Genomic DNA, 52,229 nt, shown 5'->3' with positions numbered 1-52,229 from the left:
CAGCGACAGAGCAGGGGACTAGCTACGCATCCGCCCGGTGTCGTGACTCAAAAAACGTAGTCCGCGAAGGACTTAGGCCCGTCAGGATGGCTTTCTAGATTTCTCTTTCAAGCCTTATGCCTTTAGGCTAAGGTTCCTGACACAAGCACTCTTGATAGGTAATACAAACATTCTAAACGATCGAGCTTCTTGTCGCTCCACAGCTTGAAACAATCGGTCTACACTGAATCTCGCTTTTTGCAAGCGAGACTCAGAATATTGAAACCCGCCTGGGCGCGGGTTTCGTTTGTGTAGGATCGATTTCCGATCGCCGAATTGTTCGATCGCCCAATTTAAAATTATTTAAAACTTTAAATCACCGGATTACTACTTCAAAATAGTTTTAGAAGCAATGCGAGTTTTCTTGCGATCGGCTTCACTCAATTGTTCACCAGACTGCAAACGAGTAGCAGAAGTTTGCAGCACAGTTGCGGCACTTTTATCACCCATTTGCAGAGCAGTTTTAGCCGCCGTTTGCAGCATGGTGGCAGCACCGGCCCGATCGCCCTGTTGCAATCGGGTTTCTGCCAGTTGAGTTTGTCGGTACTTAGCCAAAGCTAAAATGTGCTGCTGCACCATCGGGTTAAGTGCCGGCTGATAAACTTTCAGGACATTAGCGAAAACTGCAACAGGATCCGAAAGCAAACTTTGACCGACACTCGGATCGTCGTAGCGAATTTGCAATTGCCCGATCGCCTGTGAACCTTCGGGCAACTGTCCAATATAAATATTAGCCAAAACTACTCGCTCTACATCCTTCATTAAATCTCCCAAGCGCACCATAAAGCGATCGCCCTCTTGCTGCACCGGTAATTCGATCGTATCTGGGGCTACTTGGGCGATCGGTTTGAGTTCGGCTAACCGCACTTTTGGCATCAGCGAAAATAGCAAATAAGCATTAGTCAAACCTACACCTTGGACGCGAGTAAACAGCTTGCCAAACTCATCAACCGCATCTTCCGGACGCTGAATGTGAGCCAGAGCACCGCCGCCAGCATCAGCAATCTTTTCCAAAATATCCTGGTTCCAGTTATCGCCAAATCCCAGAGAATTTAAAGTCATGTTATACTCGGCGGCCAGTTTAGCCAACTTCAAACAGCGGCTGTCGTCGCCGTGTTCGTTTTCGCCGTCAGTCAGCAGAAACGCCTGAGAGATAGTTTCTTTTTTGCCTTTACCCAACTGTTCAATACCTAACTTAATGCCCTCATCAATTGCTGTGCCGCCAGCCGGGCGCAATTGCTCAATTTGCCGTTTAATGCTAGCGGGGTCTTCCACAATTTGATTGGGGACGAGGACTTTGGCTTTGTGGTCGAAAGCCACCGCGCAAAAGCGATCCCCGGGCTTCAACCTGTCCAGCAACTGTCCGGCGGCTTGTTTGACGGTTTCCAAGGGGCGTCCGCCCATTGAGCCGCTGTGGTCGAGAATCAGGCACAGGTTTAAGGGTACGCTGGAGTCGATCTCCCTTGCGATCGCAGATACTGAAATTGCTAGCTGGCGCTGGGTTGAGGGCGCTGCAGCGTCAAGGTTAGGGTCGTTTAAAACCGGGAGCAAACTAACTTTCATGCGGGATACCTAAAGATTGCGTTAGTATTTCTTTAAGAATAGCTCCATCAGTTCAGGCAACATTTCGGTTATATGAACACACCAATTAAAGCTGTGCAATCGCCATACTACGGGGAAGGGAACTCTCGGACGCCACCTCCCGATTTGCCATCCCTGTTGCTGAAGGAGCGGATCGTTTATCTGGGTATGCCTCTGGTACCTGCGGTAACAGAACTGATTATCGCTGAACTGTTGTTCTTGCAGTACGAAGACCCAGATAAGCCGATCAAAATCTACATCAACTCGACCGGCACTTCTGGTTACAGTGGCGAACCCGTCGGCTTTGAAACGGAAGCCTTCGCTATCTGCGACACGATCAGGTACATTAAGCCGCCCGTGCACACTATTTGCCTCGGTTCGGCAATGGGCATGGCTGCGATGCTGTTAGCGGCTGGTACAAAAGGCTTTCGGGCGAGTTTGCCCCACGCTTCGATTGTATTGCACCAACCCAAGGCGTACACGCGGGGTCAAGCAAGCGACATTCAAATTCGGGCTAAGGAAGTGCTGGCAAATAAAGCGACGATGCTTGATATTTTTGCAAGCTGTACTGGCCAACCGATCGAAAAGATTACTAAAGATATGGATCGGTTGCTGTATCTGACGCCCCAGGAAGCTAAAGAATACGGTTTGATCGATCGCGTTCTTGAAAGTTCGGAAGAATTGCCGAAACCGCTGCCGGCTGGAGTCATCTAACTGGGAATGGGGAATAGGGAATGGGGAATGGGAAATGGGGAATGGGGAATGAGTAAGAATTAAGGGTTAATGGCTAGTAGTTTCTACCCTGATTAGTTATTCAATAGTCTTTTTATGACCAACAATGCCCGATGCCCGATGCCCAATGCCCAATGCCCAACGCCCAATGCCCAATGCCCAATGCCTAATTGCCCGACCACCAATTACCAACTAAACGGAGTTCCGAATTATGCCTATCGGTGTGCCAAAAGTTCCCTACAAAATGCCGGGGGGTTATGATACTCAGTGGATTAATATCTACGATCGCCTCTACCGGGAACGGATTATTTTCTTGGGCAGAGACGTTGACGATGAAATTGCCAATCAAATCATCGCTGTGATGCTCTATCTCGATTCGGAAGATTCAGGTAAGGATATTATTTTGTACATCAATTCCCCAGGCGGGATGGTGTCGGCAGGCATGGCTATTTTTGATACCATGCAGCACATTAAATCGGACGTGGTGACGATTTGTGTGGGCTTGGCTGCTTCGATGGGTTCTTTCCTGTTAGCTGCCGGTGCCAAGGGGAAACGGTTAGCTTTGCCTCACTCGCGAATCATGATTCACCAGCCTTCTGGGGGCACGCGGGGACAAGCAACGGATATTCAGATTGAGGCGAAAGAGATTCTGCGACTGCGGCACCAACTGAATAATATCTACGCTAAAAATACTGGCCAGCCGATCTCGAAAATCGAGAAGGACATGGATCGCGACTATTTCATGTCCGCTGAGGAAGCCAAGGAATACGGCTTGATTGACAGAGTGATCGAAGAGCGTCCGTAAGTTATTTTTTCGCTTCATTAGTGCGGGCAACCCTCGCACTACAACCTAGTTCGCAGTAAATTTTGGCAGAATCTTTACATTTAAGGATTCTGCCATATTTAATGGTACTATCAACGCTCATTCATGCTAAATGGATATTGCAGATTATTACCGACAGTTAGGACTGAGGTCTGGTGCGAGTTTATCGCAAGTTAAAGCCTCTTATCGGCAGTTAGCCAGACAGTATCACCCCGATGTGAATCCGGGAAACGAACAGGCTAAGAATAAGTTTATTGCTATTACTGAGGCTTATAAGTTCCTGGTGAATATTGCCCCCCCCGATGTTGCGGAGTCGAAAGTTGGCAATTCCACTGTGCCACCTACTTCGACACCCCCGGATCGGGGGGTGAAAGCTCAACCGCAGGCAGTTAAAGTGACTCGAAAAGAGCCGCCGGGGCAATTATCGGTAGATTTATCGGCGGCGGAAGAAAAGTTAAAGCAAGATGCTTATGTTGAGCTGCAGCAGTTGCTGAAATATCAGAGGTTCCCACGGGCGATCGCCTTAATTGAGGGTTTGGCACAGCGGATTCCCGAAGATTTGGAGGTGCGTCAGTGGCAGGCGATCGCCTATCAGCGCTGGGGACGGCATTTGATCGGAGAAAGGCAGGTTGATAAGGCAAGAATTTATTTGAAAAAGGCTGTGAAAACTGACCCTCACAATCGGGCTTTGTGGGCGGAAGTTGAGCGGGATTTTCGCAGGTTGGAACAGATTTATTGAAGCGATGTTGCGTCCCCCTTTTTCAGGGGGTTTCAGTCGTGAAATTTTAATTTTTCTAAAATAACTTGGGTATTTTCAGGTCGGTTTTCTGGTAGCGGTTCCATCAATTGGTCGATCGAGTTTATGAGTAACGGGTCAATATCTATAGCCTGGTTCCTCCAATTAATTTTACCAGTTTTTTCATTAACGGGAAAGTCGATCGGCTGTATGCCTGTTAATAAATGTACAAAAGTACGCCCCAGGGCAAAAAAGTCCGATCGCACGCCTGCCTTACCTAGAATTTGTTCCGGTGCGACGTATCCAGCAGAACCTATGGGTGCGGTATCTATCTCTGCTTCTGAGGCTGCCCCGAAGTCAATTAATCTCAATTTCCCATTGGCTTCAACCATCAGGTTGGATGGCTTAATATCCCGATGCACTACATGATATTTGTGGATTTCCTGCAAAATATGAAGCATTTGTTGCAGCCAATCCCGAGCTAGTTGTTGAGAAACGCACTGGTTTTTAGTTAAGAATTCAGTCAAGTTTTCTCCAGGAATTTTTTCCATTACCAAACAAGACAATTTCTGCCAGTTATTGGGTAGTTTAATTTGAAAATAACCGTCAGGTTCGACTTGGGGAACTAAGCCATTTCCCGCCAGCCAAATCAAAACTCGCGCTTCTTGCTTGAACAAGCGAACTAAATCTGGATTGTGGGTGTATTTCAAGACTTTTAAAACTTTGACAGTTCCCCATTCGTTTTCCCCTGTTCCCCAATCTTCGACTTCAAAGATGTCTGTGGGGCGTGCGGGATTGGGCGATCGCACTGGTTTAAGGATACGATAGCGATCGTCAATTAACAAAGCCGTACCGCAAGCCTGACAATTTTGAGCAGCAGCAGGATTTTGGCGTTGTTCGCATTGAGGATTGATGCAGTAAATCATCTGCCTTGATACGTCCAGGACTAACGGATTTAACGAATTTATTCAATTATTAGCATAAAACCCAGTAGTTCTGACCTTACTACTGGGTTTCTATTTACCGCCCATTTGGGCACGCTATCACATTTAAGTCAAGGATTTAAGATTAATAGCATCGCGCTCTACCGATTGAGCTACCCCCCTGTGTTTGGTAGAGGGGGCTGGATATGAGCCAGCAACCTCGATGATGTGATTTTTCCTGACATTCGTTTTAGCGATCGGCGGTGAATGCTGAGTTTAGAGTAATAACTTGCTGTTGAATTGTACGCAATGCTGCCTCTGCCAATTGGGCTACCCCCCTATTTTGGGTAGAAGGGACAGGACTCGAACCTGCACTATCACATTTGTACGGTTTAAGTTGAAGTTTGAGATTTAAGTTGTACTCTCTTTATATCTTAAACCATAACTATCTAAAAAGCAAGCAATCAGCGGAAAATAAATTGTAAAATTCGCTCTCCCACTCTCTGCTCCTCAACTTCAGAATTGTTAGCTTCTTCGCGGGCGAACATAACAGCTTGCTGCAATATTTCCACCCTTTGCAGCAACTCATTGATCCGCCGCGCCGGCAAAGCTCCAGAAAACTTCACAGTCCGCCAATAGCCGATCGTAATATCTTCGTAATAAACATCGACTTGAGCCGGATGGTGTTCGGTAGCTTCAGCTTTAACGTGATTGCGCGGAGTTTTAAAAGTCTTGAGAGTTTGCACCGGTTCTGTGGCCCAGCAGTCTGCCGAAGCATCGAAGTTCCAAGTCTCGGAAGCATCTAAGACGGGAAGTTTTTTGATGAATGCTTGCAAATCGACCAACTGCTTTTCAATGAATAGCAAATAGCTGACGGGAACTTGGCTCAAAAGGACGTTTCCGTCTACAATTACGTCAGCGCGGGCGCTACAATTTGTCCAATCTTTGGTTGCGGTTACGTCGAAGAGTTTGGTCAAAACTTCAGTAGTTTTGCGGATAATCTCTTCGGCTTTGACTTCAACTTTTTTGGATTCGGGCGGCAGTTGTTCGCCTTCTTCGTCTTTGGGACGGTAAGTGCGCGAGATTCCAGAAAGCACAGCGGGCTTCTGGAGTGCTTTTTGAGCTTCTGCTAGTTCTTGGATCGAGCGGCTTTTGATGCCTTTTTCGATCGCGATAATCTGATTTAAGCGTGCCATTGTTCGATGTTATTGACGCTGAACTCATATCAAGCCGGGTTAATACTGATAATCGAATTGTTTGTCCTGTGGCTTTTAGGGCTTTGAGGACTCTGGGTCCTCAGTACAAACCTCACGATCGTTCTTTAACCAGACTTGCTCTACTTGTAGTATTGCATACTTCAATCTAAATTACAATCTTTCTTTTGTAGGGGCGGTGCCCCTGTGCCCGCCGCTACCCATGCCCGCCGCTACAGTTACCCAGTCCGGGAAGAATGTCAATAGATGTCCAGCAATTTAGTTACAGTATCTCGCCCTTGGCGTGCCCCGGTTAATCAGATTCTTCGCAAACAAGGGCTAAATCAATGAACAAACAGCAAAACTCCGAAGTTTCAGCATTTTTCCCAATCCTCCAAAAAGGCATTTGGCTGTTTGGGATTCTCTCTTGGATATTCGGGCTGACAGATAGAAGTATTGCACTATTATCTGACGGATATTTGTCGGCGATCGATATTGTCCAGCTATTTACAGCTTCATTCTTCTTCCTTAGTTGGCTCTTTTTAAGCTTTTTTCTGGGTCTTAACTCCCAGAGTCAACCGAAGGGAGAAGGGATTGGGCAGAATGTAGAAGCATCTCCCTAGTTTTTAATTTGTGATGTTAGTTTCTCGATCGATACTTCTCTCTTCTGGGGCAAAGCGGACCGGCCAAATGCGATCGCAAAAAAACAAAGTTCCCGCCGTCACGCACAGCGGAATCGCCAACAGATTCAACAGGGGAATACTCACCAAACCCAAACAAACCACACCAAAACTCCCGCTGGCCGGCAAACTCGCCCAAATTATCTCCAATTTCTCCTGAAAAGGTCGCCTCCGCCTCTCCAAAGGTGCATCTAAGAAGTCCAAACAGACAATAGTCGCGCCCAAAGCTACGCCACCCAAACTGCTAAGAATAGAGCCGACGCCCGGGATAAAATTCAGCAGCAGCAGCGGTATGCCGATGCTCAACAAAATTTGTAGTTTTCGCAGTTCAAAGGCGATCGCCCTTTGAATATCCCGAAAACTACTGCGTAAATTCATTGGTGCTTCTGCGGGCAATTGACCGTTCCGCAGCAGTTCCAATTGTTCGGAAAGTTTGCCGTACCAGGGCGAACCTAAAATCACGCCAAACTGCACTAACAAAAATCCGATTATCAGCAAAAGTCCTGACACTAGGAGTACGCGCAGCAGCCAGCCGAAAGCGACTGTTAACACGCCGAGAAAGCTCAGCCAAGCTGGAAAACTCGCAATTATAGCATTAAATCGGACGGACAAATCGGCAACTAAAAGGTCTATGCCTGCTAAACTGGGAAATAGCAAGCTTAAATAAAGACCGATACCAATTATAAAATTTAGCCCTACGGGAACTAATACATAACTCCACAGCTTGGGAGTTTGCAAAATCAGGGTGAAAGCTCGAAAAGGATAGGTGAAACCTGCGAGGAGTCGAATTGGTGCGGTAATGGCGGCGGGGGCGGGGTTTGAATTTAGCTGTTTTGACATATTTTCTGCTTTTGAGGACTCGACTCTATTTTCTATTATCCACTTTCCATTATTATTGCTGATGAGGATTTATCGCAGGTGGCCCAAAAGTGAAGCTTTTTATTTACCATACCCCGGAACTTACGCCAGCCGACAATATGCCGGCTTGCGCGATCGCAGTTGATGTGCTGCGGGCGACTACGACAATGGCAACGGCCCTGAATAATGGGGCGGAAGCTGTCCAAGTTTTCAGCGACTTAGATAAGCTGATGGCCGAGAGCGAAAAATGGCCGGCAGATAAGCGGATTCGCGCTGGAGAGCGCGGCGGCGGCAAAGTTGAGGGATTTGACATGGGGAATTCCCCCTTCGACTGCACGCCAGAAAAGGTGACTGGGAAGCGAATTTTTATCAGCACAACTAACGGTACTCGGGCTCTGCAGCGAGTGCAAGCTGCTGCAACGGTGTTAACGGCGGCTTTGATTAACCGCAAATCTGTGGTGCAGTTTTTGTTAAATAAACAGCCGGAAACTATTTGGATTGTGGGTTCGGGTTGGGAAGGGAGTTATTCGTTGGAAGATACGGTTTGTGCTGGTGCGATCGCCCAAAGTCTCCTGGCAGAAAGCGGTATTCCTGCGAGCGAGTTTGCTGGTAACGATGAAGTATTTGCGGCTATTTCTCTTTACCTGCACTGGCAAGATCGGTTGCACGAATTGTTGGAAAAAGCCAGTCACGGCCAGCGCCTCCTCGGTTTAGGTGTTATTGAAGATTTAAAATATTGCGCGCAAACGGATACTTTAGATGTGCTGCCGGTGCAGCGAGAACCGGGAGTTTTGGTTAAGTCGGATTTTAAAATTCCTCAAGCTAATTTCTGGGTGCCATCTTCGGAAAAAACGGCGAATTAAAATTTTCGGCGATTGGTGTATTAGTAAGGTGCGCGCCTGCGTAGCGCACCCTACTCGAACAACCACATTGACACTCCCCTGCCTAAAGGCGAGGGGATTCTTAATTCAGCGACTGACCTTTAAGTGTTACGTCCTTTCGGCAATACTCAAACCTTTTAACCGTGGGAATTCCACCAATTAACGAGCCTGATTCGCAGCCACCCCAGAGGGTCTATCTCCAAAAGCTTACTAGGATACTGACCTAGAGTTTGGGTGTGCCCCACCCTACTTAACAAGACTAGAATAGTTTGTTTTTCTGGTTTTGAGACTGTGTTAAGCCTCTAGCTGTTTAAAGAGTTTTCGCCGCTCTTTGCCCCCCGGTTTATGCCTAAAAGTGTGTCTCATGTCCCGTTTCACGAGGGCAAAGGAGTTTAACCTCGACTATTGCAGTATACCACGATTACTGGAATTGCCAGAAGTTTTAGGAATAAATTAAAGCCGTCTTAAAAGGACGGGGTTTTAGACCCAACTCCTTTGATAAAATTGGTTTGCAGTATCGGAATGCAAGTCCTGATAAAAATCACAGGACTTGCATTCCGATACTGCATACAAGGCAAGTTAGTAGTTACTGAACAAGATTTTTTTTAAAGAAAGTAGAATTAAAGATATTCGGTAGGGAGATCGGTAATGTTGTGTTGCTAGTGTATGGGACGCAATTGAGAATTGCTGTGTTCACTGCCGAACCGCTGAATTAAACACTTGGCAATTCGGGCTGCTGCACCCGGTTCTCCCATGCGGCGCCAGCCATTTTCAGCGATTAGCTGCAATCTGTCGGGGTCGCGGAACAAAGACTGCATGGTGCCGGCAACTTCGGCGGGATGTTTGACTAAAATTAATGACGGGCCTAACAGGCGACTTTGAGCTTCTGCAAAAGCGGGAGTAAATTGCGGGCCGTTTCCGGGAATGGCGATCGCGGGTTTTCCTAAACCTACAAATTGTTCTGTAGCCGTTCCTGCCATTGCTATTGCTAAATCGGCTTCGTACAAACAATCGTTAAAACTTTGCTGAGTCAAAATCATCGTGGCGTTTCTCTGCACAAATGTCAAGGGCAATAGCAAATTAGGAGATTCTTTCCGCATTTCTTGATGACTAGAAACAGCAGGTCGCAAAATACTTCCTTCTCGCCGCTGCGTTCTAGTTTCGCCGTCTTGTCGCCAGCCGAAAAATTCTAAACTAGGTCGCAAAGCTTCTAAATTTAACTCCGGAGAAATGGCTCCGAAAAATAACAATTTGCGATCGGCAAACAGGGACAAAATTCCGGCTACAGCCTCTACTATTAGCAGCCAATTAGCATAGGCTTCCGGCGCTCTAGAACCGGGGAGTAAGGTGATGACGAGCGATCGCGACCTTTCCCGAAACTCTGCGTCAGGGCCGTAAAAACCCGCTGGGTTTTCCGGTTCGAGTCCGTCCATCATCGGATTTCCGAGATTATAAGCCGGAATCCCCAGCTTTTGTAAAGTCTCGGCGGTGAGCGCATCCCTGGCAAAAACGGCCCGACAGCGCTCACGAGTCATCAACCAGCGTTCCCAAGGGAAATAAACCGATCGCGACCAACTCCACCCCGCTCCTGCGCGGGATTTGCGAGCCAAAGGCCCGTCCTCGTCGCGCAAATAATACTCAGACTTTGCCGTACCGACAAAGGCATAGGGCGCGCCGCTGAGCCAAGCAAACAGCAGGGGTACAATATCCCCGCAGGCTAAAATAACGCCGTTTTGATTCCCAGACTGTTGTTGCGTCCGCACCCAAGCGCGGATGGCTTTAAACTGAGCTATGGTCAACTGAATCAGGCCGCCTTTGACATCGCGCAAAAATTCCCTTCTGTCCATGTAAATAAAGCCGCCAGAAGGCATCCGCTGCACCGGACCGATGATGCGGGCGTTTTCTAGTTGAGCAAAAGCTTGCCCTTCGCCCACTAGCGGAAACACGGCTAATTCTGGGGGATGCGGGTGCTGTTGCAGTTCCTGCAAGATGCGAAGGGCGATCGCATCTTCTCCGTGGCCGTTACTGAGGCAAAGTAATTTCAATCCCAACTCTCTCAAAAACTGTCTCTGAATATATAGAAGCAAGATTAGCCGCAAGATGCAAGGTGGTATAGCCGAAGGAAGAAGTAAGTGGAGCGCCGATCGCACGAGTTCGGGACTTTTTGGTAAAATAGCAGATGAAACTCTATTTTATAGGTAAAATTGGATGGTACAAACCCTGCCAAAATCTTTGACACTCCAAGAGTTTCTGAAGTTGCCAGAAACCCAACCAGCCAGGGAGTACATTGACGGTGAAATCATTCAAAAACCGAGGCCTCAAGGAGAACATAGTGTCATTCAAGGCGAGTTGACAAGCGCTGCTAATACTGCTCTCAAACCTCAAAAGGTGGCGCGAGCATTTCCAGAACTACGGTGCATTTTTGGCGGTCGAGCGATCGTTCCAGACGTGACTGTATTCACTTGGGAGCGCATTCCCCGTAAAGAAAATGGTGGTGTGGCAAATGTGTTTGCGATCGCCCCGGATTGGACAATTGAAATCCTCTCCCCCGACCAAAGCCAAACTAAAGTTACTAAAAATATTTTACATTGTCTCAAACACGGAACTCAAATGGGTTGGTTAATCGATCCAGAGGAGCGATCGGTTTTTGTATATCGGCCGACTCAATCAACGGAGGTGTTTGACGAACCGGAACAGTTATTGCCCATGCCATCTTTTGCCAGGGGATTGCAACTGACAGTAGGAGAATTATTTGGTTGGCTATTAGAGTGATATCATGTCCGATCGAGCGACCGGACATGATATCACTACTGACCACTGACCACTGACCACTGACTACTGACTACTGACTACTGACTACTGACCCTCGATATATTGCTTTAAAATATTCCGAATTTGTTTGAGCTGAAATCCCTTAGCAAGTTGGCGCAGCTTCGAGACCAACGGCACTAATTTTGGCTCTAAATTTTCCAGCTTAGCACTCTCCTCAAAAATTTCTTCAATATCGCCCATAGCTGCGAGTTTCAAAATTTTTGCTACCGACTCAGAAGCCGCAGGTAACAGAGAAGAATAAGCAGGAAAATCAGACGCTGGTGACAAACTGAGAGTTTTGCGTTTTTGGCTTTCCGAAGATTCCTCGTAAATCCATTCTAGTCCCAAGTGCACACGTAACTGTTCCAAAAAGTGATTGGCTTCGATCGGCTTGGGAAGAAAAGCATCGCACCCTGCGAGGATGCTATCTTGCTGCGTAGCCTCGAAAACGCTAGCTGACATAGCGATTAACACGACATCTTTTAATTCCGGCAACTGCCGCAGTCTTCTTGCAGTTTCTAAGCCATCCATTACAGGCATCCGCAAGTCGATTAAAATCACATCCGGTTGAAATTCAACAGCTTTGCAGAGGCATTCTTGACCGTTTTCTGCCTCTACAAGTTCAAATCCCAAACGCCCCAGCAGCCTGCACAACAAATCGCGATTTAGTTGATTTTCGTCCACGATTAGGACTTTCCGCTTTTTGCCGACAAAACCGACAACCCAGCGTTTTTCCCGCAAAGGAGACACCTCCAAGTACCGTTTGACGGAGGGCAGCTCTAAATCTACCCAAAAAGTGCTGCCTTTTCCCAAAGTGCTGTTGACGCGAATTTCGCTTCCCATCAGTTTCGCTAATTTCTGGCTAATCGAGAGTCCTAGACCTGTACCTTCAATAAATGTATTGCCTCCTACTTGGTGGAAGGGCAAAAATATTTCTTCTAACTTGCTTTGGTCTATTCCAGTGCCAGTATCCTCGATTTGAAAGCGGATTTTTAAAGCGTGTTTTGCTGCCTTCGCATTGTGGGCGAAGCGCATATAATTTTCTTTCAGTTCCGAACTCAAAATCGAGAATTCATAATTCTTTCCTTGACCTCGACTCCAGGCCCCCGTGCCGACATAGCCGACTTTGAAAGTCACTCCGCCGGTTTCCGTAAATTTAACGGCATTGCTGAGTAAATTTATGAGAATTTGGCGCAATCTTTTTTGATCGACACAAACGCAGCTAGGCAAGGGAGATACTTGTTCGTAATTGAAGGAAATTCCTTTTTGAGTAGCCCGCATCTGAAAGAGGTCGGCAATGTTTTTTGTGAAATGTAGAAAATTTAACTCTTCCGGGTAGAGTTCCATTTTTCTAGCTTCGATTTTGGAAAGGTCTAAAACATCGTCGATTAACATCAGCAGGTGTTGACCGCACTGTTGAATATTGCTGAGACTTTGTTGGTGATCAGAGCTTAAGTCTGTGTCGGTTTTGAGGATTTGAGCGTAACCTAAAACGCCGTTTAAAGGCGTGCGTAGTTCGTGGCTCATGTTGGCGAGAAATTCGGTTTTGGCGCGGTTGGCGCTTTCTGCGACTAATGCGGCTTGTTGGAGGGCAGATTCTGCAAGTTTGCGATCGGCAATTTCGGTTTGTGCTTGTTGAAAGAGCGTCGATTGCTGGATCGCGATCGCCAATTGCACGCACAATTGCCGGAGGGATTCTATTTCTGAGGCATCCCAGGAACGGGGGCCGCTGCAATCGTGGGCGATCAGCAGTCCCCAGAGCTGATTTTCTGCCGTCGGTTGGGCTTGGGAAATGCTTTCTCGTGCTTTTAAAATCGGCACTACTAACTTAGCTTTCACTTCAAATTCTTCGAGAAATTCAAGGTGGCATTCGCTCAGATTTTCACTGTAAATATTTTCCACAGAGCGAGTATAGCCTTGCTGGTAAATATCAACAAATTTTTCTCTCAAACACCGATCGAGATTGTTCAAACTTCGCATAGAAGTTCTATCTTTTGCCACAGATTCCACAAGTACAAAGCCGCTCCAGTCGGGATTAAAGCGGTAAATAACTGTGCGGTCTGTTTGCAAAAATTGCCGCACTTGTTCGACAGCAGTGGTGAGGACTTCTTCTAAATTGAGAGAGGAGCGAATGCGATCGAGCATGGCAACTACCAGCCGTTCTCGCCTTAATTGCAGCAGCAGCGCGATCTCGGCTTGTTTGCGTTCGGTGATGTCGGTAATTACTCCCACTAGCCCGATTAAATTGCCAGCTTCATCTTTAATGCAGTCAGCGCGAAATAAAGTCGTTACCAGTTCGTTGGTTTTAGTTTTGATTTTGAGTTCGCCTTGCCAAGATTTGCCTTTACGGATCGTTTTAAACATTTCTACCAGCACTTGAGTTTGGGAGTAAAGTGCCGCTGCTCCGCCTGCTGTGTTCAGTTCTTCTGCTGTGTAGCCGTACCGCTGAACAAAGGCTTGATTGTGGTAGATAGATCGCCCTGTCAAGTCAGCAATGCCGATTGCGTCGCTGGTGCTTTCTACGGCTTGAGTAACTCGCAGCAAATCTAATTCTGCTTGTTTGCGATCGCTAATATCAGTAATAGTGCCGATATAGCCTTTAATTTCCTGCTTGTCTCCGATTTCTGCAATTGCCTGACCGAGCACCCAAATTACACGACCGTCTGGACGCTGAAAGCGGTATTCTGATTTAAAAGGAATTTTCTCAATAATTACTCGCTCCCATTCATTTTTTACCCGCTCCGCATCATCGGGATGTATGGCATTCATCCAGCCAGTTTCTGCTGCTATTTCTGCGTTTAATCCCGTGATTTCGCTCCACCGCTGATTCACATAAAGGCAATTTCCCAAGGTGTCGGTGTGGAATATACAAACTGGCGATGCTTCTGCTAAAGTTTGGTAGCGGCGCTGGCTCGCTTGTAGTGCTAATTCTACCTGTTTTCTCTTAGTGATATCGCGGACTATAGAAATTATTTCGCCACCTGCAAGCATGGTCAGCGAAAGTTCTTGAGGAAAAAGAGTACCGTCTCGCCGCTGACCAGTTGCTTCTATATTACAGTATCCTTTTTTATGTAACTCAGGCATTATTTCTCGTTCAAATTGTTTAATCTTTGCTTCTTCCGAGAAAAACCTCCAACTTTTCCCCAATAAATCGGAGGGATTTAAAAAACCGTACATTTTGAGATAAGCCTGATTTGAATAAATATATTCTTCACTAGCATTGAGGATCGCGATACCGTCGTAAGCAGCGGCCATTGCTACTGCTTGTCGCTGGAGTTTGGACTCGGCTTGTTTGCGAGAGGTAATATCGTGACCGACTGAGTAAATTAAACCTTCTTCACTAAATGGCGATGCCGTCCACAGCAGGTATTTGTAAGAACCGTCTTTGCAGATATAGCGGTTTTCAAAGGAGATACTGGACGTACCGGCTAGGAGTTTTTCCCCTTCGGCTGCGGTGGCTTGTCGATCGTCTGGATGAACAAATTCGAGCATCGGCTTGGCAAAAAGTTCGGCGATGCTGTAGCCCAGGACATTAGACCAAGCCGGGTTTAATCGTCTAAAATAGCCGTCAAAACCGACAATGCAAAGCAAGTCTAAGGAAATCGTAAAAAAGCGATCGCGCTCTGTTTGTGCCTGCTTTAATTCAGTGATATCCATCACTAAACCGTCCCAGAGAATATCGCCTTCGCTCCCAGATTTGCTCTCATTATTGAGCCTCTCGGGTCTCGCCGCTCCTTGCAGCCACTTAACTTTTCCAGATGGCAAAGTCTGCCGCCACTGCTGCTGCCAAGGTTCCAGGGTAGCCGCTGAAATTGCGATCGATGCTTCTAAATCTAAGAGATCGTCTGCGTTAATTCCGCTGAACATCAGTTTGGCATTTTGCTCTATTGCTTCTGCTTCTAGTTCGTACAGTTGACGGCTGCCTGAAGAGACGTAGGGACAAGATATTTCTCCAGTTGCTGACATTCGTAATTGATAAATTGCTCCCGGCAGGTTAGCTACGAGTTTTTGAAATCGAGCTTCGCTTTGTTCCAGAGCTTTTTGCTGCCGTCTGTATTCGGTAAAATCTCTAATTGTGCCTACTATTACTTTACTGCCGTCGGCTCTTTTAAATACGCTTTGCTTGGTAGAGATAATGTGTTCTTTCCCTGCCGTGTCTGTGAATTTTTCTTCAGTTTCCAAGCAGATACCAGTTCTCAATACTTCTTCATCTTTTGTCCAAAAAACAGCAGCTTCTGATTTCGGAAAAAAGTCATAATCTGATTTGCCGAGGAGTTCTTGCCGCGATTTGCCTACCAACTGACAAAAAGCATCATTTAATATCATCCAGCGGTGTTGCTCGTCTTTGACAAAAATTGGGTCTGGCGTAGCATTTATGGTGTGGTTTAAAAATTCTTCTGACGCTTTCAGTTTGGCTTCGTAGCGGTAGCGATCGCTCACGTCCAACACTACTTCAATCATCCGGTCGATCGACCCATCCGGGCGGCGGATGCAGCGCAGGGAAACTCGCGTGTGAACTATTTCACCGTCTTTTCTGAGCCACCTTTTGTCTAAGATGTAACCGTCGATCCTACCTGCTAACATCTGAGAATTTTTTTCAAAATAGGCATCCAAATCCTTTGGATGAGTCAATTCCCGCCAATTCTTTTGCACGAGTTCGTAGCGCTCATAGCCGAGCAAATTGCACAGCGCATCGTTAACTTCTATCCAATTGCAATTTTGAGGAATTTCGCGGTCAATAATTGGAGCTATGATGGCAATTCCGATCAGAGAATTTTCCACCACCGAGCGATATTTTTCTTCGCTGTTTCGCAAAGCATCTTGACTATTCTGGCGTTCTCTGGCGTAACGGAGCGATCGAATTAACAGTTCGCTGTCGATTTTTCTTTTGACTAAATAATCCTGTACGCCGACAGAAATCAACCGCAGGGCAAGCTCTTCGTCGTTTTGGGCAGTCAGAACTACGATCGGCACATTTACCCCGTACTCTTGTACCCGAGCAACCGTTTCGATTCCCAGACTATCTGGCAGTGAAAGGTCTAATAAAATTATGTCAAAAATTTCTTCATTCAATCGCTGCTGCGCTTCGCTGAGGCGCTCTACTTTCGTCAGCACTATACGCTGCACCCCGCCAATTTCTGACAGCAAATCTTCAATAAGCTCAGCTTCTTGAGGGTTGTCTTCTACTAACAGAACTTTAAAGCAGATAGGAGGCAAAGCTAAGTTAAAAACTGCTTTCATAATATTTGTTAATTAAGAAAAATTAAACTAACTTGGATTTCACCTTTTATTTCCGGGGTCGTTATTCAATTGTACCTACACCTACATCTGCCGTTCCATTGCGGTGTGAGCTAGCGCTACAAAAATTTTGTTTAAGACTTATAATTATATCACGCACTAACTAGAGTGTCAACGCGAAACATTTTTTATTCTAATATCGTTTCCGGTTGCATCACAATAATAAAATCGAGTCAACAGTTAACACTCAACCATTGAGTTTTTCCATCCCTCCTTCTACAGTCAACAGTCATTAGTCATTAGTCATTAGTCATTAGTTATTAGTCATTAGTCATTAGTCATTAGTCATTAGTCATTAGTCATTAGTCATTAGTCATTAGTCATTAGTCATTAGTCAACAGTCAACAGTCATCAGTCAACAATTCCGGAGGAGTGCAACCGGAATTGATATAACTGGCAATTTATACCAGTTTAAAAAAAGAATGCAACTGTAAGCCCGTGAACCCAACCCAGATAATCACAGTCATTCTCAATTATTCAAATCTAAAATCTAAAATCTAAAATCTAAAATGGTATTAACTTCTACCTTGTACCTTCTAGCTTCTGCCTTAAAATATAAGATTTAATTCAGCTTCCGCTGCCTTATAGCTTCTACCTTCGGCCGAAAGGATGTCTCAATTAAGCCACAGTAAAGTAAAAAGTTGAACCTTGACCCGGTTTCGACTCCACCCAAATATATCCGCCGTGACGTTCCACAATCTTTTGACAAATTGCTAAACCAATACCTGTCCCAGAATATTCTTTTTGAGTGTGCAAGCGCTGGAAAATTTGAAAGATGCGTGCTTGATGCTGCGTCGCAATCCCAATTCCATTATCCGAGACAGAAAATAACCAGTCTTTCTCCTGTTTACAAGCAGTAATATGAACCACCGGCGGTGCATCGTGGCGATATTTAATCGAATTGCCGACTAAATTTTGAAAGAGCTGTACGAGCTGAGAAATATCCCCCATTACCGCTGGCAATTCGCTGTAGGTGACAACTGCTTGAGTCTCGCGGATCGCCCCTTGCAGGTTCGCGAGTGCTTGTTCGACTGCCTGATTGCAATCTGTCAGTTGAAAAGGTTTCTGACTCCGGCCAACTCGCGAATATTCGAGCAAATCGTCAATTAAAGTTTGCATTCTCGTGCAGCCCAGAACGATATTACCGATAAACTTACTAGCTTGGCTGTCGAGTTGGTCTTTGTAGCGTTTTTCTAAAAGTTGCGCGTAGCTGGCAATAGTTGCTAAAGGCGCTTGCAAGTCGTGAGAAGCCACATAAGCAAATTGTTCTAGTTCCGCATTTGAACGCGCCAATTCTTGGTTAGATTTTAAGAGAGCAGATTCGGCGCGCTGGCGGTTAGATATCTCTTGTTGGAGTACCAAATTTTGCTCTTGCAGGGCTTTTTCAACGGCGCGACGGGTGCTGATTTCTTGTTGCAGGATTTGGTTTTTTTCGTGAAGAGTTTTTTCGACGGCCAAGCGGCTCGTGATTTCTTCTTGCAGCAGCACATTTTGTTCTTTTAGCTGCTTTTGTAAATTCCGCAGGCTGAGGTGACTTTCGATGCGGGCGAGCACTTCTTCAAACTGAAATGGCTTGCTTATGTAGTCAACTCCTCCCACAGCAAATGCGTTTACTTTGTCGAATACTTCATCTTTAGCGCTGATAAAAATTACCGGGATTTCGCGAGTTTTCGCTTCTAATTTCAAGTGCTGACAGACTTCGTAGCCGTTCATTTCCGGCATCATTATGTCGAGCAAAATCAAATCCGGCGGATTAGAATTGCAGGCTCTCAGAGCCATTTTTCCGTTAATCACACAGCGGGGGGTGTACCCGCTCTGAGTCAACATCGTAGACAACAGACGCAGGTTTTCTGCTGTATCGTCTACTACTAAAATGTTTCCTAAGGGCATCCCTGATTGATGATTGTTCATTGATTATTTTCTTCTGTTTTCTTGACAACAGATGTTGGCAGCTATTTTATTTAGGACTTACGGCAAACACCCGGTTGATAGTAGGAATATTGGGTAAATAAAACGAGGAATCCGGTCATAAACCGGGTGTTTAGCTGTTTGTTCACAAGCAAGTCCTGTTATTGTTCGTTTACCAATCCTCAAATCCCCAGTAGGAGAGTCAAAGCATTATTGTCCCAAGTCAATCCTTTGTCTAAAACTTTAAATCCCGCGACTTTGCACATAGATTCTAAAGCAGTAGCTGTAGGTAGCCACCAGCACGGCGCAAAATCGTTCATGTCAAAAACTGCTTTCTCAGTTATCCCTATAAGCTGGTTGTTGTTGATGTATGGCCGCCAATAAGCTGTTAAAATAGCTCGTTCCGCGTCGTCCAAAGCGGGAACAAACATTACTCCAGAAGCCGCAATTTCATAGCGACCAAACTCATTGTCTATAACTTCTTGGGTAATAGCTGAAGTGAAAATTAAATGCTCGCGAGTTATCTGACGCAAGGCAACTAAAATCTGCAACGGATGGGGGTGATGGTACAAAACTCCTGCACAGTGAACTACATCGTAAGGATCGCCAATGTCGGCAAGCTGAATCTGAGTGATATCTTGATTGATACAGTGATAATTAGCAATATTTAAACTTGTCATGCGATCGTGAAAATCTTGCCACCAGTGGAGGGATGCCGGCATGGCATCAATCATTGTCAGAGAAACTGCACCGTATTTGCTAGCTACAGATACTTTTTCGCTGACACTTCCCCACAAGCCGCCTACTTCTGCAAAAGTCTTGCCTTTGACTACTCGGGCAATGTAGCGATCGCGAATATCCTTAGCCTCTAACTCTAATAATAGAGTAGATTCCCCTGTTTGACGCTGTTTTTCTAAAATCTCCTCTAATTTTTGGGATATTTCTGGATCTTTTGGTCTGATTTCTAATGCCATCGAGTACAATACTGCCGCTTCGTTGCGCCGATCGCTCTCTGCAAAATTTTGTGCTACTTGACAGTAAAATTCAGGAGGGTATAGTGGCAGCATTTCGTGATGATAATAGCTAGTTGCTAAGTCTACAGTTACCCGACTTTTTTTTGTTAAAGCCTCACCTAACTTTGTGTAAATATTCGGGAGATAGGGGTCAATTTGAAGGGCGCCAAGATAGGCAGAAACAGCATCGTCCCACCTGTGAAGTCCCGTCAAAGCATCGCCTAAATTGTAATAAGACCAAGAAATACTGGGATTGAGTTTAAGAGCACGTTCGTAAGCGGTAGCTGCTGCTTTCCACTGTTGGGTTTTTAATAGCAACTCTCCTAAATTGTGGTAAGTCCAAGAGAATTCTGGATTGAGTGCGATCGCCCGTCGATAAGCGAGTGTTGCTTCGGCAAACTTTTGAAGTTTAACTAAAGTCAAAGCTAAGTTATGATGTGACCAAAATAAACCTGCATCGAGTGCGATCGCCCGTTTGTATGCAGCCTCAGCTTCTGACCATTTTTCTAGTTTAAAGAGAGCATCTCCTAACTTGTGAAAAGCTGCGAAATTTTTTTGGTCTAATTCAGTAGCGCGCTGGTAAGCAGCGGCGGATTCCGACCATTTTTCTAATTTGTCGCAAGCTTCACCAATGCTATAGTAAGACCAAGGAAAACCCGGGTTAATTTCAACACTTGTGCGATAGGCAATTATCGCTTCTTGCCATTTTTCTAATTTGAGCAAGAGACTGCCTAAATTGTAGTAACACAAGGAATTATTTGGATTTAAATCTATACTTTCGTGGTATTTTGTAAGAGCTTCTTGTAATAGCCCCGTTGCTTGCAAAGCATTTCCTAATTTGTAATACAACTCCGAAATATCGGGCTGAATTTGAATAGCTTTGCGGTAGTTAGTAATAGCTTCTTCCCACTGTTGCAGCGAGCCGGCAGCATCGGCTAATTTATAATAAGCTTCGCAACAACTGGGGTTTAAATGAATGCTACGACGGTAACATATTAATGCTGATTGAGTTTTATTTTGCCCCAATAAAGTATTCCCTAAATCGAGATATTCTTCGGCTATTTCTCCGGGTGCGAGCATGAGTGCTTGATACCAGCATTCAGCAGCTTCCTCAGCTTTGCCGACTTGGGAAAATATCCGGCTCAAATTGCGGTAAAATCCTGCAAAGTCGGGTTGTAGGGAGATGGCTTTTTGGTAACAGCCGATCGCCTCGGGCCATTGCTGCAAGGTAGCGCAGAGAGTACCGAGGTTGGCAAAAGCTTCGGCAAAATCCGGTTGGTAGGCGATCGCAACTTTGTACCAATACCGCGCGTCTTCTAATTTACCCTGAGCTTGCAGCGCCTTTCCTAAGGTTTTGCAAGCCTCGGCAGAGTTGGGCTGCAATTCTAAAACTTGTTGGCAAAGTGCGATCGCCCGATCGAAGTTCCCTATAGCTAAATAAATTTCTGCCTGCTGCTGGAAATTCACTTGCACTGTTTCTGAATTCATTTTTTTTTTCCTTTTGAGTAATGATTACCTGTAAGATTATATGCTAAACTTTGCTAAAATTCAAATTTCTGTAAGTAGAGCTACCGAGCACAGAAGAGTGCTGAATGTCCGCGACATTAATATAAACTAGATAATCATAGGTTAACAGCGAGCTAAATAATGTCAACAGCCACTCAGACACCGCTAGTAAGCGTAATTATACCTGTATATAATGGATCTCGCTACATCGTGCAAGCGGTTGAAAGCGCCCTCGGTCAAACTTTTACTAATTGGGAGATTATAGTTGTAGACGACGGTTCGACAGATAGCACCCATCAAGTATTGCAGCCTTATCTTGACAGAATTCGCTACATATATCAGGAAAATCAAGGCCCAGCCATAGCTCGGAATCGTGCTTGCCAGCTAGCCAAAGGCGAGTTTTTAGCTTTTCTAGATGCTGATGACTATTTCCTACCATCCAAGCTAGAGAAACAGGTAGCTTGCTTTGACGCTGACCCCACATTAGATATGGTGCAAACAGGTTGGCTGATGGTCGATGAAAAAGGGCGAGAGATTTCTGCTGTCAAGCCTTGGCACCAAGCGCCAAAATTAGACTTAGAAAGCTTTATTTTATATAAATGTGTGCGCCCAAGCGCGATGCTGCTGCGGCGTAAGTGGTGGGAATACTTGGGGGGTTTTGATTCTCAGTTTCCGCCGACGGAAGATTTAGACTTTGCCTTGCGTTTAGCTTTAAAGGGGTGCAAAGCAGTTTGGTTAGAAGAGACACTTACCTGTTACCGCCAGCACAATTCTAATCTCATGTCAAGCGGTTTTCGCCTCATGAAGAATATAGAAATTGTGATGAAACAATTCTTCGCTCGACCCGATTTGCCTAGGTCAATCCGGCAGTTAAAAAACCAGGAACGCTATCAATCCTTAAAGTGGCTGGCATGGCGGATGTATCGCGACGGCCATCTAGCAGAGATGGCCCAGTGTTTAGAAAAGTCATTGCAATATACGCCTTTTTCGCCCACAAAAACAGTCTTAAATTGGCTGGAAAGTTTTCAGATGGCTTCTGAAGAATATGGTGAAAAATTTGACGCTTATTCGCTGACTAAGTTAGCCCAATGGCAAGAGATAATTTTGATCGTGATGACTAATCCACCCCAATCTCAACAGAGTTCTATTCCCACACCTTCCACAGCGCATGAAGCGCCGCTATCCCCTAGGGAATCGCACATTCTACTCTACAACACGGACGATCCGGGCGTGGGAGGATTAGCGCAGTACAATCATGCCATTCTCTGTAAATTAGCCCTATTAGGATATCGAGTCACCTGCGTGCAAACCAAACATTCTAGTCCCTTGCTTGAGCGAGAACGAGAGTTAGGTATAGAGCACTTGTGGCTAGATTTTAGCGGGCATAAAGATTTACAGCGGGTGTTAAGAAATACTCAGGATGCACGAGAGCTTTTTGCTAGTAATAAACCGGATCTGATTATTTTTAGCGATGGTTGGCCATTTTCCAATTTTGCAGCTAAACAGGTAGTTATTCGAATGGGAATACCATACATGATGTTGATCGGGTTAGTTATGCCAGAACACGCAATTTTTGCCTGCGGGGATGTAGTGCCTTATGTACAAGGATCGCTCTACCACTGCCTGCAAGCTAGAGCCGTGATTGTTTTGGCTTACGAACATTTGAATTTATTGTGCCAACATTTCAAGTTGCCAAAAGAGCGAGGACAAGTGATTTACTTGGGGCGTTCTCCTGAATATTTTGCACCTCGTAATGCTGCGGCTCGTCAACGCCTGCGACAAGAAATAGAAATTCCTGAAGATGCGATTGTCTGTTTCACATCTGCTCGATTGGCATCGATTAAAGGGCATCGATATCAGATTGAAGCAATCAAGCAGTTGCAGCAGTCTCCTGTGTGGTCTAAACTGTATTTTGTCTGGGCAGGAACTGGTGAGGGAAGCGCTGACAATGTAGAAATAGAATTGAGGGAAACTATTAAAAAGTTAGGGGTGAGCGATCGCGTGAAGTCGATCGGACAGCGCTGGGATATCCTAGATTGGCTGGATGCTAGCGACATATTCATTTTGACTTCTCTAGCAGATGCAGCGCCTTCTCTTGCAGTCATCGAAGCGATGGCTAAGGGATTGCCGGTAGTTGCAACGGCTGTGGGCGGCATTCCTGAAGGGCTTGGCGATACTGGAAAATTGTTGCCCGATCCGAATACCGATCCAGAGGGAACCGCGAGGGAATTGGCAAAAACTGTAGAAGCTTGGGCGATGAATCCAGAATTACGGCATCAAATCGGTCAAGCTTGCAAGCAGCGGGCTGAAAAACTATTCAAAGAGGAACGGATGTTGGCAGAGTCGATTGAGGCGATCGAAAAAGCTTTACTTTGCGATCGCCAAAGAGATCCATTTGTTACTCAAAAAGAGGTGCAGAGGTCAATAACGAAGATAGAAAGCCGAGTGCATTACAGCTCTTTAGTGTGGAATGCTTGGCAGGCTTACTGTCAAGAAGATCTAAGCGGAATGCAGAAGTTGCTTCAAGAATCTTTGCAGTACACACCTTTTTTGAGTACAGAAACGCTGTTAAACTGGGTAGAATATTTTTGCAATTTTTCGTCAGCCCAAGGGCATCATTTAGATACATATTCTCTAATTAATTCTGCTGAATGGCAACAATTAGTCGAGCGCGTACAGGGTCTTGAACCTGTATTTTCTACACGCTAAAGTAACAAATTGACATTTTAAATGGGGATTCCTGTCAGCAGTAGACTTGCATCTTCCTTCTTCCTTCTTCCTTCTTCCTTATGTCTGACATCCGTTACATCCGTTACATAATCCGTTGCCGAACTTCCTTATGTCTGACATCCGTTACATCCGTTACATAATCCGTTGCCGAACTTCCTTATGTCTGACATCCGTTACATCCGTTACATAATCCGTTGCCGAACTTCCTTATCACCGAGAAAACTCATGTCAATGGCAAATTCGACACCGCGAGTAAGTGTAATTATTCCCGCATATAATGGCGATCGCTACATCGCGCAAGCGGTAGAAAGCGTCATCAGCCAAACCTATAAAAACTGGGAAATTATCGTCGTAGACGACGGCTCCACCGACGACACCCGCCAAGCATTGCAGCCTTATGTTGAAAAAATTCGCTATGTTTATCAGGAAAACCAAGGAGTAGCCGCCGCCCGCAACCGAGGAATTCAGGAATCCCGAGGTGAATTAATTGCTTTTTTAGATCAAGATGACTTTTTCTTGTCCCATAAGTTAGCTGGACAAGTTGCGTTATTTGATGCTCAGCCATCACTAGGAATTGTTAATAGTGGCTGGCGAATGGTTAAAGAGCAAGGCGAAAGTATTTTCGATGTAAAACCCTGGGAATACTTGCCTCAGCTAGACTTAAAAACCTGGATTGTTTATCTGCCCCTACTTCCCAGCGCCATGATGTTTTCGCGGCAGTGGCTGGAAGGAGTCGGTGGCTTTGATTCTCAGTATGATTCAGTAGATGATGCCGACTTAATCTTGCGTTTAGCACTATCGGGTTGCGAAGCTGCTTGGTTGCCTCAAGTGACAGTATGCTACCGCCAGCACGGGCAAAATGTGTCCATCCAGAGAGCGCTAAAACAGGCAAACCTTTGTATTAAATTAAAGCAAAGTTTCTTCAGTAGAGCCGACTTGCCAGAGGACATCCGCCAATTAGAAAAGCAGGCTTTTTATGAAGCTCTGACATGGATGGCGTGGCAACTTTACTACAGCGGCTATCCGGCAGAAATGACAGAGTATTTGCAAAAATCTTTAGATTATACCCCGTACTCCCTGCCAGCAACTATAGCAGATTGGGTAAAGCGCATCACTGAAATTGCTAAGACCTACGGCTGCAATATCGATGCCATTTCTCTCAGAGAATTACCAGAATGGAAACAGTTAATGGCTAGTATTATTACTCCAAAAAACTCGCGCGTCAGTGTCATCATCCCGGCTTACAACTGCGATCGCTACATTGTCAGAGCCGTAGAGAGTGTTCTGGGCCAGACTTATCAAAACTGGGAAATTATCGTCGTAGACGACGGCTCAACTGACAACACTCGCCAAGTTTTGTCACCTTACCTCGATTTAATTCAATACATCTATCAAGATAACCAAGGAGCAGCAATTGCTCGAAATCGTGCTTGCAAATTAGCAAAAGGGGAATTTTTAGCTTTTCTAGATGCTGACGACTTCTTCTTACCAGAAAAAATAGAAAAACAAGTAGCTTGCTTTGACGCTGACCCCACATTAGATATGGTGCAAACCGGTTGGGTTATCGTTGGCAAAAACGACGAAGGCATCTATGGAGTCAAGCCTTGGGAAGAAGAACCAAAATTAGATTTAGAAGCCTTTGTTTTTTACAAATCAGTGCGTCCCAGCGCGATGATGCTGCGGCGAGAGTGGTGGGAACGCTTGGGCGGTTTCGATCATCGCTTGCCGCCAACCGAAGATTTAGATTTTGTGCTACGTTTAGGTTTAAAAGGCTGCAAGTCAGTTTGGTTAAAAGAGATATTAACCTGCTATCGTCAGCACGATACCAATCTTATGTCCAACGGCTCCAAATTAATGAAAAATACGGAAATTTTGATGGAGCAATTTTTCGCGCGGCCAGATTTGCCTCAGCACATCCGCGACTTGAAACGCGCGGAACGTTACAAGTGTTTAGTATGGATAGCATGGCGGATGTACTGCAACGGATATTTGCCAGAAATGGTCGAAAGTCTGGAAAAATCTCTGTATTACACTCGTTTGACAGGCACTGAAACTGTTTTTAATTGGCTGGAAACTTTTAAGGGGGTTTCGGGACAGTACGGCTATAACTTTGATGCCTATGCCTTAACCAATTTACAGGAATGGCAAGACGTAGTGGCGATCGCAGCTAACAATCCTTATCAGTTTCAATCGGCTCCCAGTTCGATTTATCGGCGGCAAACAAAGCACGTACTCCTGTACACAGAAGACTCAGGAGTCGGCGGTTTGGCTCAGTTCAACCACTCGCTGATGTGTAAATTAGCGGAGGATGGCTACCGAGTTACCAGCGTTCAAAGTCAAGCTTCTAACCCTTTAATTACCGAACAAAAACAGCTAGGTATCGAACATATTTGGCTAGAGTTCGACACGATGAAAGAGTTTTTGCGAATTGCTTACAATTTAGATGATGCTAAAAAGATTTACGCCCAGGCTCAACCGGATTTAATTATATTTAGTGACGGCTGGCCGATGGCTAACTTTGCCGCTAAACAAGTTGCGATCGAGCAAAATATACCCTACATAATCAGTCTGGGTTATATCAATCGCAATTATGAAACCTTCGATCGCGGCGATCAAATCCCCTATTTCGATGCAGTTGCCTACCAGTACATTGTAGCCAAAGCAGCAGTAGCAGTTTCCCACGAAAATTTAAACTTGTTCGGAAGCCTATTTAAAACACGTCTAGAACGAGGAAAAGTAATCTATTATGGCAGACCAAATAGTTATTTTGAGCCGCCAAATCTTTCCACTCGCCAACGCCTGCGTCAAGAACAAGGAATCCCCGAAAATGCTGTCGTTTGTTTTACGGCGGCGAGATTGACTCCAATTAAAGGATATCAGTATCAATTGCAGGCGATCGCCCAATTGAAATCTCGTCCAATTTGGCCCCAAATTTACTTTGTTTGGGCCGGGCCTGGGTCTACTACTCACGACAATCTGGAACCTGAATTAAGAGCAACTGTGAGCAAATTGGGAGTAGAAGAACAGGTAAAATTCTTAGGACAGCGCTGGGATATTGCCGATTGGCTCGACGCCGGCGACATCTTTATTTTATCTTCCCAAGCTGAAGGAATGCCGCTAGCAATTATGGAAGCAATGGCGAAAGGATTGCCTGTAATTGCCACAGCAGTCAGCGGGATTCCTGAAGAATTGGGAGATACAGGAAAGTTGCTTCCCGATCCTACAATTGACCCAGAAGGAACAGTAAAAGAGTTGGTAGAAACGGTGGAAATATGGGCAGAAAATCCCGAATTGCGCAGACTTGCAGGACAAGCGTGCAAAGGGCGAGCCCAAGAACTATTCAAAGAAGAACGGATGCTTCGGGAATATGGAGAAATAATTGAACAGGCATTTGTAAGTGAGGATGAGAGCGACAGTTTCGCTATTAGTCCGAAACTCAAAAAGCAGGTACAGCAAGTGGATAGCCTGCTGAAATACTATTATTTAGTGTGGAAAGCTTGGGATGCTTACAATAACGGGGATATGTCCGAGATGGTGAATAATTTGCAATCTGCTTGGGCCTGCACACCTTATTTTACTACAGAAACTATTTTTGATTGGGTGAAAAATTTTGGTATTTTCGCTGCGGAAAAAGGAGTTAATTTCGATACCAACGAGCTGATTAACTCCCGATCGTGGCAACAAGTGATAGAATCAATACAGGGCTTTGAAGTGTTGTCCTCCGTTCGTTAAAACTGAACTATTGCAGCATTCTTAGGAACGGGCAAGATGCCCAGTCCACCAAACATCAACCAAAGAAAAGATATGCAATTTACATTCAAGTTCCCGCCTATTAATAAACTGCTGCCAATTTGTTTAGCTATTGTCACTGTTCTGTTAATAGCCTATTTTGGACAGCCAAGAGCGATCGCCCAAGTTCGATCGAACGTCACAGTTGATTTTGGACAGCCAGCCACCGGTACAATTTCCATGAGTGGCATCCTGCACGGAATGGACACCGCAAAACCGCCGGATAGTTCTATTAAACCCTTGCAGCCGAAACTTTGGCGGGCCGGGAGACTCGATATTTACGATCGAGTAATCGCCAGCGGAGCCGAGTTTCAGTTATTAGTCAGCGACTTGTGGGGCTACGGTAGCAATCCCAATGGCTGGCCCTATCAAAACTACCCCGCATGGGAAGCCTTCATCCGACAGTTAGCCCAGCAAAATAAAGGCAAAAAAATTATTTGGGATGTATGGAATGAGCCAGATTGGACAGATCCATTTTGGAAGGGAAGCAGAGAACAATTCTTTGAAACTTACAAAAGAGCTTACAGAATCTTGCGGGAAGAATTGGGGCCGTCAGCAATAATTGGCGGGCCGAGCATCGCCATCTACAGCAAAGAATATCTCGCCGCTTTTTTGGATTACTGCAAGGCTAACAAACTTGAAGTGAATTTCCTCTCATGGCACGAACTTAACGACACGAAGATTTTATTTGTTGACGATCATGTCATTGATGCTAAACGCAATTTTCAGCAAAGTCCATCTTACAAGGAACTGAAATTGCAAAAAATTTACGTCAACGAAATTGTGGGGAACTTAGCCCAGTACCAGCCGGGGGAAATCTTAGGTTATTTGTATAACTTAGAGTATGCAAAAGCTGACGGTGCTTGCAGAGCTTGTTGGGATGCTAAAGGGCCAAATAAAGTTAGCAATTGCTTCAACAATACGCTGAGTGGGATGGTCATGCCTAATACTTTTGAGCCGAGAGCCGCTTGGTGGACTTACAAAGCTTATGCTGACGGAGTTAATTCGCGGGTGCGGAGTCGGTCAGATAACGATCGCCTTGTCGCTTTAGCCAGCAAGTCAAATCCTGAAGGTAAAGCACAGATACTTTTAGGTTATTTCGACCGCAATTATTCCTCAGCAACAACGGTAACATTAAGCCTCGGGAATTTGGAGCAGCTAGGTATTCAAAGGGGTCAGGAAATCACTCTAAAATTAGAAAAAATTCCCAACAATGAAGAAGGAGCAGTGCAAAAGCTTGTCACCGTTAAAGAAGAACAAGTTTCGGTTGGTAGCGGCAGCTTGGCTTATGTTATCCCTAATTTCAAGGTCCACGAAGGCTACTTATTGACGGTTAGCAAGTGAGCTAGCTATCCTATTGAATTGTGGATAACTTGTAGGACACGGCACTGTCGTGTCCTTACAAATATATAGCCGCATTCTTACAAATATAGCAATCCTTGCAGGAGTAAGCTGTTGTGCATTTAAATTGTATGTTGAGGGCGGGCAGGATGCCCACCCCACAAGAGGAAAAATTTATTTTACCATGCAATTTAAATGCGGATTAGCTTAGTAAATTTTTTACCCCACCCCAACCCTCCCCGAACTCGCGGTCCGGGAGTAAGAAATTTACAAATGATTTAGGATTGCTATATATAGAGTTTAGCTGGGATTTGTCAAAGACTTTTGCACGGATTCCAACCATTCTCTGACTGTTTGATTTTCGGATTTGGGGTCGTAGTAACACCCTAATTCATTGAGGATGAATGCTTCTAAGTCGGCTGGGGCGATCGGCATTTCTAGCAGTTTGCTGAGTTCTTGCGATGCAGCTTCAACACTTGCGGGCGGTTCGCTGCTGCGGTAGTTGTTCACTACATCACTGGGAATGTCAGCTTCTAGCGGCCAGTCTTGGTGAAAGTAGGAACTGAAAAATTGGGTTAAATGAGGAAATTGATTTATCATTCGGGATAGGCTGTGAGAATAAAGTATCCGGGAGGTAATTTGGCGCTGCGCTGGAGGACGATTCTCAGGCGAGATGCTGAAGTTGCTTTGGAGGCGCGACGACGCAGAGTAATGCCAATTATTCTGTTGGCGTTGTAGTCGATCGTATAACGATTGCCGCGACTTTTCACCCAGGAGTCGATCGCATTTTGATTTCTGTTCATTGCTTCGGCAATAGCCACTTCGGCGACGGAACGGTTAGTAAAGGAAGATGCGGCAGAAATTCTCGTTTCGCTTGCGAGTCGCTGTGCTAGTTGTGCTTCTGTTTTGCCAACGTGTCTCTCTAAAGTGTGTCCTCCTGCTGCTTCGTGAAAGTCTAATCCGCCGCCCGGTATGTTGGGTGCAAAAGCTAGGGTGGTTTGTCCGGGTATAGTTGAGCCTTCCTGTGCAAAAACTGCGCCGTCTACAGTCGGTATGGTCGAGTGGAATAAGACTGTTATTGAGGCGATCGCACACAGGATACCTAAAAACTTTTTTAGGCGATCGAGTTGAGTTTTCATTGCTGTTGAATCTATTTCTTATATTTAGTATAGGTGTTTGCTGTTTTTTTTGTCTATTTTATAATATATTATTCGTAAGTTAGAAGTTGCGTGCCGCATTCAAATATACGGTGCACAGTGCGGGCTCTACTGTTAGTTAGAAATTGCGAGCAGTATTTAAATACTTAGTTTAGGGGCGGAATTTTCGGCCCACCCCACAGAAGTTTGAATAAAACTAACTATAAAATGACCTCAGCAACCCGATTTATTCGTAGATTTATCGTGACTCGTCGCAAAACTTGTAGAAACCAGGTTTCTAGCTACCTATGCGTGGGGTATGAAACTTTACGAAATAATGGTAAAAATCACTATAAAATAATTATAAAAAATGGATTACCAAGATATTCTCAACAGCACAGAAAATTACCTACAAAAGTGCGTTGCACCCCAGGCGGAAATTATCGACAGCGACTCGGAAGCGCTGAAAACAGCACTTGCGGGATTGGAAGATCGATCGCTCTTAGCGTTGCGAGTTCCCCAAAAATCGGGCGGCGCCGAAATTGCACCGGAGATTTTTTACCAATATCAGGAATTGACGGCTCGATATTCCGGCGCTTTGTGTTTTCTGCAAACTCAGCACCACAGCGCAACTTCCATGCTTGCCAACAGCGACAATGAAATGCTAAAAAGCAGATACTTGCCCGCGATCGCCCAAAAAGAGTTACGCTTGGGTGTTGGGTTTTCGCATTTGAGGCGATCGGGCAATCCGGCAGTCACCGCCACTCCCGCAAAAGATGGCTATTTACTGTCAGGAAAAGTTCCTTGGATAACAGGTTTTGGCTTGTTTCAAAAGTTTATTGTAGCTGCGGTACTTCCTGACGATCGGGCTGTTTTCGGTTTGCTACCTTTTGTTAATATTGAACGCGAACATGGTAAAATAACATTCAGCGACATCAGGCAATTAATCGCCATGAACTCGACTAATACTGTGACAGCAACTCTCGATAATTGGTGGCTGCATGAATCGGAAATAATTTCGGTTAAACCTGTCGGGTGGATTTCGGAAAACGACAGCAAAAATATACTAAATTTTGTTCCGGCTACTTTTGGCTGTATTCGAGCGGGATTGGATGTAATTGCAGCAGCGGCGGCTGCTAAAAATTCACCTTTTATAGTGGCGGCTTGCCAAAAACTAGAGCAAAAGCTCGATCGGCTAAAAGAGAATTTCCAACAATCTCAACATAGCTCGAAAGCAGAACAATTAGCCTTGCGAGCTCAAGCCATTGATTTAGCGGTGCGTTGCGGGCACGCTGCGGTTGCAGTTTCTAGCGGTGCTGCTAACGGTATTGTTCACCCGGCCGGGAGAGTTTATCGAGAAGCTTTGGTGTATACTGTTTCCGGGCAAACAAAGGATGTGATGGAAGCAACGCTCGATCGACTAAGCGAATTTTAAATTTTAGCTTTTTGATTTTTGATTTAGATAGCAGAAGGTCAACAAATCAACTTGTTTAATAAATAAGAGATATATTTTACCTGATGACAAACAACTTTAACTCAAATAAGTTAAAAACGATCGCCTACAGCCAAATTGTAGACTTAACCCATTCAATCCACCCAAATATTCCGATCTGGCACGGAGATCCAGCCACAGAAATTGCCACAGTCTCTCAAATAGAAAAAAACGGCTATTTCCTGCGAAAATTCTCAATGGGAGAACACAGCGGCACTCACATCAACGCACCCAACAGCTTTTATGCAGGAGGCGCCAGCATTGATAGTTATTCGCCGCAGTCCCTAGTTTCCCCTGCAATTGCGATCGACATCCGAGAGCAAAGCCTTGCCAATCCCGACTACACTTTAACAATTGATGATATATTGACTTGGGAACGGCAGCACAAACTTATAGAACCGGGAAATCTAGTTTTATTGTATACGGGCTGGCAAGAAAAATGGGATAACGAGGAAGCATTTTTTAACCGAGACGATGGCGGGATTTGCCACTTTCCCGGATTTGGCAAAGCAGCAACTCAATTTTTGCTAGAAGAACGCTCTATCGCCGGAGTTGGAACCGACACTCACGGAGTAGATACCGGGCAAGATGAAAGTTTTGCGGTTAACAAACTGGTATTGGAAAAGCAGCGAATAGTTCTGGAAAATCTGGCAAATCTAGACTTTTTACCTGCGGCTGACATCACTTTAGTTATCGGAATATTGCGCATTTTGGGAGGTTCTGGCTCGCCTGTGTCGGTGTTAGCTTTTGTGGCTTGATGCGGTAAAACTTACATCTTGCACCCTGCTCAAGAACAGGCTTTCCGGCCTGTTCCACAAAGAGTGAATTTTCTTGTGAAGCCGGAAAGCCTGTTCCGGCTCGCCTGTGTCAGTGTTAGCTTTTGTTGCTTAATGCGGTAAAAATTACATCTTGCACCCTGCTCAAGAACAGGCTTTCCGGCCTGTTCCACAAAGAGTGAATTTTCTTGTGGAACAGGCATCTTGCCTGTTCCTAAACAGGTAATTGAGAATGGTGCAATATCTCAGGTAAAATTGGATTGAGAGAAGCCGAGTAAAAACAATAAGATTAATGACAGAACTGCCCAAGGATCTCAACGACGCGATCGCCCAATCGCGCATTGCAACCGCCGCAGCCCTCTCGGACGGCAAAACTCTACTGCAAGTCGAATTAGTATTTCCAGAAATCGCACTGCAAGCACAGTCTATCACCGAACAATTCCTCCCAGAATTTGAGGAAATCTACCCCGGAGTCAAAGTCTTTTTTCCAGACACCGGTGCTGCAGCCCTCGCCCGCCGCGACTGGGGAGAAACACCGTTTAAAGTCACTGATTTGGGCAGCAGTCGCACTCCTGTTGAAGATAAAATAGCACCGGAAGACGAACTGTTCCTGCTGGTAAACCCGGCGGCTGTAGAAGTGGCCCAAGTCGAAAAACTTTACATAGCTGCGGCAGGTCGCCCAGTAATTCTACTCAACCCGCGCCTCGAAGATGTTGCTACCATAGGCATAGGCTATGCGGGCCGCCAACTGCGCGATCGATTCCTCAGCAAAATCGAATCCTGCTACTACATCAGACCCCTAGACACTGCAGCTTTATTCCGCTGCTACCCCCAATCCTGGCAAGTCTGGCTAGAAAAAAACAACGAATACGAACTAATTTCTGAAACAGCCCAAAAACCTGTCGGAGACGATTTAGAGCGGATTTTAGCTGCTTCTCTCCCAAGCGCCGATCCTGACTCCACCACACCTGCAAAACCTCTCAAAAAGAAAGGTTTTTTGGCAGAGCTCCAGACATTCCTCAAAGCTTTGACTCAGTAACAGTCGAAGAGGCTCGATCGTATAGTAGGGTGCGTCAGCTAGGATTATTTTCGACTTAATCCATCGGCTAATCGCTGAAGCATCCTACAGCGTGAAATCACTCAAAGCTTTGGCTCAGTAACAGCAGTTGCAGAACCACAATTAACAGCTTGCCTGTTTTTCTATCACTAAGTACGCAAACAGATAGTAGTGAGCTTTACAGAATCTTTATATAAAGCAGTATAATGGGTTACACCTCTCCACCGCAAAAGAGGGGTGGCAAATAGCAGCAACATCAGATGCTATAAGCTAAAAATTTGCCTTTTGATTCAGGGAAGCGGATAAACACAATGGAGCACCGGCGCATTGTTATCGGGGACGTACACGGGCATCACGACGGCTTAATGACCCTGCTAGAGGCACTTGCCCCCAGCTCGGACGATCGCGTCTATTTTTTGGGAGACTTAATCGATCGTGGCCCCAAAAGTGCTCAAGTATTAGATTTTGTCCAGCAAAGCCCCTACCAAACTCTGCTGGGCAACCATGAACAACTGATGCTGGAGGCTTTGTCGGGGGTGCCGATGGATATGCAAGCGTGGCAATCTTGGCTGTACAGCGGGGGCGATGCCACAGTAGCGAGTTACAGAGATACAGGGATGATGCCGTACAAACACTTAGAGTGGCTGCGAACGCTCCCCACCCACCGGGACTTAGGGGACATTTGGCTGGTTCACGCCGGCGTCCACCCCCATATGCCAATTGACAAGCAGTCGAGCGAACAACTCTGTTGGATTCGCAAGGAATTTCACACCATATCGAAACCCTATTTTCCCAATAAATTAATTATTGCGGGTCACACGATCACTTTTACGTTTGAGGGCGTCAGACCCGGGGAATTAGTCAGGGGGCAAGGGTGGTTGGATATTGACACGGGTGCTTATCATCACAAAAGCGGCTGGCTGACAGGACTTGACCTCAGCTACCGCAGAGTTTATCAAGTAAATGTATTTAACCATCAAGTCCGAATTTTGCCGCTTGACGAAGTTGTCAGACCATTGAAGCAGCAGCAGATTGCACCCCCCAAATCTGCGCTCAACCCTGTTTTTCCACAGGAGCGTTAAATCAATTTGTAGTTGTAGGGTGCGTCAGTTTAAGTCCGAGCGATAAAATCGAAATTGACTTGCTTCCGTGGCACCCTACTAACTGGATTTATTTTTTAACGAACCGCTTTCGAGGCGAAGATCGCGAAGTAAGAAAAGAGAAGATAAGACAAGAGAGCGCCTGACTGATTTAAAATTGCTACGATCCCAAAAGCCTGCGGATTTCTAGCCTGTAAGCCGCGTTATTTAAACCTTCACCGCTTTCGAGATCCGGATCTATCGCCTGCTCGAGAGCAGCAATGCGATCGGCAGTAGCCGGGTGAGTGCTCAAAATGCTCGGAGGAGAAGGCTGGTTGAGCAATTTTTTCATAAAATCAACCATCCCAGATTGAGCGTAGCCCGATCGCCCCATAGTTTCTAATCCCAACCGATCCGCCTCATACTCAGCTTGGCGACTGTGGGGGCGTCGCAAAGCCAATTCCACCCCAATCTGAACCGCCTGAGATCGATCGAGCCCTGTCGCCGAAGCTACACCACTGGCGATTGCCATTTGACGCATTTGTTGAATCGCGTGGCGAGCACTAATGTGAGCGATTTCGTGGGCGATCACACTTGCCAATTCGGCCTCATTGTCCGCCGCCGCCATCAAACCTTTATTCACATAAACAAAACCGCCCATTGTCGCAAAAGCATTAATAGTGTCGTCGTCAATCACTTGAAAAGTATAAGGAATATTCGGGCGAGTGCAATCTTTCGCCAGTCGCTGACCGATGCGGTTGATATATAGTGTAGTGGCGCGATCGCGGTCAATGTTAAACTCGCTGTTGGCCAACTGCTGATTAATTTGTCGGCCAATAGTCACCTCTTGGCTATCGGACATATTCGACAATTGAATAACTTGAATGCCCCGAAAAATCAGTTCAGGCAAAGAAAATGCTTGAGTCGCTGCCGGGGAAACCACCCAGATACCCGCAGCCACAACCAGCGACAGAAACAGATAAATCCCCCGGCCTCCGGTACGCCGGCAAGTCAACCAAAAACTTTTTAACATGATTGATACGTGGGAGAAGTTAGAGAAAATTTTAGGAAAAACTCGAAAAGTCACTAAATAGGCAGACGCAATTTGAGGCTGCTTAGTTGCTATTCTAGCTTTTTCCCCATTTTTAACCGCCCCGCCAGCTTCCGGGCGACAGGGCCCGGGGCCAACCAGCCGCCGTCAACTGCCTTCTGCTTTAAGAGCCCAAGTCATGCGGATTTTGGGCGATCGTTGTGGTAATATCTTTTAGCTTCAGGACTTACCCATCAATCACGTATGTCATTGCCAGCGGTAGCGGATCTTTGGCAGCATCTGTTTTTCATCAATGTCTGCGTAAGTCCTGAGCTTGTAAACATACTCCTGTCGCTATCAGTTAATTAAGCGATTTATGAAAATTTTGGATTCTCAAGGCCGGCTGTTCGGCAAACTCAGCATCCTAGACGTAGGTGCCGCTCTGATCGTACTGCTAGTTGCAGTCGGAATCTTCTTCTTTCCCGGCACTTCTGGCGGTTCCGTCGCCCAAGTCGGCACCAGTGTCAAACCTGTAGAGATTGATGCAATTGCGATCGGTCTCAAAGGCACAAATGTTCAAGATTTGTTCAAAGCCGGTGATAAAATCAATGTGGTAATCCGCAATCAACCCTCCGGTCAGATTACCATCAAATCTGTCAAAACTCTCACCAGAACCCTAGCAGTTCCTCAGCCCAACGGCACTCTGAAAGCTCTCCCCGATCCCAGAGAAGAAGAATCCTTCAGCAAAAATATGATGTTTACCTTAGAGGGAAAAGGTCAACTTACTGAAAATGGCCCGGTTTTAGGGAATACGAAAGTCAAAATTGGTACTACGCTAGAGCTGGAAGGTAAAAAGTACATTTTCAACGCCAGTGTCATCGACGTGCGAGTCAAAGAATAGTCATTAGTCATTAGTCATTAGTCATTAGTCATTAGTCATTAGTCATTAGTCATTAGTCATTAGTCATTGCTAATGGGTAATGGGGAATTGGTAATGGGGAATTAATCTTCCCTCTTCCTCCTTCCTCCTTCCTGACCTCCGTTAAATGCGTTACATCCTCTCCAAGCGAATCCGTTGCCGAACTTCTTCACCTGAAACAGCAGAATGCCCCCACTGTAGAGCGATCGTACTCGCGATGCTCGTCAGTGGTGGGAGGAATGCGATCGAAGCGACAATTCCAGCCGTATTGTGAAACTTCGTTAACTTTGTAAGCAACAATAAACAATAGTAGTATCATATTATCATAGTAGTCGAGTAAAAACACATGAATTAAAGGATGAAAACCTTAAATGCAACTAGCAGAAAGGCACATTATTAAATCTACGGAACACCGTTTCGCTAAGATTGACGAATTAGCCTTTAAATCCAAGAATCTTTACAATGCCGCTAACTACGTCATCCGTCAGAGTTTTACTTATGGATGGGGTTACATCAACTACAATGAGATGAACCGTTTGATGAAATCTCATCAAGCGTACAAGGCTTTGCCTGCTAAGGTTAGCCAGCAAATATTGATGATATTGGACAAGAATTGGAAATCATTTTTTGAAGCGATTAAAGCTTACAAATCTGATTCCTCTAAGTTTACTGGTCGCCCGAAACTACCGAAGTACAAAGATAAAGTCAAGGGTCGAAATGTTCTCGTTTATACGATTCAGGCAATTAGTAGTACGCAATTGAAGAAAGGAATTATTAAGCTTTCGGGAACTAATCTCTCAATCAAAACCAAGATCGAACCCGAGCGGATTTGCCAAGTTAGATTGGTTCCCAAATGTGATTCGTATGTGATTGAGGTGATTTATGATGAAGCGGAGTCCACCGTCAGTAACGACAATTCTGTAGCTAGTATTGATTTAGGACTGAATAATTTGGTGGCGCTAACTTCAAATCAACCGGGTTTTGTCCCTCTGTTGATTAACGGGCGTCCGTTGAAATCGCTCAACCAGTTCTACAACAAACGCTCTTCACGGTTGCAGTCTCAGTTAAAAGGAAGTCACAAAACTTCACCCCGTATTCAGCGCTTAACTCGCTGTCGCAACCAAAAAGTTGATAATTATTTGCATCATACCAGTCGGCTAATAGTCGATATTTTGACCGTCGGACAAATTGGGACGTTAGTAATCGGCAAGAATGCACAATGGAAAAACGAGATTGATTTAGGAAAGCAAACCAATCAAAACTTTGTCAGCATTCCTCACACTCGATTGATTGAAATGCTGGAATATAAAGCTCAATTGGTTGGGATTAAAGTGATTGTGCAAGAAGAGTCTTATACCTCGAAGTCCAACTTCCTGAATCTAGACCCGATTCCTTTATACGGGCATACTGGCGCTAATGATGTCGCATTTAGCGGTAAGCGAATCAAGAGAGGTTTGTACAAAACATCGGTCGGTCAATTAATCAACTCTGATGTTAATGGAGCTTACAATATCCTCAGAAAAGCAATCCCAAATGCGTTTAGCAATGGGATAGAGAGCTGCGTAGTTCAGCCGAGGCGGGTCAATCCGCTCAAAGTAAAAGTGAAGGGGGAGGGACTTAACGCCTTCCATGTCATGCAATAAATGACTATACTTTTACCAGCTATTAAATAGGGATTTGCTGACGCCCAGAATTTGAACTTCGTCTCCTATGTGTACTATTTTTTCTGCTGCTTGAGGTGGCACTCGCGTCTTAACTATCAGCCGACTAAAGTGATTAAAATGCCCTCTCTTTACCAAGTCAGGCATGATTTGCTTCTGCTTGGATCTTAGTATATTTTTAAAATTTGAATAAGTTTCTTTCGCTGCATAATTTCGCGTAGATAGGAGACACGGCTGACCGGGATTAATACCTTCAAATATTACAGTCCCTATTTTAAACCTGACAATTTCATCAGCTTGTGGGAAAAGTTGGTCTTCCCAAAAAGCGGGGACATCTCCTATTTCAATATTAGCTCGCAAGCGATGGCGCATCTCGTTAACGCAAACTCTCGGAAACCAAGATGCAACTTCGCCAATTGTTTCGGTACTGATAATGCTTGGCCCTGGTGCAGCGGTATCCTGGGGAAAACCTGTGAGCAAGTTTTCAATTAACTTGACGGGGAAACCGAAGTAGTTGCTCAACCAAGATTCTATTCGCGGGCGTTCTTTATCTACATGAAAAAAAAATTCTTGTTCGGTGTCTTGAATTTTCAGGCCGGCAATTCTCTTTTTGATATCAAATGATAAGCGCAGAAAATGAACTCCGTTGTTGCCCTTAGTGTTAACAAATTCTCCTGCTTCATCGCAGATTGCCAAAGAGCGATCGCCTTCTAGAGCTCCGCTGGCAAGAATAGTTGCTTGACTGACAGCTATGCCATCTAGGGACTTGACCGGATAGATATGAATGCTGGCGACGTAAGACATTTCGATTTATTTATAAATAATTGTCGTTTTAGATAGATTCTAGCATCCTCGGCAGCCAAAAGGATGACCGCAGTTCGCTTTATGAAATAACAAGGAGCCAGTTTTCTGAAGTTTAAATTTTGTCCAAGCTGCTTGTAAAGAAAAAATAAAGAAGTCTGACTGAGCTTCGGGTAGATATTATGCTATAAAATATAAACAATTGAACCGAGTTGCAAGCAGTCAACGATTCTGGTCTAAACATACGCTCGCTTAAGGCCTTTGACTTAAACCCGAGTTGACAGTCATGCGTACCTGGGTACTACTTTAACGCTAAGATTTTAAAGACCTACCAAGGAGTACGAAGCTAGTTCCTGGAATCGCGAAATTTAGGATTGAACAGATTTATTGGGTTAAATCAGTTTTCTAAATATAGTACCGGCCGTAAACTAGGGCGCAAGCTAATATCACCCCTCTGATAGAGGCTCGAAAGAGCAAACATTATGCGTGAGCGGGTTGCTCCATTCTCCATGATAATTGTCAAGAGTGAAAGTGCAGTACATTGATTAGACCTTTTCTAGCAATCCCCGTGTAATGGAAAGATTCACGGCGGTTGCAACCGCCCGCGCGATGCCCTGCCCTTCGACTACCCTCAGGAACCGCGTAGCCGAAGGGTCATTTACCGGGCGGGTACTCTTTGGGACCCTCGTTTCACACTTACGGAGTTTTTTTATGACTGAAAGCGAAAGAACAGGCATGATTTCGCGACGCAATTTAATGTTGAGGGCTGGTGCAGGGATGCTGGCGGCAAGCTTTGCACCTACGCTTTTACAAGCCCAAGCCGCAAATGCAGAGGCAATCTCTGACATTACTCCCGACGGTGCTCTCCAGAAATTGATGGAGGGGAATCAACGCTACATTCAGCAAAAACGGACATTTCCCGACCAAGCTCTATCGCGAGTTGTAGAAGTAGCAAAGGGTCAACATCCGTTTGCAACCATCCTGGGTTGTTCTGATTCGCGGGTTGCTCCGGAAATTATTTTCGACCAAGGATTGGGGGATTTATTTGATATCCGAGTAGCTGGAAATTTTCTCGACGATGTGGTTCTCGGTAATATAGAATATGCCACCTTAGAATTAGGCGTTCCGCTATTAGTAATTCTGGGTCACGAACGCTGCGGTGCTGTTAAAGCAGCTTTAGAGGGCAAAGCTGTGCCGGGTCACATTAGCACTTTGGTGGCGGCGATTAAACCGGCAGTTGATGCCACAAAAAATCAAGGGGGCGATGCCTGGGATAACGCAGTCCGAGGTAATGTGAAAATGAATGTAAATAAGTTAGAATCCTCGTCGCCTATTTTAGCAGAAGCAGTCAAAGCGGGCAAACTTAAAGTTGTTGGGGCTCGCTACGATTTGGATAGCGGCAAAGTAGAGATAATTGCTTGATTTTGCTGGTAATTGCCAGAATGTGTAGGGTAGTGCCAAGAGTGCCTACCCCTTGGGGATCGAGGGGCAACCATCGGGGATTGCCCCTACAAATTACTTGGTAACGAGAAAGTAGATATGCAAGTTTAGATTAAACCCATTTCTTGCAGTCCCCGGCGCAGACGTTCTGCTTCAAATGGGCGGCGCTGTTCGTGAAGGGCGATCGCTCTTTTGAATTCTGCTAAACTTTCTGGCATTTTGCCAATTTTCAGCAGGGCTACTGCCAAGTTTTGATGAGCTTCGGCGTGTTCTGGATCTATTTTAATGGCTTGTCGGTAATAGGCGATCGCATCTGCTAAATTTCCGGCTGCCTTCAGGGTAAGTCCTAAATTGTAGTGACCTACTCCAAAATAGGGGTCAATTTTTAAAGCTGCTTTGTAAGCTTTTTCAGCAGATTTCAAATCTCCTTCATCTTTGAGCAAATTGCCCAAATTATTGTAAGCGCCCAACTTGAGAGCCGGGAACACATCTGTATTAATTGCCGCTTGATAGTGTTCTTTTGCTTTAACAAATTGCTGCTGCTGGCTATAAGCAATTCCCAAATGATAGTTGAGTTCGTAAACAATAGAATCCTCATTTTTCGCAGCAGTCAAGCCCTTGGTTAATAAGTTAATTCCCCGGCTAATTTGCCCGGTTTCTACATACAAAGCGCCTAATTTGCTACAAGCATAAGCATCGTTTGGATAATAAGCGATATAGCGTTCCATTGCTGCTTGAGCTTTGTGGAATTTACCTTTTGCTGCGATCGCATCTTTTTGATAACCAGAGTGCCAAATCGCCACATCGGGGAGAGAAGCTATTTTCCATGTTGGTTCCCTGTGCAAAATCTCAGCCACGCTGTCGTCTACCATTGCGTGGTAAGGGCGAGAAAAGCGGATATCGAGGCGATTACGAAACAAGCGCGACACTAGGGAATAGGGAGATTGAGAGGCACCGATTTCTTGACGGATGAGATTGATTAGCAGCAGCCGATCGCTCCCAATTGCCTGCTTTATTTGAGGTACAATCTCCGGTACCAAAACCTCATCGGCATCCAACACCAAAATCCAGTCGCCCTGGGCGTGCTTCAGACACTCGTTGCGCGCCGCTGCGAAGTCGTCGCACCATTCAAAGTCATAAACCCTCGCCCCGAATTCTCGGGCAATTTCACGAGTGCGATCGCGCGATCCCGTATCCACCACCACCATTTCGTCAACCACACCCTTAACGCTGTCCAAAGTCCGCGACAGTGTTGCCTCTTCATTCTTCACAATCATGCACAGAGTCAGATCCATCGGGCGCAAACTTTCCTCATTTCACAGAAATATTGTAATTTTTTTAACCAGCAAAACACACAAAGTCCCAGAAAAAATTCTCCTATTTCCCTTTTGCTTTGAGCATAAGTACCTTTCTTCTCTAGAAAAAGTGGGTTAACTCTTTTGAGAGATTAAGAAGCTTCAAACTCGGACGATTAATGAGAAATCCTACCTCTTTCGGTTCCTCCCTACGGTAGAGGTAAGGGCCGGATCGGGGTTGTTATTCTAAGAACATAAGACAAGGCACTAAGAAAGTTAAGCATTCAGGAGAAAAAGAAATGGGAATTATTGCTTGGATCGTTTTAGGACTGATTGCCGGTGCGATCGCCAAAGCCATTTATCCGGGACACCAAGGTGGCGGTTTTCTAGCCACAACAGGCTTAGGAATTGTGGGCGCCGTAGTGGGAGGTTTTCTAGCTGACGCCTTGCGGATAGGGGGGCCTGTTGTCGCAGGAGTTAATTTATGGAGCATAGCTTTAGCCGTCGTAGGTGCGCTCGTGGTACTTTTCGTCTGGGGATTGTTAACTCAGCGTGCTGCATAACAAATATTGCCAATACCGAGCCGATCGACTTTTAGGGTATTCAGAAACCCGGTTTCTTCAAGAAACCGGGTTTATCATTTGTTTGTAGGCCCAGGCAGCCTACTCATACCAAATCCGCCTTAAAAACCCCGATCAGACTCGGCGGTTGAAACCGCTCAATAGTCAAACTTTCCTCCTAACAGAGGGGGACTGAAGAATAAAGAGGTAAAAATCCCGGATTGGGTATCAATGAATTAATCAATCCGCAAATTGAAAGGCAAGCGAACATAAATCCCTTGCGGGTCGTTCATCGACTTGATCACAGCCAATTCCTCCTGCATTTTCTTCACTTCAGCAGTCAGCGGGTCGAGTTTGGTGGCGGGTTTCAAAACGCGAACGCCTGAAAGTCTTGCCAAAATTTTCTCCTCGAAACTGCGGCGTTTTGGATATTCTTCCAATTGCCAATCGTCGCCGAGTTTAGCTTGCTTCGCCGCCTCTGCGACAGCATCTTCAAGCCCGCCAATTTCATCGACTAAACCCAACTGTTTCGCGGCTGTACCAGACCAAACCCTGCCTTGAGCAATTTCTTGTACCTTGTTTTTTGGCAGTTTGCGGGAGTCGGCGACTTTAGTAATAAATCGATCGTAAATGCGATCGACTATCCTCTGAATATTCGCCAATTCTTGAGGATTTTTCGGGCGGGAAACCGTGTTAATATCCGCAAAGCGGGCGGTTTTCACAATGTCCCAAGTCAGGCCGTTGTTAGCAGCCAACTTTTCGGCATTGAACAGCATTCCAAAAACGCCGATGGAACCAGTAATCGTATTGGGTTCGGCAAAAATGCGGTTGGAACCCATCGAAATCCAATAGCCGCCGGATGCTGCTAAATTGCCCATGGAAACGATAACTGGTTTCTTTTTCCCCGTCAGCATCACTTCGCGCCCAATGACTTCGGCCGCTGTCGCGCTGCCTCCGGGACTGTTGACGCGCAAAACTACTGCTTTTACGTCGTCATCTTCTCGGATTTTCCGCATTTCTTGAGCGATGCGATCGCCTCCTACTTCAGTCGGGCCCCCTTCGCCGTCTACAATTTCTCCCTCGGCGTAAAGTATAGCAATTTGGTTTTTCTTCTTAGCGCGAGTGGATTTTGTATTCTCAGCAACTCTCGCGTAGTTTTTCAAACTAATTTGCTTGAAAGATTTGTTTTCGCGATCGGTTCCTGTGAGTTTTTTAAGTTCCGTCGCAATTTCGTCAAAGTATACAACTTTATCAACTAACTTGCTTTTGAGAGCTTCGTCAGCCATCAAAATTCCGCCCTTCTCTGCAACCGCTTGCAGTTGTGGAACGGTCACTTTGCGGTTTGGTCCGACAGTTGTCAGGTATTCTCCCCACATATCTCCGAGCAACTTTTGAGTTTGCTGGCGATTTTCGGGACTCATTTTTGTGAGCAAAAACGGCTCAACTGCTGACTTGTATTTGCCGACGCGAGTCACTTGTACTCCCAGGCCGTATTTCTCCAAAGCACCGGTGAAAAACATTGCCTGACTGCTAAAACCGTTGATTTCTACAGATCCGTAAGGATTGACAGCAATTGTATTGGCAACTGAACCGAGGTAATAATCTCGCTCATTCCAGTCCATTTGGTAAGCAAAAATGGGTTTTTTGGCATCTCGGAAACTCTGTAATGCCGATCGAACTTCTTTGAGATTGGCAAACCCGCTGCTGCTGGAACTTGAGCTGCCTTCGAGATAAATGCCAACGATTTTCGGGTCTTTTTTCGCAGATTCGATCGAGTCTAAAACAGTCCGCAGCGTCACAGCACCGGCGGCATCGTCCGAAAGCACTTCTTCAATCGCCGCGCTAGTGCTAAGGCTCGGTTTGCTGTCAGTGATATTTAAAGAAAGGTCTAATACCAATACAGACTTATCTTTAACTTGCGGGCCCGAATCTTTAGACGACGATGCCGCGACAGCAATTAGCAGTACCAGTCCCCCCAATCCGATGCTGCCTAGCAGCAACAATCCTAGGAAGGTTCCCAGCAAACTTGCACAGGTATATTTTAGGAAATCTTTCATTAGATAATTAGTCAGTTGACAGTTGACAGTTGACAGTTGACAGTTGACAGTTGACAGTTGACAGTTGACAGTTGACAATAAAGTTCAGACAATTTATTCTCTTGAAATTATATGCGTTTATCTGTGTTTATCTGCCCAGCATATGCGGTTGACCTATTAATCAAAGATTCAGGCAAAAGCTTTTATGACAACTGACAACTGTCAACCCTTCAACTTGCTTCGGCTAAGCTCTTCGGACAAGTCGCTGGCTGACAAGGTGTCAACTGTCAACTGTCAACTGTCAACTGTCAACTGACTGCTGACTCACTTTTATCTTAACCTTTCCAAAACCCCAGAATGTTTTAACTCATCCAAGTTAGCGCAGCCCGTACAGAACATGACTGTGGCGATTTCTGCAATTAACACCTCAGCTAGGAGGGCTGCTGCTGATTCCGATTCCGCTGCAGCTTGCAGAAACGGCCGCGCCAGTCCCGCAATATCCGCGCCAAGGGCGATCGCCTTCGCTGCATCTAACCCGTTTTGCAAGCCTCCAGAGGCAATCAGGGGAACATCCGGCGCTACGGCGCGGGTGCTGACAATGCACTCGGCTGTCGGTATTCCCCAGTCGGCAAAGGTTGCGCCTAACCTGCGCTGCTTGCCATCTTTAGCTCGCTCTCCTTCTATTTTGGCCCAAGAAGTGCCTCCTGCTCCGGCAATGTCGATCGCAGCTACCCCGGCGGCGACCAATTTCTTGGCCATGTTTCCTGAAATACCGTTGCCGACTTCTTTCGCAATAACTGGTATTGGTAATTTATCGCACAATTTGGCAATTTTATCTAGCAGTCCTTTAAAGTTAGTATCGCCTTCGGTTTGAATGCACTCTTGCAGGGGATTGAGGTGCAAAATTAGGGCATCTGCTTCGAGAATATCAATAATTTTTTGGCACTCTTCCAAACCGTAATTGTAGTTTAATTGAACCGCTCCGATATTGGCAAATAGCAGAATATCTGGAGCGCGGCGCCGGACGGCAAATGTAGGCGCCAGTTGAGGATTTTCTACGGCGATTCGCTGGGAACCGACTCCCATTGCCAGTTTGTATTCTTGAGCGACATCGGCGAGGCGATAATTGATTGTCTGGGCTAATTCTGTGCCACCGGTCATTGAGGAAATTAGCAGGGGAACGGCTAATTTTTTGCCGAGAAATGTGGAGGTTAAATCGATTTCGGTGCGATCGAGTTCTGGCAAACAGCAGTGAGCAAAACGGTAGCGTTCGAGTCCGCTGGTAGTTTCGCGAAATTGTACGTCTTCTTCGAGGCAGATCCGCAGGTGGTCTGCTTTGCGGGTTTCGGTTTGCGAGGGTGAGGTTAGCGGCGAGTTCACTGTGGCTATTTGGGGAAAGAGTATTGAGTTGGGAATATAGCAATTTTATTTGATTTTTGAGATTTTTTTTTCTGAACCGCAGAGAGCGCTGAGGGCGCAGAGGAGAAGAAAAGAGAGATGTTGGCAAATCCTGCAAGGGTTGCTATATTAACCTGTTCCGCATAGAAGTTGTATTTTTCGGGCGGGCGCGACACCCACCCCACAAGATTTTCATCACAAACTTGACTATAAAATTTAGATGCGCCTCAGTTTATTCAGGAACACTCAGCGACATTCCGTTATCTGAAGGTTTCAAGTTCAGTAAAAAAGGAGCTGCTTTTTGCACCCATGCTTTGGCAGAGGGGTAATTTACCGCATCTTCGCCGAAACAAATTTCCAGCATATCTGTGTGGATTATCCCCGGACTCAAAGGAACCGCTGCCATACCTTCGGGCAATTCTTGAGCGAGGGATTGCGTAAGTCCTTCTATGGCCCACTTAGAAGCGCAATAGGGCGCGACTTCCGGCGAAGTTGACCTTCCCCAAGGAGAACTAAAGTTGACAATTATGCCGCTTTTTCGAGCAATCATTGCCGGGACAAAGTGGCGAATTACATTAGCTGTACCTTTAATGTTAACATCAATTAGCTGCGAAAATTCTTCGTTACTAACCTTCCAAAGAGGCGCGAGATTGTTGGCTAAAGCTGCGTTATTAATCAGAAAATCTGGCGGCGAGTAATTTGCCAGCAGTTCTGTTGCCCAAGCTTTTACTTGCTCGTCGTTGGCGACATCCAAACAAGTAAAATGGTGGGGCGTACTATATTTTTGTTTGAGCTTTTCCACTGCTTCGGAAGAACGGGCGCATCCCAAAACTGTATGTCCCAATTCAATAAATTTTTCGGTCATGGCAAGACCAAGACCGCGACTGACTCCGGTAATTACAATTAATTTTGTCATTAATTTGCTTAATTTTGACATTAAGTAATACAATACATCTTGACGGGTCAATTGACAAATAGATCGTAGGGGGAAAGCATGAAAGTAAAAGCAGCAGTTGCTCGCAGTGCCGACAAACCTTTGAGCATTGAAACGGTTGACCTAGATGGGCCGAGGGCGGGAGAGGTGTTGGTGGAAATTAAAGCCACCGGTGTTTGTCACACTGACGCTTACACTCTTTCCGGCGCCGATCCCGAAGGTTTGTTTCCTACTATTTTAGGCCACGAGGGAGCCGGGATTGTCGCAGAAGTTGGGGCGGGAGTAACGAGCGTCAAAGTGGGCGATCGGGTAATTCCTCTCTACATTCCCGAATGTCGCAACTGCGAATATTGTTTGAGCCGCAAAACAAATCTCTGTCAAGCAATTCGTGTGACTCAAGGCCAGGGAGTGATGCCCGACGGCACGAGCAGGTTTTCCATAGACGGGCAAAAACTTTACCATTACATGGGAACTTCTACCTTCGCTAATTATACAGTATTGCCGGAAATTGCAGTAGCAAAAATTCGCGAAGATGCTCCTTTTGATAAAGTTTGTTTGATCGGGTGCGGCGTAACAACTGGCATCGGCGCTGTCATAAATACTGCGAAAGTAGAGCCTGGTTCTAATGTTGTAGTTTTCGGTTTGGGCGGCGTGGGTTTGAATGTAATTCAAGCGGCTCGCATGGTGGGAGCTAACATGATTGTCGGCGTAGACTTGAATCCCGATAAGCGAGAGATGGCCCAAAAATTCGGCATGACTCACTTTGTCAATCCCCGCGAAGTGGAAGGCGATTTAGTGCCTTATTTGGTAGATTTAACCAAAGGCGGAGCTGATTACAGTTTTGAATGTATCGGCAACATTAATGTGATGCGACAAGCTTTGGAATGCTGCCACAAAGGTTGGGGCGTGAGCGTAATTGTCGGGGTAGCCGGAGCCGGTCAAGAAATTAGCACCCGCCCGTTTCAGCTAGTAACTGGCAGGGTTTGGAAAGGCACGGCTTTTGGCGGCGCCAAAGGCAGAACTGATGTTCCTAAGATTGTTGATTGGTACATGGACGGTAAAATTGATATTGACAGTCTGGTAACTCAGGTAATGCCGATCGACAAAATTAATGAAGCTTTTGATTTGATGCACAAAGGTGAATCAATTCGCACAGTTTTGACTTTTTGAAGGAGAAGGAAGAGGGAAGAGGGAAGAAGGAAGATAGGACTTACGGAAAAAGTGGTTTTACGCGCTACCTATAGGCGTAAGGTACACGACTGCACCCAACATAACTTCTCTCTTCTATCTTCCTCTGCGTCCTCTGCGCCCTCTGCGGTTAATAAAAAAAAATCATTCACCAATGAAATAGAATTAATATGATATCAAAATCCCTAAAACTGCAAAAAGAACATAAAAGTTTCGGTGGCAAACTCAGATTTTACAGCCATCAATCCTCAACCTGCAACAGCGAGATGAAATTCGCTGTTTATCAGCCGCCGCAAGCTTTATCTCAACCCGTACCAGTTTTGTATTTTCTATCAGGTTTAACCTGCACAGAAGAGAACTTTATGGCAAAAGCGGGGGCGCAACAATTGGCGGCAAAATACGGGTTAATGCTGGTTGCGCCCGACACTAGCCCGCGCAATACTGGTATTCCTGGGGAAGATGACGATTGGGATTTAGGAAGTGGTGCGGGTTTTTATGTTGATGCGACAGCCGCACCTTGGAATGCTCACTATCGAATGTACAGTTATGTGGTTGATGAATTACCGAATTTAATCGCCGAAAATTTTCCAGCGCTACCGGAAAAACAGGGAATTTTCGGTCATTCGATGGGCGGACACGGGGCTTTAATTTGTGCTTTGAAAAATGGATTTCGCTATCTTTCAGTTTCCGCTTTTGCGCCTATTTCCGCGCCAATGAGCTGCCCTTGGGGACAAAAAGCTTTTGCAAACTACCTCGGCAGCGACAAAGAGATTTGGAGGGCTTGGGATGCTAGCGAATTAGTGATTGCAGCGCAATACAACCGTCCGATTCTGATTGACTGCGGCACGGCTGATTCGTTTCTTACTGACGGGCAGTTATTGCCGGAAGTGTTCGGGGCAGCTTGTGCAAAAGCGGGACAGCCACTAACTTTAAGGATGCAGGAAGGTTACGATCACAGCTATTATTTGATCGCCAGTTTTATGGAGGATCACATTCGCCATCACGCGGCTGTTTTGTGCGGGTAGTTCCTAGCAGGAAGCAGGCAAGATGCCTGCTCCACAACAACTGGTTCTTAGGCTCGGCCTGGGAACCGATATTCAGAGGCTCTGCCTCGAATGGCTGCCTTGAAATGTGGAGGCAGAGGCTCCTGATCTGCTTTACCAGGCAGAGCCTGGTAACGAGGGAACTCGCTTCTGCGAGCACAGGTATTTTCGGTTAATTAAGATTAATCGGAAATACCCATTCTTTATAATTGCTGTCGCGATTTTCGATAATCTCCGTCAGTTTGTCCAAAATCTTTTCGGTGATGGGTCTGTTTTGCGGCAAGTGATAGTTTTCCACTCGCTTAATTGGGGTAATTTTGGCTGCGGTTCCGCAGAGGAAAATCTCGTCTGCAATTAACAATTCTGATTTGTCAACTGGTCTTTCTATGACTTCAATTCCTAAGTCTCGGGCGATTGTGATTACGCTGTCTCTGGTAATTCCTTCGAGAATATCTTGCTCGAAACCGGGAGTAACTAATTTACCGTTTCTGGCGACAAATATGTTCATTCCTGAAGCTTCGCTGACTTTTCCCTGAGTGTTCATCATAATTGCTTCGTCGAAGCCGGATTCTACTGCTTCGGTTTTGGCTAAAGCTGAGGTGATGTAGGCGCCGCTAATTTTACCTCTTAAGGGCAAACTGCGGTCTTCTTGGCGGTACCAAGAGCTAATTCTACAGTTGACTCCTTCTTTGGGCAAATAGTCTGAAAGTTCTAATCCGTAGACAAAAAAGTCTGTGTCTACGTTGTGCAGTCTGGGGGCAATTCCTAAACTGGATGTGTAGATAAAAGGGCGGATATAAAATGATTTTGTTGGCTGGTTTTTCTTGACAAAATCAATGATTATTTGTTGGATTTTGCTGGCGGGAAAATCACAGTGCAGGAAGCTGGCACTTTGACTTAATCTTTGACAGTGGCGCTCTAATCTAAATAGCAAGATTCGATCGGCATTTTGGGGGTCGGGAATTCCCCGCAACCCGCCTAAAACTCCGGTTCCGTAGTGCAGTGCGTGGGTGGCTATGGAAATTTTGGCGTCGGTAAATGGGAGAAATTGGTTTTGAAAGTAGGCAATTGGCAGAAAACTATCCATGATTCAAGCTGGAGATGAGTAATGAGTCCGCGAGGAATGGTGAATTTGGTTATATTACCATAAGTTATACCATTTTAGATTTTACATTAAAGAATTGAAGAATTGGAAATGACTGATTCGATATAAGTTTGGATCGCGCCGAGTTGCATTGTTTTTTTTAATTGGGATTATTATCTTGTTATATCAATTTATAAAATAATATCAAGAGCGGTCTGTTTGGTTGATAATTGTTTTGGGAAAAAGTGCGATCCTCTTCGAGGGCTTCGCTAACGACTACAAACAAAAATCAACTAAGGGGCAACTATGGCACGTAAATGTTTCATCATTGAAATGGGGATGGGTATAGACCAGCACGGGCAGGAACCGACTGTAGCCTGTGCAAGGGCTGTACGGAATGCGATCGCCCACAATGCTTTGCTGGGCGTCTGGGAAGTGGCAGGTTTGAGCGACCCCAATCAGATGATTGTTGAGGTTAAGGTGGCCGTTCCTTACCCGGAACAAGTGCGCGCCCAGGAGGTGTTGGCGGTGCTCCCTTTTGGCAGCAAAACTCTGATTGTGGAGCAAGGGGGCATGATTGTGCCAGGAAGGGCGATCGCCTCTCTGAATGATAAAAATGATGAAATGCTAATCGCTGTGGCGGCTGTGAGTGTTTTTGTGGAAACTGAGGACTAATTAATTTTGTATTGTTTGAATAAATCTGCCGTGAAGTTCGATCGCCCGATCGCACTTGCTTGTTTCCGCGATCGGGCGATCGAACGCCTCTGTGTTAAAAAATGATTAATTTAGACTAATTTGTAGAGTGCCTCACAGAGATCGCATGAAATACCGTAGAAAATCTCAGGCTCTGAGGCACCCTAGAATAGGTCTGTTGCACGCTAAGATTTATTTACGCCTACCTACTTAATTTGGAGCTTGTAAGTGATAATTTTTAATTTCTCAGGCGGCCGGGTATGTAAGCAAGCCAGCAAAACCCTACGATTAACAACAGCCACGTCACTGTAATATTGCTGCCCAACAAGTTGCGGAGAAAATCTTCCATTGTTCTCAACAATTATAGCGTTTAAAAGAATTTATTATTAGTGTTCCCTCTCCGAGCACAAGAGGTAGAGTTCGATCGGGTTTTAGGCGATCGAACTCTACTTCATATTATGGCTGGCTGGTATCTGCCAACATTTGGTTAACCATTTCCAAGTGCGCCTGAAGGTTCGGCAACTTCTGGGTAGCCCAAGCCTTCAACTGGGGATCTTGTCCCTGTTGAGATTGTGCCTGAAACAGAGCAATAGCCTGATTGTGGCTGTCAATCATAGCCTGCTTGTAAGCAGTGTCAAAACTTCTACCGGAGAGTCCCGAAAGTCGATCGATCATAGCTGTGTTCTGGGTACTCATCTCGGTTGGCAATTCAACCTGCTTTTGCATTGCTAACTGCATCAGTTCTTGATTTGCCCGAGTGTGTTCCTCAACCATTTCTTGCCCGTACTGTTTCACACCAGCACTAGAACCGCGCTGCACTGCCAATCTGCCGAGCTCCACTTCCATCATACTAAGTTGACCTGCTTGCATGACAAAGGTTCTGTCTCTGCTGCTGAGAGAATTCGGCGAAGTTTCGCCACCTGCTGGACTGTTGGGAGAACGGCCGGGATTGTTGTTGCTGGGAGTAGTTGGACTGTTGGGAGAACGGCCAGGATTGTTGTTGCTGGGAGTAGTTGGAGTGTTGGGAGAACGGCCGGGATTGTTGTTGCTGGGATCGGTAGCAGGAGAGCGTGGAGCAGTACGATCGTCGGTAGCGTTATCAGCAAGATCAAAAACCCGATCGCCCGACTGGTTGAAGCCGTGAGTCTGGCGGTTTAATTGTGCGAATCCCGGCACAGCTATCAAGGAACTAACGCCGGCAATTCCGGCAACAGTAACCAATTGTTTGAACAAACTTTTGCGATTTAGTGAAGTCATGAATTTCTAAGCCTGTAAGTTTTCAAGAGTAAGTGAAGGGAAGCTATCCCGAGGAGGAATCGCCCGAACTAGTCAGCCGAGGGTGTACCGCCTTTCCGAAACAAGTTGATCAAACCAAACGCGCCCAAAGCACCCAGCCACCCGAAATTGTTGGGGCGATCCTGCTGAGAACTCAAAACTCCAGAACTAGTATCAGCCGGCGCCGATGTCGTACCGGTTGTACCAGTGGTACCCGTTGTACCCGTGCCAGTGGTACCCGTTGTACCCGTGCCAGTCGTACCGCTGGTACCGCTTGTACCCGTGCCAGTCGTACCGCTGGTACCGCTTGTACCCGTGCCAGTCGTACCGCTGGTACCGCTTGTACCCGTGCCAGTCGTACCGCTGGTACCTGTGCCAGTCGTACCGCTGGTACCGCTTGTACCCGTGCCAGTCGTACCGCTTGTACCGCTTGTACCCGTGCCAGTCGTACCGCTTGTACCGCTTGTGCCGGTGCCAGTCGTACCCGTTG

39 protein-coding genes and 1 pseudogene are annotated in these 52,229 nt (G+C 45.7%); 20 read left to right on the top strand and 20 right to left on the bottom strand.

Annotated elements, in window-relative coordinates; genetic code table 11:
* Nucleotides 1-366: 366 nt before the first annotated feature.
* On the bottom strand, nucleotides 367-1,602 hold the full coding sequence (locus ACUVJL_RS04350; protein WP_445244730.1) for a vWA domain-containing protein: 1,236 nt from the start codon (nucleotides 1,600-1,602) through the stop codon (nucleotides 367-369).
* A 72-nt stretch (nucleotides 1,603-1,674) separates the two neighbouring features.
* On the opposite strand from ACUVJL_RS04350, the gene ACUVJL_RS04345 reads away from it, so the two are divergent.
* From ACUVJL_RS04345 to ACUVJL_RS04335, 3 genes are all read left to right on the top strand, one after another.
* Entirely contained in the window at nucleotides 1,675-2,334 is a 660-nt protein-coding gene (locus ACUVJL_RS04345; protein WP_333440429.1) for an ATP-dependent Clp protease proteolytic subunit, read from the top strand.
* 229 nt (nucleotides 2,335-2,563) lie between these two features.
* Nucleotides 2,564-3,157, top strand: a complete 594-nt coding sequence (locus tag ACUVJL_RS04340) for an ATP-dependent Clp protease proteolytic subunit (protein WP_445244729.1) — start codon at nucleotides 2,564-2,566, stop codon at nucleotides 3,155-3,157.
* A gap of 130 nt (nucleotides 3,158-3,287) precedes the next feature.
* On the top strand, nucleotides 3,288-3,914 hold the full coding sequence (locus ACUVJL_RS04335; RefSeq protein ID WP_445244728.1) for a DnaJ domain-containing protein: 627 nt from the start codon (nucleotides 3,288-3,290) through the stop codon (nucleotides 3,912-3,914).
* 32 nt (nucleotides 3,915-3,946) lie between these two features.
* Here the strand turns inward: ACUVJL_RS04335 and ACUVJL_RS04330 are convergent, their stop codons facing one another.
* Together ACUVJL_RS04330 and ACUVJL_RS04325 are read right to left on the bottom strand one after the other, a co-directional pair.
* Complete coding sequence (locus tag ACUVJL_RS04330; RefSeq protein ID WP_445244727.1) at nucleotides 3,947-4,837, bottom strand: protein kinase domain-containing protein; 891 nt, start codon at nucleotides 4,835-4,837, stop codon at nucleotides 3,947-3,949.
* Between the two features lie 461 nt (nucleotides 4,838-5,298).
* Nucleotides 5,299-6,030, bottom strand: coding sequence for a DUF7873 family protein (locus ACUVJL_RS04325; protein WP_445244726.1), 732 nt, complete (start codon nucleotides 6,028-6,030; stop codon nucleotides 5,299-5,301).
* Nucleotides 6,031-6,374: 344 nt separating this feature from the next.
* Here ACUVJL_RS04325 and ACUVJL_RS04320 point away from each other — a divergent pair, with 344 nt between their 5' ends.
* Nucleotides 6,375-6,650, top strand: a complete 276-nt coding sequence (locus tag ACUVJL_RS04320) for a hypothetical protein (RefSeq protein WP_445244725.1) — start codon at nucleotides 6,375-6,377, stop codon at nucleotides 6,648-6,650.
* A 3-nt stretch (nucleotides 6,651-6,653) separates the two neighbouring features.
* Here ACUVJL_RS04320 and ACUVJL_RS04315 read toward each other — a convergent pair whose 3' ends face one another.
* Nucleotides 6,654-7,547, bottom strand: coding sequence for an EI24 domain-containing protein (locus ACUVJL_RS04315; RefSeq protein WP_445244724.1), 894 nt, complete (start codon nucleotides 7,545-7,547; stop codon nucleotides 6,654-6,656).
* A gap of 89 nt (nucleotides 7,548-7,636) precedes the next feature.
* Between ACUVJL_RS04315 and ACUVJL_RS04310 the strand changes: the two genes are divergently transcribed.
* Nucleotides 7,637-8,428 carry a 2-phosphosulfolactate phosphatase family protein gene (locus ACUVJL_RS04310; protein WP_445244723.1) on the top strand — a complete coding sequence of 264 codons (792 nt, stop codon included), beginning with the start codon at nucleotides 7,637-7,639 and terminating at the stop codon, nucleotides 8,426-8,428.
* 677 nt (nucleotides 8,429-9,105) lie between these two features.
* Here ACUVJL_RS04310 and ACUVJL_RS04305 read toward each other — a convergent pair.
* Entirely contained in the window at nucleotides 9,106-10,491 is a 1,386-nt protein-coding gene (locus ACUVJL_RS04305; protein ID WP_445244722.1) for a lipid-A-disaccharide synthase-related protein, read from the bottom strand.
* Between the two features lie 163 nt (nucleotides 10,492-10,654).
* On the opposite strand from ACUVJL_RS04305, the gene ACUVJL_RS04300 reads away from it, so the two are divergent.
* Nucleotides 10,655-11,218, top strand: coding sequence for a Uma2 family endonuclease (locus tag ACUVJL_RS04300; RefSeq protein WP_445244721.1), 564 nt, complete (start codon nucleotides 10,655-10,657; stop codon nucleotides 11,216-11,218).
* A gap of 84 nt (nucleotides 11,219-11,302) precedes the next feature.
* On the opposite strand, the gene ACUVJL_RS04295 is transcribed toward ACUVJL_RS04300, so the two are convergent.
* From ACUVJL_RS04295 to ACUVJL_RS04285, 3 genes are all read right to left on the bottom strand, one after another.
* Nucleotides 11,303-16,498, bottom strand: a complete 5,196-nt coding sequence (locus ACUVJL_RS04295; RefSeq protein ID WP_445244720.1) for a PAS domain S-box protein — start codon at nucleotides 16,496-16,498, stop codon at nucleotides 11,303-11,305.
* Between the two features lie 675 nt (nucleotides 16,499-17,173).
* Nucleotides 17,174-18,466 (bottom strand): ATP-binding protein, encoded by a 1,293-nt coding sequence (locus tag ACUVJL_RS04290; protein WP_445244719.1) that lies wholly within the window; start codon nucleotides 18,464-18,466, stop codon nucleotides 17,174-17,176.
* A 179-nt stretch (nucleotides 18,467-18,645) separates the two neighbouring features.
* Nucleotides 18,646-20,964 (bottom strand): tetratricopeptide repeat protein, encoded by a 2,319-nt coding sequence (locus ACUVJL_RS04285; protein ID WP_445244718.1) that lies wholly within the window; start codon nucleotides 20,962-20,964, stop codon nucleotides 18,646-18,648.
* 159 nt (nucleotides 20,965-21,123) lie between these two features.
* Between ACUVJL_RS04285 and ACUVJL_RS04280 the strand changes: the two genes are divergently transcribed.
* The 3 genes from ACUVJL_RS04280 to ACUVJL_RS04270 all read left to right on the top strand — a co-directional run bounded on the left by ACUVJL_RS04280 (nucleotide 21,124) and on the right by ACUVJL_RS04270 (nucleotide 28,845).
* Entirely contained in the window at nucleotides 21,124-23,691 is a 2,568-nt protein-coding gene (locus ACUVJL_RS04280; RefSeq protein WP_445244717.1) for a glycosyltransferase, read from the top strand.
* Between the two features lie 246 nt (nucleotides 23,692-23,937).
* Nucleotides 23,938-27,444 carry a glycosyltransferase gene (locus tag ACUVJL_RS04275; protein ID WP_445244716.1) on the top strand — a complete coding sequence of 1,169 codons (3,507 nt, stop codon included), beginning with the start codon at nucleotides 23,938-23,940 and terminating at the stop codon, nucleotides 27,442-27,444.
* Between the two features lie 36 nt (nucleotides 27,445-27,480).
* Complete coding sequence (locus ACUVJL_RS04270; protein WP_445244715.1) at nucleotides 27,481-28,845, top strand: GH39 family glycosyl hydrolase; 1,365 nt, start codon at nucleotides 27,481-27,483, stop codon at nucleotides 28,843-28,845.
* 297 nt (nucleotides 28,846-29,142) lie between these two features.
* Here ACUVJL_RS04270 and ACUVJL_RS04265 read toward each other — a convergent pair whose 3' ends face one another.
* Both ACUVJL_RS04265 and ACUVJL_RS04260 read right to left on the bottom strand, forming a co-directional pair.
* Entirely contained in the window at nucleotides 29,143-29,442 is a 300-nt protein-coding gene (locus ACUVJL_RS04265; protein WP_445244714.1) for a contact-dependent growth inhibition system immunity protein, read from the bottom strand.
* On the bottom strand, nucleotides 29,439-29,981 hold the full coding sequence (locus tag ACUVJL_RS04260) for an RNase A-like domain-containing protein (protein WP_445244713.1): 543 nt from the start codon (nucleotides 29,979-29,981) through the stop codon (nucleotides 29,439-29,441). Before ACUVJL_RS04260 ends, ACUVJL_RS04265 begins: the two co-directional genes overlap by 4 nt.
* A gap of 367 nt (nucleotides 29,982-30,348) precedes the next feature.
* Here ACUVJL_RS04260 and ACUVJL_RS04255 point away from each other — a divergent pair, with 367 nt between their 5' ends.
* The 4 genes from ACUVJL_RS04255 to ACUVJL_RS04240 all read left to right on the top strand — a co-directional run bounded on the left by ACUVJL_RS04255 (nucleotide 30,349) and on the right by ACUVJL_RS04240 (nucleotide 34,385).
* Nucleotides 30,349-31,413, top strand: a complete 1,065-nt coding sequence (locus ACUVJL_RS04255; RefSeq protein WP_445244712.1) for an acyl-CoA dehydrogenase family protein — start codon at nucleotides 30,349-30,351, stop codon at nucleotides 31,411-31,413.
* 83 nt (nucleotides 31,414-31,496) lie between these two features.
* A complete protein-coding gene (locus ACUVJL_RS04250; RefSeq protein ID WP_445244711.1) occupies nucleotides 31,497-32,228 on the top strand; it encodes a cyclase family protein in 732 nt (243 codons plus the stop codon).
* A gap of 310 nt (nucleotides 32,229-32,538) precedes the next feature.
* Nucleotides 32,539-33,285: a DUF1995 family protein gene (locus ACUVJL_RS04245; RefSeq protein WP_445244710.1), complete on the top strand. Its 747-nt coding sequence runs from the start codon at nucleotides 32,539-32,541 to the stop codon at nucleotides 33,283-33,285.
* A 329-nt stretch (nucleotides 33,286-33,614) separates the two neighbouring features.
* Nucleotides 33,615-34,385, top strand: coding sequence for a metallophosphoesterase family protein (locus ACUVJL_RS04240; protein WP_445244709.1), 771 nt, complete (start codon nucleotides 33,615-33,617; stop codon nucleotides 34,383-34,385).
* A gap of 178 nt (nucleotides 34,386-34,563) precedes the next feature.
* Here ACUVJL_RS04240 and ACUVJL_RS04235 read toward each other — a convergent pair whose 3' ends face one another.
* The gene (locus ACUVJL_RS04235; protein WP_445244708.1) at nucleotides 34,564-35,415 is read right to left on the bottom strand and encodes a M48 family metallopeptidase; all 852 of its coding nucleotides are present in this window, start codon (nucleotides 35,413-35,415) and stop codon (nucleotides 34,564-34,566) included.
* Between the two features lie 373 nt (nucleotides 35,416-35,788).
* Here ACUVJL_RS04235 and ACUVJL_RS04230 point away from each other — a divergent pair, with 373 nt between their 5' ends.
* Nucleotides 35,789-36,313: a DUF4330 domain-containing protein gene (locus ACUVJL_RS04230; RefSeq protein ID WP_445244707.1), complete on the top strand. Its 525-nt coding sequence runs from the start codon at nucleotides 35,789-35,791 to the stop codon at nucleotides 36,311-36,313.
* Between the two features lie 187 nt (nucleotides 36,314-36,500).
* Here the strand turns inward: ACUVJL_RS04230 and ACUVJL_RS04225 are convergent, their stop codons facing one another.
* Complete coding sequence (locus tag ACUVJL_RS04225) at nucleotides 36,501-36,650, bottom strand: hypothetical protein (protein WP_445244706.1); 150 nt, start codon at nucleotides 36,648-36,650, stop codon at nucleotides 36,501-36,503.
* Between the two features lie 52 nt (nucleotides 36,651-36,702).
* Here ACUVJL_RS04225 and ACUVJL_RS04220 point away from each other — a divergent pair, with 52 nt between their 5' ends.
* Entirely contained in the window at nucleotides 36,703-37,974 is a 1,272-nt protein-coding gene (locus ACUVJL_RS04220; protein ID WP_445244705.1) for an RNA-guided endonuclease InsQ/TnpB family protein, read from the top strand.
* A 12-nt stretch (nucleotides 37,975-37,986) separates the two neighbouring features.
* Here ACUVJL_RS04220 and ACUVJL_RS04215 read toward each other — a convergent pair whose 3' ends face one another.
* Entirely contained in the window at nucleotides 37,987-38,796 is an 810-nt protein-coding gene (locus ACUVJL_RS04215) for an MOSC domain-containing protein (protein WP_445244704.1), read from the bottom strand.
* A 708-nt stretch (nucleotides 38,797-39,504) separates the two neighbouring features.
* Here ACUVJL_RS04215 and ACUVJL_RS04210 point away from each other — a divergent pair.
* Nucleotides 39,505-40,215 carry a carbonic anhydrase gene (locus tag ACUVJL_RS04210; RefSeq protein WP_445244703.1) on the top strand — a complete coding sequence of 237 codons (711 nt, stop codon included), beginning with the start codon at nucleotides 39,505-39,507 and terminating at the stop codon, nucleotides 40,213-40,215.
* A gap of 125 nt (nucleotides 40,216-40,340) precedes the next feature.
* Here the strand turns inward: ACUVJL_RS04210 and ACUVJL_RS04205 are convergent, their stop codons facing one another.
* Nucleotides 40,341-41,528, bottom strand: a complete 1,188-nt coding sequence (locus tag ACUVJL_RS04205) for a tetratricopeptide repeat protein (RefSeq protein WP_445244702.1) — start codon at nucleotides 41,526-41,528, stop codon at nucleotides 40,341-40,343.
* Nucleotides 41,529-41,827: 299 nt separating this feature from the next.
* On the opposite strand from ACUVJL_RS04205, the gene ACUVJL_RS04200 reads away from it, so the two are divergent.
* On the top strand, nucleotides 41,828-42,091 hold the full coding sequence (locus ACUVJL_RS04200) for a GlsB/YeaQ/YmgE family stress response membrane protein (protein ID WP_445244701.1): 264 nt from the start codon (nucleotides 41,828-41,830) through the stop codon (nucleotides 42,089-42,091).
* Between the two features lie 233 nt (nucleotides 42,092-42,324).
* Here ACUVJL_RS04200 and sppA read toward each other — a convergent pair whose 3' ends face one another.
* From sppA to ACUVJL_RS04185, 3 genes are all read right to left on the bottom strand, one after another.
* Nucleotides 42,325-44,145: a signal peptide peptidase SppA gene (gene sppA, locus ACUVJL_RS04195; RefSeq protein ID WP_445244700.1), complete on the bottom strand. Its 1,821-nt coding sequence runs from the start codon at nucleotides 44,143-44,145 to the stop codon at nucleotides 42,325-42,327.
* Between the two features lie 309 nt (nucleotides 44,146-44,454).
* The gene (fni, locus tag ACUVJL_RS04190) at nucleotides 44,455-45,504 is read right to left on the bottom strand and encodes a type 2 isopentenyl-diphosphate Delta-isomerase (RefSeq protein WP_445244699.1); all 1,050 of its coding nucleotides are present in this window, start codon (nucleotides 45,502-45,504) and stop codon (nucleotides 44,455-44,457) included.
* A 250-nt stretch (nucleotides 45,505-45,754) separates the two neighbouring features.
* A complete protein-coding gene (locus tag ACUVJL_RS04185; protein ID WP_445244698.1) occupies nucleotides 45,755-46,438 on the bottom strand; it encodes an SDR family oxidoreductase in 684 nt (227 codons plus the stop codon).
* 78 nt (nucleotides 46,439-46,516) lie between these two features.
* On the opposite strand from ACUVJL_RS04185, the gene ACUVJL_RS04180 reads away from it, so the two are divergent.
* Both ACUVJL_RS04180 and fghA read left to right on the top strand, forming a co-directional pair.
* Nucleotides 46,517-47,626, top strand: coding sequence for an S-(hydroxymethyl)glutathione dehydrogenase/class III alcohol dehydrogenase (locus tag ACUVJL_RS04180; protein WP_445244697.1), 1,110 nt, complete (start codon nucleotides 46,517-46,519; stop codon nucleotides 47,624-47,626).
* Between the two features lie 188 nt (nucleotides 47,627-47,814).
* A complete protein-coding gene (gene fghA / locus ACUVJL_RS04175) occupies nucleotides 47,815-48,669 on the top strand; it encodes an S-formylglutathione hydrolase (RefSeq protein ID WP_445244696.1) in 855 nt (284 codons plus the stop codon).
* A gap of 190 nt (nucleotides 48,670-48,859) precedes the next feature.
* On the opposite strand, the gene ACUVJL_RS04170 is transcribed toward fghA, so the two are convergent.
* Nucleotides 48,860-49,774, bottom strand: a complete 915-nt coding sequence (locus tag ACUVJL_RS04170) for a branched-chain amino acid transaminase (protein ID WP_445244695.1) — start codon at nucleotides 49,772-49,774, stop codon at nucleotides 48,860-48,862.
* A gap of 303 nt (nucleotides 49,775-50,077) precedes the next feature.
* Here ACUVJL_RS04170 and ACUVJL_RS04165 point away from each other — a divergent pair, with 303 nt between their 5' ends.
* On the top strand, nucleotides 50,078-50,446 hold the full coding sequence (locus ACUVJL_RS04165) for a Lin0512 family protein (protein WP_445244694.1): 369 nt from the start codon (nucleotides 50,078-50,080) through the stop codon (nucleotides 50,444-50,446).
* Between the two features lie 474 nt (nucleotides 50,447-50,920).
* Here the strand turns inward: ACUVJL_RS04165 and ACUVJL_RS04160 are convergent, their stop codons facing one another.
* Together ACUVJL_RS04160 and ACUVJL_RS04155 are read right to left on the bottom strand one after the other, a co-directional pair.
* Nucleotides 50,921-51,721 carry a DUF4142 domain-containing protein gene (locus ACUVJL_RS04160; protein ID WP_445244693.1) on the bottom strand — a complete coding sequence of 267 codons (801 nt, stop codon included), beginning with the start codon at nucleotides 51,719-51,721 and terminating at the stop codon, nucleotides 50,921-50,923.
* Between the two features lie 68 nt (nucleotides 51,722-51,789).
* Nucleotides 51,790-52,229 (bottom strand): annotated as a pseudogene (locus tag ACUVJL_RS04155) (hypothetical protein); the annotation flags it as partial.

The sequence above is a fragment of the Microcoleus sp. OTE_8_concoct_300 genome (genome assembly GCF_031383065.1).
Lineage (GTDB): Bacteria > Cyanobacteriota > Cyanobacteriia > Cyanobacteriales > Microcoleaceae > Microcoleus.
The sequence above is the reverse complement of the archived record's forward strand: the minus strand, read 5'-3'. Positions and strand labels throughout refer to the sequence as shown.

What these genes read in the sequence shown, in the direction of transcription:
- ACUVJL_RS04240 (WP_445244709.1), top strand. Translation starts at nt 33,615, where the DNA reads ATGGAGCACCGGCGCATTGTTATCGGGGACGTACACGGGCATCACGAC.
- ACUVJL_RS04255 (WP_445244712.1), top strand. Translation starts at nt 30,349, where the DNA reads ATGGATTACCAAGATATTCTCAACAGCACAGAAAATTACCTACAAAAG.
- ACUVJL_RS04335 (WP_445244728.1), top strand. Translation starts at nt 3,288, where the DNA reads ATGGATATTGCAGATTATTACCGACAGTTAGGACTGAGGTCTGGTGCG.
- ACUVJL_RS04160 (WP_445244693.1), bottom strand. Translation starts at nt 51,721, where the DNA reads ATGACTTCACTAAATCGCAAAAGTTTGTTCAAACAATTGGTTACTGTT.
- ACUVJL_RS04320 (WP_445244725.1), top strand. Translation starts at nt 6,375, where the DNA reads ATGAACAAACAGCAAAACTCCGAAGTTTCAGCATTTTTCCCAATCCTC.
- ACUVJL_RS04330 (WP_445244727.1), bottom strand. Translation starts at nt 4,837, where the DNA reads ATGATTTACTGCATCAATCCTCAATGCGAACAACGCCAAAATCCTGCT.
- ACUVJL_RS04325 (WP_445244726.1), bottom strand. Translation starts at nt 6,030, where the DNA reads ATGGCACGCTTAAATCAGATTATCGCGATCGAAAAAGGCATCAAAAGC.
- ACUVJL_RS04170 (WP_445244695.1), bottom strand. Translation starts at nt 49,774, where the DNA reads ATGGATAGTTTTCTGCCAATTGCCTACTTTCAAAACCAATTTCTCCCA.
- ACUVJL_RS04215 (WP_445244704.1), bottom strand. Translation starts at nt 38,796, where the DNA reads ATGTCTTACGTCGCCAGCATTCATATCTATCCGGTCAAGTCCCTAGAT.
- ACUVJL_RS04315 (WP_445244724.1), bottom strand. Translation starts at nt 7,547, where the DNA reads ATGTCAAAACAGCTAAATTCAAACCCCGCCCCCGCCGCCATTACCGCA.
- ACUVJL_RS04220 (WP_445244705.1), top strand. Translation starts at nt 36,703, where the DNA reads ATGCAACTAGCAGAAAGGCACATTATTAAATCTACGGAACACCGTTTC.
- ACUVJL_RS04280 (WP_445244717.1), top strand. Translation starts at nt 21,124, where the DNA reads ATGTCAACAGCCACTCAGACACCGCTAGTAAGCGTAATTATACCTGTA.
- ACUVJL_RS04180 (WP_445244697.1), top strand. Translation starts at nt 46,517, where the DNA reads ATGAAAGTAAAAGCAGCAGTTGCTCGCAGTGCCGACAAACCTTTGAGC.
- ACUVJL_RS04300 (WP_445244721.1), top strand. Translation starts at nt 10,655, where the DNA reads ATGGTACAAACCCTGCCAAAATCTTTGACACTCCAAGAGTTTCTGAAG.
- ACUVJL_RS04260 (WP_445244713.1), bottom strand. Translation starts at nt 29,981, where the DNA reads ATGAAAACTCAACTCGATCGCCTAAAAAAGTTTTTAGGTATCCTGTGT.
- ACUVJL_RS04225 (WP_445244706.1), bottom strand. Translation starts at nt 36,650, where the DNA reads ATGATACTACTATTGTTTATTGTTGCTTACAAAGTTAACGAAGTTTCA.
- ACUVJL_RS04250 (WP_445244711.1), top strand. Translation starts at nt 31,497, where the DNA reads ATGACAAACAACTTTAACTCAAATAAGTTAAAAACGATCGCCTACAGC.
- ACUVJL_RS04235 (WP_445244708.1), bottom strand. Translation starts at nt 35,415, where the DNA reads ATGTTAAAAAGTTTTTGGTTGACTTGCCGGCGTACCGGAGGCCGGGGG.
- ACUVJL_RS04245 (WP_445244710.1), top strand. Translation starts at nt 32,539, where the DNA reads ATGACAGAACTGCCCAAGGATCTCAACGACGCGATCGCCCAATCGCGC.
- ACUVJL_RS04285 (WP_445244718.1), bottom strand. Translation starts at nt 20,964, where the DNA reads ATGAATTCAGAAACAGTGCAAGTGAATTTCCAGCAGCAGGCAGAAATT.
- sppA (WP_445244700.1), bottom strand. Translation starts at nt 44,145, where the DNA reads ATGAAAGATTTCCTAAAATATACCTGTGCAAGTTTGCTGGGAACCTTC.
- ACUVJL_RS04185 (WP_445244698.1), bottom strand. Translation starts at nt 46,438, where the DNA reads ATGACAAAATTAATTGTAATTACCGGAGTCAGTCGCGGTCTTGGTCTT.
- fghA (WP_445244696.1), top strand. Translation starts at nt 47,815, where the DNA reads ATGATATCAAAATCCCTAAAACTGCAAAAAGAACATAAAAGTTTCGGT.
- ACUVJL_RS04350 (WP_445244730.1), bottom strand. Translation starts at nt 1,602, where the DNA reads ATGAAAGTTAGTTTGCTCCCGGTTTTAAACGACCCTAACCTTGACGCT.
- ACUVJL_RS04295 (WP_445244720.1), bottom strand. Translation starts at nt 16,498, where the DNA reads ATGAAAGCAGTTTTTAACTTAGCTTTGCCTCCTATCTGCTTTAAAGTT.
- ACUVJL_RS04230 (WP_445244707.1), top strand. Translation starts at nt 35,789, where the DNA reads ATGAAAATTTTGGATTCTCAAGGCCGGCTGTTCGGCAAACTCAGCATC.
- ACUVJL_RS04275 (WP_445244716.1), top strand. Translation starts at nt 23,938, where the DNA reads ATGTCAATGGCAAATTCGACACCGCGAGTAAGTGTAATTATTCCCGCA.
- ACUVJL_RS04290 (WP_445244719.1), bottom strand. Translation starts at nt 18,466, where the DNA reads ATGAACAATCATCAATCAGGGATGCCCTTAGGAAACATTTTAGTAGTA.
- ACUVJL_RS04270 (WP_445244715.1), top strand. Translation starts at nt 27,481, where the DNA reads ATGCCCAGTCCACCAAACATCAACCAAAGAAAAGATATGCAATTTACA.
- ACUVJL_RS04165 (WP_445244694.1), top strand. Translation starts at nt 50,078, where the DNA reads ATGGCACGTAAATGTTTCATCATTGAAATGGGGATGGGTATAGACCAG.
- ACUVJL_RS04200 (WP_445244701.1), top strand. Translation starts at nt 41,828, where the DNA reads ATGGGAATTATTGCTTGGATCGTTTTAGGACTGATTGCCGGTGCGATC.
- ACUVJL_RS04265 (WP_445244714.1), bottom strand. Translation starts at nt 29,442, where the DNA reads ATGATAAATCAATTTCCTCATTTAACCCAATTTTTCAGTTCCTACTTT.
- ACUVJL_RS04210 (WP_445244703.1), top strand. Translation starts at nt 39,505, where the DNA reads ATGACTGAAAGCGAAAGAACAGGCATGATTTCGCGACGCAATTTAATG.
- ACUVJL_RS04340 (WP_445244729.1), top strand. Translation starts at nt 2,564, where the DNA reads ATGCCTATCGGTGTGCCAAAAGTTCCCTACAAAATGCCGGGGGGTTAT.
- ACUVJL_RS04205 (WP_445244702.1), bottom strand. Translation starts at nt 41,528, where the DNA reads ATGGATCTGACTCTGTGCATGATTGTGAAGAATGAAGAGGCAACACTG.
- ACUVJL_RS04345 (WP_333440429.1), top strand. Translation starts at nt 1,675, where the DNA reads ATGAACACACCAATTAAAGCTGTGCAATCGCCATACTACGGGGAAGGG.